This window comes from Acinetobacter lwoffii (genome assembly GCF_024129435.1).
Classification (GTDB): domain Bacteria; phylum Pseudomonadota; class Gammaproteobacteria; order Pseudomonadales; family Moraxellaceae; genus Acinetobacter; species Acinetobacter lwoffii_F.
Window position 1 is genome coordinate 1 of record NZ_JAMXXN010000004.1, and the last position, 57,671, is coordinate 57,671.

58 protein-coding genes, 8 tRNA genes and 1 pseudogene (1 of these 67 running past the window's edge) are annotated in these 57,671 nt (G+C 44.6%); 23 read left to right on the plus strand and 44 right to left on the minus strand.

The genetic code is table 11. The features are described from left to right. The 19 genes from NI455_RS03560 to NI455_RS03650 all read right to left on the minus strand — a co-directional run. On the minus strand, positions 1–90 hold a 90-nt coding region (locus NI455_RS03560; RefSeq protein WP_072292276.1), incomplete at its 3' end, for a GTP-binding protein. Positions 91–240: 150 nt separating this feature from the next. After that, positions 241–315, minus strand: a tRNA-Thr gene (locus NI455_RS03565). Between the two features lie 17 nt (positions 316–332). Further along, positions 333–408: transfer RNA gene (locus NI455_RS03570), tRNA-Gly, on the minus strand. 38 nt (positions 409–446) lie between these two features. Then, positions 447–530: transfer RNA gene (locus NI455_RS03575), tRNA-Tyr, on the minus strand. Positions 531–586: 56 nt separating this feature from the next. After that, a tRNA-Thr gene (locus NI455_RS03580) sits at positions 587–662 on the minus strand. A gap of 98 nt (positions 663–760) precedes the next feature. Continuing rightward, positions 761–2,254, minus strand: a complete 1,494-nt coding sequence (trpE, locus tag NI455_RS03585) for an anthranilate synthase component I (protein WP_253112454.1) — start codon at positions 2,252–2,254, stop codon at positions 761–763. 108 nt (positions 2,255–2,362) lie between these two features. Beyond that, a complete protein-coding gene (locus NI455_RS03590; RefSeq protein ID WP_086044201.1) occupies positions 2,363–3,031 on the minus strand; it encodes a phosphoglycolate phosphatase in 669 nt (222 codons plus the stop codon). A 78-nt stretch (positions 3,032–3,109) separates the two neighbouring features. Continuing rightward, entirely contained in the window at positions 3,110–3,769 is a 660-nt protein-coding gene (locus NI455_RS03595; protein ID WP_219308165.1) for an FHA domain-containing protein, read from the minus strand. A 62-nt stretch (positions 3,770–3,831) separates the two neighbouring features. Next, positions 3,832–6,093, minus strand: coding sequence for a type II secretion system secretin GspD (gene gspD / locus NI455_RS03600; RefSeq protein WP_253112455.1), 2,262 nt, complete (start codon positions 6,091–6,093; stop codon positions 3,832–3,834). 38 nt (positions 6,094–6,131) lie between these two features. Next, positions 6,132–6,986, minus strand: coding sequence for a type II secretion system protein N (locus NI455_RS03605; RefSeq protein ID WP_253112456.1), 855 nt, complete (start codon positions 6,984–6,986; stop codon positions 6,132–6,134). Continuing rightward, positions 6,986–7,729, minus strand: coding sequence for a type II secretion system protein N (gspN, locus tag NI455_RS03610; RefSeq protein WP_253112457.1), 744 nt, complete (start codon positions 7,727–7,729; stop codon positions 6,986–6,988). The genes NI455_RS03605 and gspN overlap by 1 nt, the downstream gene beginning before the upstream one ends. A 182-nt stretch (positions 7,730–7,911) precedes the next feature. Then, positions 7,912–8,238 (minus strand): H-NS histone family protein, encoded by a 327-nt coding sequence (locus NI455_RS03615; RefSeq protein ID WP_026055760.1) that lies wholly within the window; start codon positions 8,236–8,238, stop codon positions 7,912–7,914. A 141-nt stretch (positions 8,239–8,379) separates the two neighbouring features. Then, complete coding sequence (locus NI455_RS03620; protein ID WP_253100001.1) at positions 8,380–8,808, minus strand: acyl-CoA thioesterase; 429 nt, start codon at positions 8,806–8,808, stop codon at positions 8,380–8,382. 8 nt (positions 8,809–8,816) lie between these two features. Next, positions 8,817–10,010 carry a membrane protein gene (locus NI455_RS03625; protein WP_044113062.1) on the minus strand — a complete coding sequence of 398 codons (1,194 nt, stop codon included), beginning with the start codon at positions 10,008–10,010 and terminating at the stop codon, positions 8,817–8,819. Between the two features lie 6 nt (positions 10,011–10,016). Then, positions 10,017–10,856 carry a hypothetical protein gene (locus NI455_RS03630; protein ID WP_044113063.1) on the minus strand — a complete coding sequence of 280 codons (840 nt, stop codon included), beginning with the start codon at positions 10,854–10,856 and terminating at the stop codon, positions 10,017–10,019. Further along, complete coding sequence (locus tag NI455_RS03635) at positions 10,853–11,632, minus strand: uroporphyrinogen-III synthase (RefSeq protein ID WP_044113064.1); 780 nt, start codon at positions 11,630–11,632, stop codon at positions 10,853–10,855. Before NI455_RS03635 ends, NI455_RS03630 begins: the two co-directional genes overlap by 4 nt. Then, positions 11,632–12,555: a hydroxymethylbilane synthase gene (hemC, locus tag NI455_RS03640; RefSeq protein ID WP_044113065.1), complete on the minus strand. Its 924-nt coding sequence runs from the start codon at positions 12,553–12,555 to the stop codon at positions 11,632–11,634. Before hemC ends, NI455_RS03635 begins: the two co-directional genes overlap by 1 nt. A gap of 108 nt (positions 12,556–12,663) precedes the next feature. Continuing rightward, entirely contained in the window at positions 12,664–13,404 is a 741-nt protein-coding gene (locus NI455_RS03645) for a LytR/AlgR family response regulator transcription factor (RefSeq protein WP_004278633.1), read from the minus strand. 69 nt (positions 13,405–13,473) lie between these two features. Then, positions 13,474–14,628 (minus strand): sensor histidine kinase, encoded by a 1,155-nt coding sequence (locus NI455_RS03650; protein ID WP_253112460.1) that lies wholly within the window; start codon positions 14,626–14,628, stop codon positions 13,474–13,476. On the opposite strand from NI455_RS03650, the gene argH reads away from it, so the two are divergent. Further along, entirely contained in the window at positions 14,619–16,049 is a 1,431-nt protein-coding gene (argH, locus tag NI455_RS03655; RefSeq protein ID WP_171501402.1) for an argininosuccinate lyase, read from the plus strand. The genes NI455_RS03650 and argH overlap by 10 nt on opposite strands. A 15-nt stretch (positions 16,050–16,064) precedes the next feature. Beyond that, the gene (locus tag NI455_RS03660; RefSeq protein WP_004278636.1) at positions 16,065–16,334 is read left to right on the plus strand and encodes an oxidative damage protection protein; all 270 of its coding nucleotides are present in this window, start codon (positions 16,065–16,067) and stop codon (positions 16,332–16,334) included. Between the two features lie 344 nt (positions 16,335–16,678). On the opposite strand, the gene NI455_RS03665 is transcribed toward NI455_RS03660, so the two are convergent. The 4 genes from NI455_RS03665 to uvrC form a co-directional block, all read right to left on the minus strand. Continuing rightward, on the minus strand, positions 16,679–16,954 hold the full coding sequence (locus NI455_RS03665) for a hypothetical protein (RefSeq protein ID WP_180076505.1): 276 nt from the start codon (positions 16,952–16,954) through the stop codon (positions 16,679–16,681). Between the two features lie 41 nt (positions 16,955–16,995). Next, positions 16,996–17,583, minus strand: a complete 588-nt coding sequence (gene pgsA, locus NI455_RS03670) for a CDP-diacylglycerol--glycerol-3-phosphate 3-phosphatidyltransferase (protein ID WP_016806864.1) — start codon at positions 17,581–17,583, stop codon at positions 16,996–16,998. 107 nt (positions 17,584–17,690) lie between these two features. Next, complete coding sequence (locus NI455_RS03675) at positions 17,691–18,485, minus strand: thioesterase family protein (RefSeq protein ID WP_253112463.1); 795 nt, start codon at positions 18,483–18,485, stop codon at positions 17,691–17,693. Between the two features lie 115 nt (positions 18,486–18,600). Further along, positions 18,601–20,400 (minus strand): excinuclease ABC subunit UvrC, encoded by a 1,800-nt coding sequence (gene uvrC, locus NI455_RS03680; protein ID WP_253112466.1) that lies wholly within the window; start codon positions 20,398–20,400, stop codon positions 18,601–18,603. 224 nt (positions 20,401–20,624) lie between these two features. Here uvrC and NI455_RS03685 point away from each other — a divergent pair. Beyond that, a pseudogene (locus NI455_RS03685) lies at positions 20,625–21,685 on the plus strand (AAA family ATPase). 17 nt (positions 21,686–21,702) lie between these two features. Here NI455_RS03685 and NI455_RS03690 read toward each other — a convergent pair. Continuing rightward, positions 21,703–22,116 (minus strand): PH domain-containing protein, encoded by a 414-nt coding sequence (locus NI455_RS03690; RefSeq protein WP_253112469.1) that lies wholly within the window; start codon positions 22,114–22,116, stop codon positions 21,703–21,705. A 586-nt stretch (positions 22,117–22,702) separates the two neighbouring features. On the opposite strand from NI455_RS03690, the gene fadB reads away from it, so the two are divergent. The 5 genes from fadB to NI455_RS03715 all read left to right on the plus strand — a co-directional run bounded on the left by fadB (position 22,703) and on the right by NI455_RS03715 (position 28,276). Continuing rightward, positions 22,703–24,853: a fatty acid oxidation complex subunit alpha FadB gene (gene fadB, locus NI455_RS03695; RefSeq protein ID WP_004729267.1), complete on the plus strand. Its 2,151-nt coding sequence runs from the start codon at positions 22,703–22,705 to the stop codon at positions 24,851–24,853. A gap of 12 nt (positions 24,854–24,865) precedes the next feature. Further along, the gene (gene fadA / locus NI455_RS03700; RefSeq protein ID WP_004729264.1) at positions 24,866–26,038 is read left to right on the plus strand and encodes an acetyl-CoA C-acyltransferase FadA; all 1,173 of its coding nucleotides are present in this window, start codon (positions 24,866–24,868) and stop codon (positions 26,036–26,038) included. 257 nt (positions 26,039–26,295) lie between these two features. After that, positions 26,296–26,661, plus strand: coding sequence for a hypothetical protein (locus NI455_RS03705; RefSeq protein WP_213686514.1), 366 nt, complete (start codon positions 26,296–26,298; stop codon positions 26,659–26,661). Positions 26,662–26,855: 194 nt separating this feature from the next. Further along, a complete protein-coding gene (locus tag NI455_RS03710) occupies positions 26,856–27,743 on the plus strand; it encodes a DUF8370 family protein (protein WP_213686515.1) in 888 nt (295 codons plus the stop codon). A 152-nt stretch (positions 27,744–27,895) separates the two neighbouring features. Continuing rightward, on the plus strand, positions 27,896–28,276 hold the full coding sequence (locus tag NI455_RS03715; protein WP_253112472.1) for a hypothetical protein: 381 nt from the start codon (positions 27,896–27,898) through the stop codon (positions 28,274–28,276). 94 nt (positions 28,277–28,370) lie between these two features. On the opposite strand, the gene tehB is transcribed toward NI455_RS03715, so the two are convergent. The 7 genes from tehB to NI455_RS03750 form a co-directional block, all read right to left on the minus strand. After that, positions 28,371–29,234: an SAM-dependent methyltransferase TehB gene (gene tehB, locus NI455_RS03720; protein WP_253112475.1), complete on the minus strand. Its 864-nt coding sequence runs from the start codon at positions 29,232–29,234 to the stop codon at positions 28,371–28,373. A 216-nt stretch (positions 29,235–29,450) separates the two neighbouring features. Further along, a complete protein-coding gene (locus NI455_RS03725) occupies positions 29,451–29,723 on the minus strand; it encodes a hypothetical protein (protein WP_253112478.1) in 273 nt (90 codons plus the stop codon). Between the two features lie 109 nt (positions 29,724–29,832). After that, positions 29,833–30,582, minus strand: coding sequence for a hypothetical protein (locus NI455_RS03730; RefSeq protein WP_004278650.1), 750 nt, complete (start codon positions 30,580–30,582; stop codon positions 29,833–29,835). Between the two features lie 226 nt (positions 30,583–30,808). Next, positions 30,809–31,306, minus strand: coding sequence for a hypothetical protein (locus NI455_RS03735; RefSeq protein ID WP_180181451.1), 498 nt, complete (start codon positions 31,304–31,306; stop codon positions 30,809–30,811). A gap of 221 nt (positions 31,307–31,527) precedes the next feature. Next, positions 31,528–31,603 (minus strand) — tRNA-Phe (locus NI455_RS03740). Positions 31,604–31,740: 137 nt separating this feature from the next. After that, positions 31,741–31,816, minus strand: a tRNA-Phe gene (locus NI455_RS03745). A 203-nt stretch (positions 31,817–32,019) separates the two neighbouring features. Continuing rightward, positions 32,020–32,397: a GNAT family N-acetyltransferase gene (locus NI455_RS03750; protein ID WP_004278652.1), complete on the minus strand. Its 378-nt coding sequence runs from the start codon at positions 32,395–32,397 to the stop codon at positions 32,020–32,022. A gap of 96 nt (positions 32,398–32,493) precedes the next feature. Here NI455_RS03750 and hisB point away from each other — a divergent pair, with 96 nt between their 5' ends. The 6 genes from hisB to NI455_RS03780 all read left to right on the plus strand — a co-directional run bounded on the left by hisB (position 32,494) and on the right by NI455_RS03780 (position 37,173). Next, positions 32,494–33,087: an imidazoleglycerol-phosphate dehydratase HisB gene (hisB, locus tag NI455_RS03755; RefSeq protein WP_004729244.1), complete on the plus strand. Its 594-nt coding sequence runs from the start codon at positions 32,494–32,496 to the stop codon at positions 33,085–33,087. Then, the gene (gene hisH, locus NI455_RS03760; RefSeq protein WP_253112481.1) at positions 33,087–33,704 is read left to right on the plus strand and encodes an imidazole glycerol phosphate synthase subunit HisH; all 618 of its coding nucleotides are present in this window, start codon (positions 33,087–33,089) and stop codon (positions 33,702–33,704) included. Before hisB ends, hisH begins: the two co-directional genes overlap by 1 nt. Positions 33,705–33,834: 130 nt before the next feature. Then, complete coding sequence (locus NI455_RS03765; RefSeq protein ID WP_253112484.1) at positions 33,835–34,353, plus strand: DUF805 domain-containing protein; 519 nt, start codon at positions 33,835–33,837, stop codon at positions 34,351–34,353. A gap of 103 nt (positions 34,354–34,456) precedes the next feature. After that, entirely contained in the window at positions 34,457–35,116 is a 660-nt protein-coding gene (locus NI455_RS03770; protein WP_253112488.1) for a 3'-5' exonuclease, read from the plus strand. 327 nt (positions 35,117–35,443) lie between these two features. Then, positions 35,444–36,178 (plus strand): 1-(5-phosphoribosyl)-5-[(5-phosphoribosylamino)methylideneamino]imidazole-4-carboxamide isomerase, encoded by a 735-nt coding sequence (gene hisA / locus NI455_RS03775; RefSeq protein ID WP_253112490.1) that lies wholly within the window; start codon positions 35,444–35,446, stop codon positions 36,176–36,178. A gap of 65 nt (positions 36,179–36,243) precedes the next feature. Further along, complete coding sequence (locus NI455_RS03780; protein ID WP_148334667.1) at positions 36,244–37,173, plus strand: DMT family transporter; 930 nt, start codon at positions 36,244–36,246, stop codon at positions 37,171–37,173. Between the two features lie 59 nt (positions 37,174–37,232). On the opposite strand, the gene NI455_RS03785 is transcribed toward NI455_RS03780, so the two are convergent. The 3 genes from NI455_RS03785 to NI455_RS03795 are packed head-to-tail and all read right to left on the minus strand — an operon-like array spanning position 37,233 to position 39,251. Beyond that, a complete protein-coding gene (locus tag NI455_RS03785; RefSeq protein WP_005105397.1) occupies positions 37,233–37,628 on the minus strand; it encodes a DUF4870 family protein in 396 nt (131 codons plus the stop codon). A 21-nt stretch (positions 37,629–37,649) separates the two neighbouring features. Next, positions 37,650–38,276, minus strand: coding sequence for a DUF1294 domain-containing protein (locus tag NI455_RS03790; RefSeq protein WP_005250407.1), 627 nt, complete (start codon positions 38,274–38,276; stop codon positions 37,650–37,652). Positions 38,277–38,303: 27 nt separating this feature from the next. Then, positions 38,304–39,251 (minus strand): homoserine kinase, encoded by a 948-nt coding sequence (locus tag NI455_RS03795; RefSeq protein ID WP_253112493.1) that lies wholly within the window; start codon positions 39,249–39,251, stop codon positions 38,304–38,306. 113 nt (positions 39,252–39,364) lie between these two features. Between NI455_RS03795 and hisF the strand changes: the two genes are divergently transcribed. Then, entirely contained in the window at positions 39,365–40,123 is a 759-nt protein-coding gene (hisF, locus tag NI455_RS03800) for an imidazole glycerol phosphate synthase subunit HisF (protein ID WP_004647284.1), read from the plus strand. Between the two features lie 298 nt (positions 40,124–40,421). On the opposite strand, the gene NI455_RS03805 is transcribed toward hisF, so the two are convergent. Beyond that, complete coding sequence (locus tag NI455_RS03805) at positions 40,422–41,066, minus strand: hypothetical protein (RefSeq protein ID WP_253112496.1); 645 nt, start codon at positions 41,064–41,066, stop codon at positions 40,422–40,424. A gap of 108 nt (positions 41,067–41,174) precedes the next feature. Here NI455_RS03805 and NI455_RS03810 point away from each other — a divergent pair, with 108 nt between their 5' ends. After that, positions 41,175–42,185 (plus strand): AraC family transcriptional regulator, encoded by a 1,011-nt coding sequence (locus NI455_RS03810; protein ID WP_253112499.1) that lies wholly within the window; start codon positions 41,175–41,177, stop codon positions 42,183–42,185. Positions 42,186–42,461: 276 nt separating this feature from the next. Here NI455_RS03810 and NI455_RS03815 read toward each other — a convergent pair whose 3' ends face one another. Further along, the gene (locus NI455_RS03815) at positions 42,462–42,707 is read right to left on the minus strand and encodes a hypothetical protein (RefSeq protein ID WP_005105385.1); all 246 of its coding nucleotides are present in this window, start codon (positions 42,705–42,707) and stop codon (positions 42,462–42,464) included. A 78-nt stretch (positions 42,708–42,785) separates the two neighbouring features. Beyond that, positions 42,786–43,868 (minus strand): DNA/RNA non-specific endonuclease, encoded by a 1,083-nt coding sequence (locus tag NI455_RS03820; protein ID WP_253112503.1) that lies wholly within the window; start codon positions 43,866–43,868, stop codon positions 42,786–42,788. A gap of 264 nt (positions 43,869–44,132) precedes the next feature. Between NI455_RS03820 and NI455_RS03825 the strand changes: the two genes are divergently transcribed. Continuing rightward, complete coding sequence (locus tag NI455_RS03825; protein ID WP_253112506.1) at positions 44,133–44,786, plus strand: hypothetical protein; 654 nt, start codon at positions 44,133–44,135, stop codon at positions 44,784–44,786. Between the two features lie 79 nt (positions 44,787–44,865). Here NI455_RS03825 and NI455_RS03830 read toward each other — a convergent pair whose 3' ends face one another. Beyond that, positions 44,866–46,746 carry a potassium transporter Kup gene (locus NI455_RS03830; protein ID WP_005250390.1) on the minus strand — a complete coding sequence of 627 codons (1,881 nt, stop codon included), beginning with the start codon at positions 46,744–46,746 and terminating at the stop codon, positions 44,866–44,868. Between the two features lie 122 nt (positions 46,747–46,868). Here NI455_RS03830 and NI455_RS03835 point away from each other — a divergent pair. From NI455_RS03835 to NI455_RS03845, 3 genes are all read left to right on the plus strand, one after another. Beyond that, a tRNA-Ser gene (locus tag NI455_RS03835) sits at positions 46,869–46,959 on the plus strand. Positions 46,960–47,415: 456 nt separating this feature from the next. After that, positions 47,416–47,643: a hypothetical protein gene (locus NI455_RS03840; protein ID WP_004647282.1), complete on the plus strand. Its 228-nt coding sequence runs from the start codon at positions 47,416–47,418 to the stop codon at positions 47,641–47,643. 204 nt (positions 47,644–47,847) lie between these two features. Beyond that, positions 47,848–47,923 (plus strand) — tRNA-Thr (locus tag NI455_RS03845). Positions 47,924–47,999: 76 nt separating this feature from the next. Here NI455_RS03845 and NI455_RS03850 read toward each other — a convergent pair. The 6 genes from NI455_RS03850 to NI455_RS03875 all read right to left on the minus strand — a co-directional run bounded on the left by NI455_RS03850 (position 48,000) and on the right by NI455_RS03875 (position 54,905). Then, positions 48,000–48,848 carry an SAM-dependent methyltransferase gene (locus NI455_RS03850; RefSeq protein WP_253112508.1) on the minus strand — a complete coding sequence of 283 codons (849 nt, stop codon included), beginning with the start codon at positions 48,846–48,848 and terminating at the stop codon, positions 48,000–48,002. Between the two features lie 3 nt (positions 48,849–48,851). After that, complete coding sequence (locus tag NI455_RS03855) at positions 48,852–50,159, minus strand: FAD-dependent oxidoreductase (RefSeq protein ID WP_253112511.1); 1,308 nt, start codon at positions 50,157–50,159, stop codon at positions 48,852–48,854. Positions 50,160–50,780: 621 nt separating this feature from the next. Further along, positions 50,781–51,344 carry an alkyl hydroperoxide reductase subunit C gene (ahpC, locus tag NI455_RS03860; RefSeq protein ID WP_004278673.1) on the minus strand — a complete coding sequence of 188 codons (564 nt, stop codon included), beginning with the start codon at positions 51,342–51,344 and terminating at the stop codon, positions 50,781–50,783. Positions 51,345–51,659: 315 nt separating this feature from the next. After that, positions 51,660–52,247, minus strand: coding sequence for a single-stranded DNA-binding protein (gene ssb, locus NI455_RS03865; protein ID WP_004281391.1), 588 nt, complete (start codon positions 52,245–52,247; stop codon positions 51,660–51,662). Positions 52,248–52,298: 51 nt separating this feature from the next. Next, positions 52,299–53,663: an MFS transporter gene (locus NI455_RS03870; RefSeq protein WP_035340698.1), complete on the minus strand. Its 1,365-nt coding sequence runs from the start codon at positions 53,661–53,663 to the stop codon at positions 52,299–52,301. Positions 53,664–53,816: 153 nt separating this feature from the next. Further along, positions 53,817–54,905 (minus strand): DUF475 domain-containing protein, encoded by a 1,089-nt coding sequence (locus NI455_RS03875; protein ID WP_004647275.1) that lies wholly within the window; start codon positions 54,903–54,905, stop codon positions 53,817–53,819. A gap of 222 nt (positions 54,906–55,127) precedes the next feature. Here NI455_RS03875 and tenA point away from each other — a divergent pair, with 222 nt between their 5' ends. The 3 genes from tenA to uvrA all read left to right on the plus strand — a co-directional run. Beyond that, positions 55,128–55,799, plus strand: coding sequence for a thiaminase II (gene tenA, locus NI455_RS03880; protein ID WP_044111376.1), 672 nt, complete (start codon positions 55,128–55,130; stop codon positions 55,797–55,799). 222 nt (positions 55,800–56,021) lie between these two features. Further along, positions 56,022–56,390, plus strand: a complete 369-nt coding sequence (locus NI455_RS03885; protein WP_004729209.1) for a hypothetical protein — start codon at positions 56,022–56,024, stop codon at positions 56,388–56,390. A gap of 181 nt (positions 56,391–56,571) precedes the next feature. Continuing rightward, on the plus strand, positions 56,572–57,671 hold the beginning of the coding sequence (gene uvrA / locus NI455_RS03890) for an excinuclease ABC subunit UvrA (protein ID WP_253112514.1). Its footprint extends 1,732 nt past the window's final position; 1,100 of the gene's 2,832 nt are visible here — the first part of the coding sequence; its start codon is at positions 56,572–56,574; its stop codon lies off the right edge, out of view.

Below are 57,671 nucleotides of genomic sequence, written 5' to 3' on the forward strand. Positions count from 1 at the left end.
AGCTGTTAAAGTTGTTTTACCATGGTCAACGTGACCAATTGTGCCCACGTTAACGTGTGGCTTATTACGTTCAAACTTAGCCTTAGCCATGTTAATCTTCCTCGTTTACGTCGAACACAATTCTGAGTAAAACCCAGCTCCGACATATCGTTTAAAAAAACCGAACACCAAATACTTGAAAAGCAGACTAAATAGCCTGCTTTTGGAATTTCTTTGCAACAAAGTTGCTAAACTGTAATCTGGAGCTCTTATCGAGATTTGAACTCGAGACCTCTCCCTTACCAAGGGAGTGCTCTACCACTGAGCTATAAGAGCAAATATTAGTACTTCAATGGAGCGGGAGACGAGGGTCGAACTCGCGACATGTAGCTTGGAAGGCTACCGCTCTACCAACTGAGCTACTCCCGCACGATGTTGGTACAAACCACTTATTGAAGTCTTAAAATTGGTGGTGAGGGAAGGATTCGAACCTTCGAAACTTTCGTAGCGGAGTTACAGTCCGCCCCCTTTGACCGCTCGGGAACCTCACCATTTTTTACACTTACATCAGTGCTGTTCTTTACTTCACACTACCAAACTTCTAAGATGGTGCCGGCACACGGATTCGAACTGTGGACCTACTGATTACAAGTCAGTTGCTCTACCAACTGAGCTATGCCGGCGTTTCTTAGTGTTTCGTACGTTTCGTATCGGAACGGTGTGCAGTTTAGCAAAACTCAGAATCCTTGCAAGTGTTTTTTTCAAAAAAAACGTCAAAAACTCATAAAATCAAACCATTTGATGATAATTCAACCGCTTTGATCACTGCGCGAGCTTTTATTTGGGTTTCATTCCACTCAGATTCAGGATTTGAGTCGGCAACTAGCCCTGCTCCGGCCTGCACATAGACCTTATTTTCGCGAATGACACAGGTACGAATCGCAATCGACATGTCCATTTCGCCATGCCAGCCTAAATAACCAACAGCACCACCAAAAATTCCACGTTTTACCGGCTCAACTTCGTCAATAATTTCCATGGCACGGATTTTTGGCGCACCTGAAAGTGTACCAGCAGGGAAAGTTGCTTTAAAAACATCCAGAGCATCGACATCATCACGCACTTCACCCTGCACATTGGAGACAATATGCATCACATGCGAATAACGTTCGATCACCATTTGATCAGTCACCTGCACTTTGCCAATTTTTGCGATACGCCCTACATCATTACGTCCCAAGTCAATCAGCATGACATGTTCAGCAATTTCTTTTTCATCAGACAATAAGTCTTGCTCAAGCGCCAGATCTTCTTCTTTGGTTTTGCCGCGTGGACGGGTCCCCGCTAATGGACGAACTGTGGCAATTCCATTTTCCAGACGGGACAGAATTTCCGGTGAAGAACCGACAATATGGAATGGCGTGTTGTTTTCCAAGGTCTGCCCTTGCACCAGGAACAAATACGGTGATGGATTGAGATGACGCAGCGCACGATACACTTGTAGCGGATCACCATCGAAATCAGAGACCATCCGGTGCCCCGGCACCACCTGCATTACATCACCGGCACGAATATACTCTTTGACCTTTTCGACCGAAGCAATGAAGTTGTCATATCCGGTGAGGGACTCAAAATGTGGCGGCGTATGTTTTTCAGCTTTAAGGCTGATGGGCGTGGCCAGAATATTTTCCAATTCATTTAATTGTTCATGTGCTTTTTCATAAGAACCGGGGGCAGTGGCATCCGCATGTACAATTAAGAACAAGGTATCTTTCAGGTTATCAAAGACAATCACTGTTTTAGAGAGCATCATCCAGATATCTGGCAAGCCGACCGGATCCGCTTCCGGCACATTTTTTAATTTCGGTTCGATATAACGCACCGCGTCATAACCAAAGTAACCGACTAATCCACCAGTAAAACTCGGTAGGTCCGGTAATTCTGCCTGGGTTGGCACCTTAAATTGCGCCTGAAAGTCGCGAATATATTGAAATGGGTCCGCACAGTGCTGCTTTTCAATCGAATCATCTGCGTGCTGTACCGTCAACTCGCCTGCATTGCAAGAAAATACCGTGGATTCACCTAGTCCAATAATCGAATAGCGTGCCCAGTTCTCACCACCTTCTACAGACTCGAATAAATAAGCCTGCTGATGCTGTTTAAGCCGAGCAAAAATAGAAAGTGGTGTATCGGTATCCGCCAGGCGCTGACGATAAACAGGAATGAGGTTATAGCCTTGCGCGGCAAGTTCTTGGAATTGTGCTTGAGTGGTCATGCGGTTTTTCTCTTTAAATTAGGGTTACTCAGTATGTAAATAGAATTGAACTAAGCGACGCCATCGAAAAACCTTACAACTATTCATTTTCTTTCCTTAGTACGCGTATTAGGCAAGTAATTCTCTAAGATCATCCACAATCTGCTGCGGCTGACAATCTGCAATATTTTCACCATGATTATAGCCATAGCTGACCACAACACAATCAATCCCGGCGCGGCGTGCGGCTTCAACATCATTGGAAGAATCGCCAATGAGCAAGACCTGTTCTTTGCTCACCTTATAATGTTCGACACAGTGCAACAACTGGCGTGGGTGCGGCTTACGTTCAGTAAAACGGTCGCCACCAATGGTATCGGCAAAATAATGAGCCATATCCAAGGTATCTAAAATGCTGCGGGCAGGAAGTTCAGGCTTATTGGTCACACAAATCAGGGTTTTACCTTGGGCTTTAGCCCAGTCCAGAAATTTCAGGATTCCCGGAAAAGGAACGGTATCGACGCAGGGATCGACATTATAGATATCCAGAAAAGTCGTTAAGAGTTCCTGATGCTGTGCCGGTGTGACCTCACCCACCAGATGCTGGAGTACACTTTCACAGAATATCGACGTGCCCTTACCTACCCAGGTCCGTACCTGCTCTTCAGTCACCAGAGGCAATTGCAGCACATTCAAGCTCATATTCATGGCGCGATACAGATCATGTGCTGAATCCACCAAGGTACCATCCAGATCAAACAAGATCAGTTCACGCTTTTCTAATTGTGCAATAGACATCCCGACCCTCTTTTATAATGTGCGCAGCCACAAAAAAGGCATGCGCTATGCATGCCTTGATTGTAACCAATCATCAGCTTATTTGAACAACAACCAAGCCATAATTGCCAAAATAATCAGCACAATCACTGAAATCAAACCTACAGATACATTTTTCTGGGTTTCTTTTTCCTGTTCTACACGTGATACAGGCTGCTCAACCGGAATTGGGGTAGGCTCTGGTTTTACCGCATTAATGTCCACGCCTTCCGGAATAGGCGCCGGTTTTGGAATACCGATATTGGTTGGCATGCCATCACGGGTTAATTGTACCGTAGCATCACGATGTTTCAGTTCCGGCATTCCCTGATCATTCATTTGCTGTGCAGGTGTAGGCTCAGCGACTTCGACCTGTTCCACAACTTTTTCTGCCGTTGCTTCAATTTCTGCTGGAACCTCGACTGCAGCCACAGGCGCCAGTACTGAAAATTTCAAGCTGGCAAACTGAACAATGTCATCCTGCTTTAATAAGGTTTCCTGCGCAATTTGCACATCATTGACGAAAGTACCGTTTGATGAACCCAAATCCTGCACCCAGAGCGCATCATCCTTCAGTAAAAATGCTGCATGTTTACGGGAGATTTCCGCAGCCTGCAATACAATATCCGCAGCCTGATGACGCCCCACCAGCATGTCACGGTCAATGCTAATTTCCTGTCCTGTTAAGTCGCCTGTAATCGCGTGTATTTTCCAAGTCATGAAAGTTACTTCTCTGTTCTCTTTGACATTATCATAACATGCTGTCTGCAAATGCGAATGGCTTAGCTTTTGGGTCTAAGTGTGGTTGTTGTAACGGTATTTTTACTTTTTTCTACCTGTTGTACGGGTTGTGCCACTTGTCGCTGAATCACTGGCTCTATCGCTACCGGCGTAACGACTACATTGGCTGGTTGCGCCCGAACCGGTGCGGTCGGCACAGTTTGATAAGTCGAGTTTTGCAATGGCGTTCTGGATATCGGAATGCGCTGCTGATATACATCTTCAACACTTTCTGGCAGCTTGGCAAAGTTCCCATCTGAATCGAGTGCGAGTTGCAGACTATATAACTGACTATAACGTTGCTGGGTCAGTTTACGCACTGCATTTTTATCCCCCACAATGGTTGGATGGATAAAGATCAATAAGTTACGTTTTTGATTGGACTTACCTTCTGAACGGAATAAACGTCCCAAGCCTGGAATCGCACCCAAACCTGGCACCGCTTGGCGTCCATAACTGGTGTTATCCGAAATCAGACCGCCAAGCACAATAGTTTGTCCATGTTCGGCCAGAATTGAGGTTTTGATCGCTCGCTTGCTGGTAACCAGATCCTGCGCCTGCCCTTTACTGGCTTTGACATCAGAAACTTCCTGTTCCACTTCCAGGCGTACCGTACCATCTTCGCCAATATGTGGAACCACCTTTAAAGTGACCCCGACATCCTTACGTTCAATGGTGGTATAGGGATTAGCAACTCCAGCAGCGCCTGTAGATACTGAGCCTGTCACAAAGGGTACGTTTTCACCCACTACAATATAGGCTTCTTCGTTATCCATGGTCACGATCGACGGCGTAGACAACAGGTTGGATTTAGTGGTTTCTTTAAGTGCCTGAATCATCGCGCCATACAGACGTCGGGAACCATCACTGCCTTCACGATAATCACCGAGTACCAGTGAACTGCCCGCGCCCACGGCACTTGCAGCACCTGCACCACCACCCGTCAGATAACCGGCCGCAATATTTTTCAGGCTAGTCCCAAAATTATCGAAGTTCACCAGTCCAATACCACTACTGATATCACCCAAGGCCCATTGCACACCGAGTTGATCCGCATCGGTTCCTTCCACTTCAATAATCGCGGCTTCGATAAGCACCTGTTGACGACGGATATCCAGCTGGTCAATTGCTGATTCAATTTCCCGCATCAGTTGCGGATCAGCTTTCACCACCAGAGAATTTTGTGTGGTATCGGCAATAATACTGACGCCATTGCCATTAAAACTGGTAATTCCGCCCTGCTCGTTATTCATGCCTGTATTCAGCTGAATGCCTGAAGAAGTGTTGCTACTCGAACCGGTAGTCGTATTGTTGTTATTTAAATTATTGCCAGAACTGAGTGAAGACGAGTTCGAGGATGTACTACTCGAATTTGAATTACTGTTCACCGCCTGCCCGCTTACCAAACCCTGCAAGATTTCCGCAAGATTTTTAGCGCTGGCATATTTCAGACGAAAAACTTTTAATCCACCCAAACGATCCGCAGCCGGTACATCCAGAGTTTCGATTACTTGACGCACCCGTTTGCGCGTCGTGGGATCACCTTTAATGATGATCCGGTTAGTACGAGTATCTGCAATCACCCGCACTCGCGAACCGCGGACATCTTTAGCTCCACCGGTGGCAGTCATGGACTCGATCAGTCCAATCATTTCCTCAGCCTGACTGGATTGCAAGCTGACCGCTTCAATGTCATTCTGACCGGTGCCATCCAGATTGCGAATGATGGTTTCCAGCTGGTAAATATTGCTAGCGCGATCCGATACAATTAAGGCATTCGTCCCGGGCACCGCCGCCAGATGGGCAAACTGCGGCATCAAAGGACGCAATGCAGGAATCAGGTCATTCGGATTGGTATTTTCCAGCCACAACACCCGGGTCACAATCTGGTCACCACTGGCACGGCTTCTGGCATCATAGGGAATGCCCGAGCTTTTGACATTGCTGTCCGGAACCAGCTTGATGGTATTCCCCGAAGGAATTGCCACCACACCGTTGACATTCAACACGCCTAAAAACAGGTCATAGACTTCATTTTTATTCAGGGCTTTATTGGAAATGACCGTCACATTGCCACGTACCCGCGGATCGACTGCAAAGTTTTTGCCAGTAATGTCGGCCACTTCATTAATGAATGCAGTTAAGTCAGCATCTCGAAGGTTGATTTTCCAGGTTTGTGCATAACTCGCCGTACTGACCATAGCCATTAACGGTGCGGCCACACAGAATGCCCATGCTGATCGATTATTATTAAATAAAGCCATAAACTTTCGTGTTTCCTAACCCTATATGTGATGACACATCACTTCAAATCTTGTTGTATGGTCATCACCTGATCACCACGTTTTATTTCGAGTTTGACCTGACCTTCACGTCGGGCCTGTTCCAGTAATTGTGCTTCGGTCTGTCCTTGGCTCAGCGTCTGACCATTTAAAGACAAGATCCGGTCGCCTGGTCTTAAACCCAGGCGATTACGCAATGCAGCCGGTGTGCGTGAAGTCACTTCATAACTACCATCTGCTGCACTCACCCCCATATTCTGTAAATACTGATCCTTGTTTTCCTGCATCTGCTGGATGGCTCGACCAATTTCATTCTGTGGCGAAGGCTGCTCAGGCATACCATTGTTAGAAGGCATAGCAGGTATTGAGCTTGAAGATGCTGATATTTCCGGCACAATCGGCTGATTCAAGCCATTTTCCAGACCTTTGAATAAAACTTCCTGAGTAGCACCTGTGGATCGACGCAAAATAACCCGATCCCAATGCACTTCAGCCAACTCAAAACCGCTATTGGTCAGCATTTCCCCGATACGGTAACGATCGACCTGATCATTAATTTTCAGTACCGCAGAAGAGTTATAACTTGGACTGGCAACCACCACCCCTTGTAAAATGATATTGGTAGTTTCAACAGCACCCGCAGACTGCCCAACTTCCTGAAACAGTGAAAATGCACCGATATTCGGAATTTGTGCCTGCTGTGAACCCAGTTCTACCCGATCCAGCTGCATGGCTTGGGGTGGAGCTATTAGCAACCAGAACAAAGCCGCCAGCTTCCAGCATAAGTACAGAATGAGCAGCAACAAAATCACAGGTGCAGCACGATTGATCTGCTTCACGTCAATATTTTTTAAATCATTCAGAGAAACTGCCATCAGTCCAAGCCTCCCATTAAGGGTTGGCGGGTACTAATCACATAGGTATCTAATCCGGCTTTACCTTCATAAGAAGGCGCATTCATTAAAAAGCGCTGGGTGAGCTGAATATCCAGCATCAGACTCGGATCAAGCTTGATATTCAGCATGCGTTGATCGCGACTATCCCGAACATCAACTAACAGCTGTCCGCTTTCATCTGCGAGTTTTCCAGTCATTGCGGGTACATTCATGCGTTCCTGACGCTGAGCAAAGGTATAAATCAGCTCACCACCCGCCCATTGCATTTGCCCATCCACCTGACTGAAACCCTGTTCTTTTTTATATTTAAAATCCAGATCTTTAAACTGAATCGCAGTACTCGGCCATTGCCAGTCTGCAAGTTTTTTTAGAGTTTCAGGCGCGATCTGCCCTTCAAGATTTTTGACAATCAAAGACTTATTCAGACCATAAGCCATGATCCCGGAAAGCTGGGTATTGCCGCTATGCAAATCCACATGTGCCCCAACCCGCAGCAACAGCAAATCCAGAGGCCGTACTTTCCAGTTCAGACTGCCCCGAAGATTGCCTTTTTTCCAGTCCGCACTTCCCTGCCAGATATTTCCGTTTACATTATGCAAAGTCTGGTTATTTTTATAAAATTTCGAAATTAACCAGGCTGCTGGCACTTGTAATACGACAAAAATAAAAAATGCAACAAGAGCAAGGATCAACCATCTTAAAGTTTTCGGTTTACTGCTCATCCCCACCACGACCAATCGCTCAAGTCCAAATCCCCATTTATAATTTTTCCCTTATACCCACACATTATGCACACTTTTCTGTCAACGCCAATTCATAGATATAAAAAAACCAAGCAGGTATGCTTGGTTTAATGATCATAGACTGTCTGTATGACAGCCTAATGACCAGATCAAATGAAGGCTTAGATCAGGAAATCGTCCAGCTTTGCGCCTTTTTCCAATTCAGCCACCAACCAGCGCGGCTGTTTACCACGGCCAGTCCAGGTATCGTCCGGATTGCTTTTGCTACGGTAACGCGGCTCAACCGACTTACGTGATGATTTCTTACGCTTAGACGCACCAAATTCAAGTAACTGTTCAACCGTCATACCAACTTTCTCGGCAACTGCCAAGATTTGCTGATAAGCATCTTCAATCTCTTGATCTTTTTTTGAAGCAATCAGTGATTCTGCTTCTGCTTGTAAACGTTTTAACTCTTCTACTGATAAATGCGTAATATCTGGCATAATGCTCTCCGAAAAATAATATTATTCATTTTGTTAAATAATAGCCCCATCATATTTATATTAAATAAAACATTCAATATAAAACCTTAAAGCAATAACAATAAAGTTTAAAAAAAATTACAAAATAAAATGCTTCATTCATTTTTAAATTTCATGTTGAACGCTTAATTCAAGTGCTTTGATTTTTTCGCGAATATGTTCCGGAATTTCTGTTTTCTGCATGGTCTTTTTATCGACACAGACAATAACTGCTTCTGAAGTGGCGACAATACTTTGCTGTTTTTCACTCCATAATAGATATTGCATTCTGAATGCAATATTACGGATTTCTTCAATACGTGCTGCCACTTTTAAATGATCAGGAAAAACCACGGGTTTTAAATAACGGCACTGATTGGATGCCACTACGGTAGATACCGATTCAGAGAGAATTTCTAATTGGGTTAAATAAGCTAGACGTGCACTTTCGACATAACGGTAATACATGGCATTATTGACATGTCCAAAGGCATCCATATCGCCCCATGCAACTGTTTGTTCATAAATAACTGGATATTGTTTTAATTCTGACATCATTATGCTCAAGTCTTAATTTCTATAAAGTTTACATTCGATTCAAATACTGCATTTAACTGCTGTAGCAAGTCCTCCCGATCTTGTAAGGCAGCTTTAATTCTTAAATAACTCATACGAATATCATCCGGATACAAGTCAAGTAGTTGCTGGGCTTGATCTGTATAGCCTGTGGCTTGCAACACATGCCATTTCGCAAAGCTTAAAACCGGTAATGCCGGATACTTGGTTTCCCAGTGCGAAATCTGTTGTGCAATCGCATCATAATCCGGGTTTTGACGCAATAACTGTTGTTGGAACCACAAATAAAATACATCCTGATTAAATTGCTGTTCCATTAAATGAATCGCAAGCACTTCATGCTCGGCACTCATTTCTGGCATTCTAAATAATAATTTCAACCATAATAATTTGACCGAATAGTCACGATCAAATATTTGCGGTTTTAAATCTAAATAACGTTGCTGTAAATAAAATAAATCGTCCTGTGTGGCTTGGTCATAGGCTAATAATAATTGTTCAAGCCATGTTTTTTTTACTTCTTGGTCTAAATGCCCATATTGGGTCGAACGTAAATATAACCAAGGAAACTGCATGGCAAATACCCCCCATAAGGCGACAAGGCGCTGCTCATAGGCTGTTTTAACCTGTATTAACCAAGGTGATAATTCATGCTGATTTAAAAACTCTAAATGGGTAAGTGCTTGTTCACCTTGCTGTTGTGATAAATAAATTTCAATCCGCTGTAATTCTGCCAATTCAAATGCCATGGGATTGGACTGATTTAAAGCAGTTAATGCATGGGTATATTGCTGTTGCCCCCAAGATAAACGTGCATCAATAATATGTTTAAGTAAACCCGACTTAGTAAAAGACTGCTGAATAAAATCCCGCTGATCCTGCGCAGCGTTTAATAACCAGATCACGGCCAATTGTTCATAAGGGTGCAAGCGGGAAAAACTAAAGACTGTTTCAGTTTTACGCTTTTCACGACTGCGATACTGCTTGATAGCATACCAGATGCAATGCATCAGAAAACTTACACTGACCAAGGATGCGGCCAAAAACCAGAGGGTGGTTTGTAACTGCCACTCGCGCCAATACAGATAGACATAGCCAGCCCCATGTCCATAACTCAAGATACTCAGCCCCGCAATGCCAAGTAAGCAGACAAATAAATAGGCCAGCAGAATCTGTTTCATAAGCAATTAGCCCACTAGGGTGCGTGTGTTTAATAATGGAATCGGAGTAATCGGGGTAGCCTTGATTTGATTCAATTGCTGAATCCATTTTTGGCTCTGCGCATCCGGCAATTGTCCCAAAACTTCAATCACGGCATTCAGTGCTTGCTGAAAAGCGACAGATTGGTCTTTTTGCAAGGTATTTTGTGCGATGAGCAAGCGCAACTGGGCCTCTTTCAGTACCAGATGCCGTTGCATCAAGACTGTGCTTGGCTGATCTGCGGATTCAACCTGAATCCAGCGCTGCCAGAAAGAGCGTTGAGTTTCTGGACGCTGACGATGTGGTGTCTGAATTTCTTTTTCAATTTCAGCATCCATCTGCACCAAGAGTTCTTTTACTTTATTTTGCTGCACTAATCGGCTGTTCACGAATTTTTTCAGCATGTCCTGATCTTTTGCAATCACTTGCTGCAAACTGCTGACCAAGGCAGGCGCTAAAATATAATCATCCAGCTCATTAGATAACTGATTTAATTTCTCAATCGCAGTGGCGTATTGTTGCTGTTGTAGTGCAAATTCGATCAGATCCAGATGTTGCTGCACCAAGACAATATCATTTTGCGTTGCATCAGTTGCCGCTTCATTTACTGACGCTTTCGCTGAAGTAGCTCCAGCACTTTCCTGCTGAGCAGAAATCTGGCGTTTTAAAGCCACAAACTGATCATTGAGATTGGCATTTTGCTGCTGTAACTGATTAATGCTTTGATTAAATTCAGTCTGTGCTGTATTCAGAACATGAAGGTCGTAGCTGAGCTTGACCAGCCATGACAAACTTAAGATGAACAATACAATGAATAGTTTCTTCATGCGTTCCCTAATATCAGCCCCATTTTCTGCAAGATCGTATTTGCGTCTAAATCATCGATTTTTACGAATTGAAAACTTGCCTGATGCTGCTGTTGATATTCCCCAAGAATATTGGCCAAACGTGGCCCCAAAACCAAATAACAGGCTTGCTGTATAAACTCCGCATTCCTCTGCAAGAGTATCAGCCAGTTTAACCAACTTGCCTCACTGGTGATTAGCACTGCAAAACGCTGCTGTGTCTTAAGCAGCGCCAAATTCTCTGCCAAAATCGTTGCCGTCGTTTTAGGACATTGCCGCCGGTACAAAATAAAGTTTAAAACTTTAATATTGCTGGCACGTAAATGATCCATCATAAATTGACGACCACCTTCTCCGCGCCAGAAAGCCACACCTGAACCAGAAGCCAGTTGCTTCAACACAGGCAATTGCAGCATGCCTTCCGAAGTTTCGACCTCAGGCACATGACTATGAATGCCATAGCTCGCCAGTGCCTGTTCAGTGGCTTTTCCCACTGACACCCAATGCACCTGCGCCAAGGCCGAGAGCTTAATACCCGCCTGTTGTAAATATTGCATGCCAATCTGAGCGGCCGTCGGACTGACCACCACAATAATCTGTGCCTGCTCCAGCTGCTGATACAAAATCGACAGCTCATCGGAATAAGGCATGGCATGCAGTTCGAGCAAGGGCAATTCCAGAACAGACACCTGTGCTGCCTGTAACTGTTGAGTCAAGCCTGCAGCACGATCACTGGGGCGAGTATTAATCAATAACATCAGTGTGAATAGAGTGCTTTCAGCAACTCGCCAGCACCTTGATCAAGCAGGTCTTTTGCCAGCTCTACACCCAATTGCTCCGCAGCTGCCATTTTGCCAGTATGCTGTGCCCGGAGCAAAACTGTTCCATCGACACTGCCCACACGACCTTCGATTGAAATCACACCCTCTTTGAGCGTGGCATAACCAGCAATCGGCACCTGACATCCGCCTTCTAGATAGGCATTAAAGGCACGTTCGGCACGTACACACGCATCTGTATCCGCATGCAGGAGTGGCTGAATCAAGTCCAGCACCGTCTGATCATGAGTACGGCATTCCAGTCCCAATGCCCCTTGACCCACGGCCGGCAGACTGACTTCAGGCGTCAGAGTATGACGAATACGTTCTGCCAGACCCAAGCGTTTTAAACCGGCACTGGCCAGAATAATCGCATCATACTGGCCTGCATCCAGTTTAGATAAACGTGTGCCGACATTACCGCGTAAATCGATAATGTCCAGATCTGGACGCTGTTTTAAAATCTGGGTTTTACGGCGCAAGCTTGAGGTTCCGACTTTGGCGCCTTGTGGCAATTCTTCAAAACTAGTGTAGGTATTCGACACAAAGGCATCTAAGGGATCTTCACGTTCACAGATCACTGCCAGACTCAGACCTTCGGGCAAGGCCATCGGGACATCTTTCATGGAATGCACAGCCAGATCTGCACGACCATCCAGTAAAGCGGCTTCTAATTCTTTTACAAACAGTCCTTTTCCACCAATTTTAGCCAGTGGTGTATCTAGAATTTTATCGCCCTGTGTAACAAAAGTGACTAACTCGACCTGCAAACCAGCGTGCAAATCTTGTAGGCGCGCACGGATGTGTTCCGCTTGCCAAAGCGCAAGTGGACTTTGTCGAGTTGCAATTTTTAGGGTCTTCATAAATTTCAATAACAGTAAATGAGAACAATAGTCTAAACTTAACCTGCTCACTTGAAAATGCAAGTGAATTTATACAAGTTTCAACTGAATGCTCTCATTCATCCCCCGCTAAAGCTTTTGAATCCGATCTCGTAAAAACGGTAAATGTCGCCGACTAACCGCCAAACGATCGTCCAGCTCACGACAACGTACCTGATACTGACCTGAACTTACCACTTCCAGACCATCCAGATAATGCACCGAGATCAAGGCATTACGATGAATCCGGATAAACTGGTTCCCAAACTCCTGCTCTAACTCCTTTAAGGTTTCATCAATCAATACACTGCCGTTTTTATGACGCACAGTGACATATTTCTGATCCGCCAGAAAATAATAGATATTTTCAACTGGCACCAATTCGACACCACGATAGGTCTTTGCCGCAATCTGCTGGCGGCTGATATTGATTTCGTCCATATTTTCTTTTTGTTTTAGTTGGCTCATTTGAGCTTGGGTAAGTTTAGTTAAGTGCTCTAAAACCTGTGCCAATTCCTGTTGCATCACCGGTTTAAGCAAGTAGCCTTCGGCATTTGATTTAAATGCATCCAGCGCATGTTGGTCATAGGCCGTACAAAAGACAATGGCCGGCATTGGATCCAGTTGACGCAAATGTTGCGCACAAGCCAGTCCGTTCATTTCAGGCATTTGAATATCTAATAGGATGACATCGGGTTCGTATTGGTGAGCCAGATCAATCGCTTGACGGCCATGGCTTGCTGTCGCCACCACATCATGCCCCAGTTGAGAGACCAAACGTGATAAACGCTCGACGGCCAAAGGCTCATCATCACAAATCAGGATGTCCATTTCTCCTCCTTACCCAGTTAACATCATCAGATGAATGATAAAGCTAACTGCGATTTCTTTGATTTATTTTTATTTATATTGATATCGCACTACCGTCGTAAACATCCCTTCGCCGGCAAAGGTTTGAAAAGTCACACTGGGTCCATAATAAGCTTGCAGACGCTGTCTGACATTTTCTATTGCAATACCATGTCCCTTTTTTAAAGTTTTATTATCCTGTGCATAAGGGTTGGTTATGATGATATTAATTTGATTTTGCAATATTTCAACCAATATGCTTATGGTACTCTTTGTAAGAATTTTTTCAACTCCATGGAAAATACTATTTTCTAGCAAGGGTTGTAAAGTTAATAATGGAATTTGAACTTGTGAGTATAAGTCTTTGTTTTCTAACTTCCATTCGACCTGCAAACGCTCACCTAGACGGATCTGCTCAATCTCCAGATAGCGCTGGCACAGATCAATTTCCTCCTGCAGGCTGACCAGTTTTAATTCCTGAAAACTGGCACGAAATAACCGTGACAAATTCAGCAGCATGTGCTCGGCTTTATCCGGATTGATACTGATCAGGCTGATCACACTGTTCATGCTGTTAAACAAAAAATGCGGCTGAATCCGTGCCTGCATGGCCTGAATCCTAGCATTCAACTCACTATGCTGCTGCTGCTCCCATTGCTCACGCAAATAAAGATAGCGAAAACAGAAAGTTCCCAGCAAAATTCCCAGACTTAAATGGAGTCCGACCCGATCCAGCGCAATCGCCAGGTTTAAATCCTGAAAATTAAAATTCTGTCCAAAATATATCAAGATATTCAGGTTCACCGTAGTGAGCAGTACAATTGCCTGTAACAGCAGAAATCCAGAAATCAAAGCCAGTTTGATTCCCATACGTTGAAAGGCTTGATGGAACAGCTCGACCAGTGCTGCAAAACATAACAGTACCCAGTTGATATACAGGATATATTGCAGCAGGTGCATTCCATTCAAAGCCTGCCAGGATTGCGCTTCTGCAAGCGCCAGAATCATGGCCAGAATATTGCCGCCAGCAAACAGTTCCAGCAAATAGCGTAGATTGCCGATCTGGCTAAAAAAATAGGAATTTTGCGTCTGTTCGTTTATCAATGTAAAAGATTGAGCAGATGTGACTTCGGCAATGGGCTTTGAATTTGTTATACTCTTTTTCGTTCTACTGCTTTTAATCTGATTGAGCCGACATGACCACATCTTCTAATTCCTCTAATCCATCACACGCCCAGACTTCGGGTATGTGGGGCGGTCGTTTCTCTGAAGCGACTGATGCTTTTGTTGCTGAATTTACAGCATCTGTTCAATTTGACCAACGTTTTTATAAACAAGATATTGCAGGCTCGATTGCCCATGCAACCATGCTGGCAAAAGTGGGCGTACTGACCACGCAAGAACGCGATGACATTATTGAAGGTCTGACAGCGATTCAAGCCGATATTGAAGCAGGCAACTTTGAATGGCGCATTGATTTAGAAGATGTCCACATGAACATTGAGTCACGCCTGACTCAACGTATCGGCATTACTGGCAAGAAACTGCATACCGGTCGTAGCCGTAATGACCAGGTGGCTACAGATATCCGTCTTTATGTACGCGATGAAATCGATAGCATCCTGGAATTACTGAAAAAATTACAAAAAGGTATTTTAAGCTTAGCGGCTAAAAACACCGACACCATCATGCCAGGCTTCACCCACTTGCAAACCGCTCAGCCAGTGACTTTTGGTCATCATCTAATGGCTTGGTTTGAAATGCTGGTACGCGATTCAGAACGTCTGATTGATTGCCGTAAGCGTGTTAACCGTATGCCGCTTGGTTCTGCTGCACTTGCAGGTACTACTTATCCAATCGACCGTGCTTATACTGCTGAACTGCTAGGTTTTGAAGCTGTTGCTGAAAACTCGCTGGATGCAGTATCGGATCGTGACTTTGCGATTGAATTTAATGCCGCTGCATCTTTAATTATGATGCATTTATCACGTATGTCTGAAGAACTGATTCTATGGACATCTGCACAGTTCAAATTCGTGAATATTCCAGATCGCTTCTGTACTGGCTCTTCAATCATGCCGCAGAAGAAAAATCCGGATGTGCCTGAACTGGTACGTGGTAAAACCGGCCGTGTCTATGGCGATTTGATGAGCCTGCTGACTTTAATGAAAGGCCAGCCTCTAGCCTATAACAAAGACAATCAGGAAGATAAAGAGCCATTGTTCGATGCGATCGATACAGTTCGTGGTTCACTCATGGCATTTGCTGACATGATTCCTGCACTGGTTCCAAACATTGCTGAAATGCGCGAAGCAGCGCTGCGTGGTTTCTCAACTGCGACTGACCTAGCTGATTACCTGGTGAAAAACGGCGTTGCATTCCGTGATGCGCACGAGATTGTAGGTAAAGCGGTTGCACTCGGTGTACAAGAATCTAAAGACCTGTCTGAATTGACACTCGAACAACTGCAACAGTTCTCTGACCTGATTCAAGCAGACGTATTTGAAAAAGCCCTAACTCTTGAAGCTTCGGTGAATGCCCGTAATCACATTGGTGGCACCGCGCCTGCTCAAGTGAAAGCAGCCATTGAGCGTGCACATGCGCGTTTGGAACAACTTTACGCATAATTTTGGAGTATGGATATGTCTCGACAAGTTTTTTGCCGTAAGTATCAGGCGGACATGGAAGGTTTAGACTTTGCTCCATTCCCGGGGCCAAAGGGTCAGGAATTGTTTGATACCGTGTCTAAACAGGCTTGGCAAGAATGGCTAAAACACCAAACCACGCTAATTAATGAAAAGCGTTTGAACGTGTTTGAAGCTGATGCGAAAAAGTTTCTAGAAGAACAGCGTGAAAAGTTCTTTAACAATGATGCATCCCTAGAAAAAGCCGAAGGGCTAAAGCCTGAGTAAAAAAGAAAGCACTGCTTTTCTTTTTTATGTAAGACAAGGACGAAGTCCGCGTAGGCTTTAATCTAAAAGAATCTCCATTATTGGGGATTCTTTTTTTATGTATTGCTCTAAACATTACTCAAGACCAGCGAAGCGGGTAGTTTTGAATGTGAAGAGCTCCCAATGCAGGAACTTTTCACATTAAAGCCCTGCCTTTCTTTTTTACACAAAAGAAGAATGAAGTCCGCGTAGGCATAAATCTATCCCCTATCTCAGGGGATTTTTTGACTAATTCTAGCAAATCTTACTAACTCACACTTAGAGCACAAAAACAGATTTTTACTTATTCTATTTCGTTTATCTAGTCAGCCACTATCCTGCTGAAAAACATTCAGATTTGTATCAAAATAATAGATTGTAAAAGCAATATACAGAGTAATCACAAAACACAACATTCTGCTACAAGAAGCCACATGATTAAAAAAAACTGTCTCTCTATAATGATCCCTAAGAAGATGAGATATCTTTGAATAACTATAATAATAAGCAACAAATACCCCGATTTCATCCCAGTTCTTCCCCCAAAGGCTGGGTATTTTTTTGCCTGCAATTTGCCGATTGGCTTGATAATTTAAGCGCATAAAAAAAGCCCCCTTTCAAGGAGCTTCTCTTTTCATTTCGATTAAGGCTGTTTCAGATATGGCCAAGCCGCTTTCAGATAAATGAACATCGACCATAAGGTGAGTACCACTGCGGTGTATAGCAAGGCATACGCCAGCATTTCCAGCGGTGGCCAATTTAACAGAAATACGGTGATGGCGATCATCTGGAAAGCAGTTTTGTATTTCCCCACCGTTGAAACCGCAACATTGGTCCGTGCACCCAACTCTGCCATCCACTCACGTAAGGCTGACACAGTAATTTCACGCGAAATAATCACAATCGCAGCAAAAGCCATCGACATGGAAGGCTGCCATTGCACCAGCACAATCAGTGCAGCTGCGACCATCAATTTATCTGCAACTGGGTCGAGAAAACGTCCAAAAGCAGAAGTCTGGTTTAATGTACGTGCCAGATAGCCATCAAACCAGTCCGTTACTGCAGCCACCACAAAAATCGTGGTCAAAATAATATGCCGCGTCATGTCGGGGTTATGGGCATCAAAGCCCATTGCAGGTGGCCAGTAAGCCACCAATAAAAATACCGGAATAAGAGCGATACGCGCCAAGGTCAAGATATTTGGAATATTCAGGATACGACCTGTAGTCATAGACACCGCCAATTGTTCCCCTCATGTACGATGAAAATGCACACTTTTTTAGAGGTTTGATCCATCATTAATAGGCTTCACTTTATACGAATTGACTTGCAGTGTCACTAGGCAAACACCGTCACTGTTTGTCTTGCCATCGCAATCAGGCGATTTTCGGCATCCCAGAGATAGGCATGCTCCGTCGCATAACCATCCGCAGCATAGTCGGTAAATACTTTATATTTAAACCAATCATGCAATTGATGTTGAACCGGATGCACATAGGTCACTGTCCAGGTCAGACTACTCGCAGGCGCCATGTTTTTAAACATCGGCAACACCCCAGGTGGCCAGATATCAAAAATAGCCATCAGGTCTGCGACCAGAAATTCACGGTTGTGATGCTTTTCAGGATGAAACCGGCACCAGCCACCAAAGTCCGGACGAGGACTGGCACTACAAGGTAGATTGACATCCGCCCAGGCTACTTCGAAATGGTCATAACAGTCTGGCATACCATAGCCAACAGGAATCTGAAACAGCTGCTCTGGCGCAGCATAGTCGGGTGCCTGAACTTGTTGCTGTACCTGAATCTCTGAATCACGGGAAATACCAAAACTGGCAATCAGAATACTTTGCACCGCGTCGTCCTGCCATAAGCGCACTTCAATCGTGGTCACTGACTTGCCTTGCCGCAGGATTTCAGCCGTCAACCGTACTTTGGCTTGCTGAATCGGGCCGACAAAGGTCACACTGCAACTGAGTAAATGCTTGGCCGGATCATTGATGTGAGTGACGGCTTTCTGCATCATCATCGCGGCAGCCAGACCGCCATACAGGGTACGCCCCTGTAGCCATCCCTGTGGAAACTCTACCCATTCCTGTTCGGCAATTTGTGCATAAAGTGCATGCAAAGACATGTTGATCCCTCAGTAAGTCTTGATGCTCAGTATATTCGGCAAAATTCATCAGGTTGTGAATGTCACGTGACCCATGCGTCAATGCGCATTTTTGCCCTTGCATTCGAACCCCAAGTTATTCATGCAGCACTTTATAAATCATCCGCGCCATGACTGAACCCAGTCCCGGCACCAGTTGCAGATCTCTTTCTGAGGCTTTCAGTACGCCCTGAATCCCGCCAAAATGGGTCAGCAAATCCCGACGGCGTTTTGGTCCGAGCCCCGGAATAACTTCCAGCACTGATGAACCTCGTTTCTTGTCACGTTTAGCACGATGCTTGGTAATCGCAAAGCGGTGTGCTTCATCACGTACCTGCTGAATCAGATGCAGCGCCTTATGATCCTCCGGTAATTGAATTTTACTGCCATCGGTAAAGTGCAGGGTTTCCAGACCGGGCTTACGTCCCTCACCTTTGGACACACCGACCATAAAGGCCTCTAAGCCTAGTTCCTGCATGACTTCCATTGCCATGTGCAATTGCCCCTTGCCACCATCAATCAGCAGCAAGTCTGGCAACAGGGCTTTTTTATAACGACGGGTCAGCGCCTGACGCATGGCGGCATAGTCATCACCCGCCTGAATATCGTGAATGGAAAACTGGCGATAATCGCGCTTGCGCGCACCACCACTATCAAAGACTACACAGGATGCCACGGTATCTTCGCCCATGGTATGTGAAATATCGAAGCACTCGATCCGGTCTACAGGATGGCCGACCACCTGCTCCAGCTGATGAAAACGCTCATTTAATTCTATATGATTGGCCAGCTTGCCCTGAATCGCGTGCTGTACATTCATCTGCGCCAGTTCCAGCCATTCGGCCCGGGTTTCGCGGACTTTGGACTTGATCTGGATTTTCTTGCCAAAATGCTGCGACAGTGCTGCTTCCAGTTCCTTACGATCAGCCACTTCCAGATTGACAATCAGTTCAGCCGGGATTTCATCTGCTACCTGAAAATAAAAATTGGCAATAAAATCGGCCAGCATTTGCCCCAGGTCATCACTAAGCATATCCGGGAAATAACTTTTTCCACCCAGCATTTTACCGTTGCGCACATGCATGATCTGCACACAGGTCACACCGGCCTGATAGGCAATCGACAGGATATCCGCTTCGCCTTTGAGCTTATAGATCGCCTGCTGCGACTGCACATCCCTTAACAGCGCCATCCGGTCCCGATAGAACACCGCTTTTTCAAATTCCAGCGCTTCAGCGGCCGCTTCCATTTTTGCGATCAGTTCCTGATTCAGCTCCTTGGTATCGCCCTGCAAAAAGCGGATCGAGTTATCGACATCTGCCTTATAGTCTTCCGGAGAAATAAATCCGACACAGGGCGCAGAGCAGCGTTTGATCTGGTATTGCAGACATGGCCGGGTCCGGTTGGCAAAAAAACTGTTTTCACAGGAACGCACATTGAACAGTTTTTGTAGCACCACCAGAGTATCCCGGGCGGTATACGCACTCGGATAAGGTCCAAAAAACTTGCCCACCTGGTGCTTGCCCTTGCCGCGCCCACTGGCTAAACGCGGATAGGGTTTATCTGCCGAAACAAAAATATAGACATAAGATTTGTCATCACGCAGCATGATGTTATAGGGCGGATGATGCAGCTTGATCAGGTTCTGTTCCAGCAACAAGGCTTCAGTTTCAGAACGTACCACCAGGGTCTGGATATCATAAATCCGTGCCACCAAGGCCTGGGTTTTGGGATGATCCAGCGTTTTGACAAAATAGCTGGAGACCCGGTTTTTCAGGTTTTTGGCTTTACCCACATACAATAATTCACCGTCTTTGCCATACATCCGGTAGACCCCGGGCAGGCTGGTCATATTCGCCAGGATTTTTTCAATATGGGGGCGTGCGTTTTCGTTCACCTAAAGCCTATTTTCACCTACAATCTGCAGATATATGTGATGATTGTTGCGTCATTTTCAAGCAAAAACACAAAATTCCCCTGAAGCTGCCACTTAATCTTAAAGTTCCTGTCGGGTTATCCCCCCAATCTATAATCCTCACGACATAAACTGATTGTTAAAAGCTATAAGTTTCAACCTTTAACTTTGTTATGCTCAAAAAGTCTAGTTTTGAGATGATTCGCATGACCCTGCAGCAATCGGGCATTCATATTGTTCAACCCTCCACCTCCACCCATCACCCGTCTGAACGTGCTCGCCTGATTGGTAAACCGCGTTTTCATTTCGAGCCGAGTAAGGTAATGCAACTGCTACGTGAACGGATTATTGGGCAGGATGCAGCCCTGAATGAAATTGAAAAAATGTTGCATGTGGTCAAGGCAGATTTTTCCAGTCCGGATCGCCCTTTGTCGGTTACCTTGATGCTGGGCCTACTGGCGTCGGTAAAACAGAAACCGTGCGTCTGATTGCCGATGCGATCTATGGCCGCCCGGATGCCTTTTGCCGGATTGATATGAATACTCTGGCACAGGAACATTATGCGGCGGCTTTGACCGGCGCACCGCCCGGTTATGTGGGATCAAAGGAAGGTCACAGCCTGTTTGATGAAACTGCGATTGCCGGCAGTCATACCCGTCCCGGCATCATGCTGTTTGATGAGCTGGAAAAAGCCAGTAACGAAGTGATTCGCGGCTTGATGAACGTGCTGGATACTGGCCGGCTGACCTTGAAAGCGGGCACTAAAACTATCGATTTTCGCAACTGCATGATCTTTATGACCAGCAATGTCGGGGCACAGGCGGCGCAGCAATATCTGGACAAACTCAGCTATCTGCCTGAGAAAATGCAGGCACTGTGTCTGAAGCGCGTTCCCACCCAGCGCATCATTGAAAAAGTCATGCAGCGTAAATTCGACCCTGAATTTCTGAACCGGATTGACCGCAGCCTGCATTATCAGGCGGTACAGCATGATGCCCTGCCACGTCTGGTCGAAATTGAACTGGATAAACTGAACAAGCGCTTGCAGCATCAGCAACGCAGCGTGCATTTAAGCGCTGCAGCCAAAGCCTATTTCTATCAGGGCCATGATATTCGTTACGGCGCCCGGCATTTGGGCCGTAAGATGCGTACCGAACTGGAGCCGATTCTGGCACTGTATTTTTTAAACCAGCCTGAGCAATTCAGTCTGCATCTGGACTGTGTCGATGGACAACTTATGGTTCTGCCTGAGCAAGCAAAAGCTTAACTAAGGCAGACTCGCTATCAGTTTTTATTCGGCTGAAGCACCTGTATAAAAGCAGTCTGATCTTTGGGTGAAACCAATACAAATTTCTGCACGCCCGCATCTGTATAGTCAATCCGCAGACGCTTTAAGGACAAGGCTGGTGCAATAATAGAGTGCTCTGTGGGCTGAATGGATTGGATTTCACTTAACGGAATCTTCCAGCTTAACCACAGGCTTTTAATGATCAACACCCCATTGTCCATCACATAGCGCGTACTCCACAGCGGCCACCATAAAATGATAATAGTCAGGACATAAACCGCAGTGTGCAGCGGATATTGCTGCATAGTGCCTTTGGCCTGCATGGTCAGCAGTAGTTGCAGCAACAGGCCACTCATACAAATCACAAAAGCCAGCAGCCACCAGTCTTTTTTAGAACGAAATACGTGCATCGATATCCCCCATATCTAAGTGCAAGATCATCATAAACAATTCCATAGCAGATGACAGGGATTCAACCCGGCAGGATGGAAATTATTTTAAATCACACATCGACAGGATCGTTCCCATTTTCGATCTCATCAGAAAAGTTCAGTAACTCAAATGATCTAATACACTGTTATTTGTGCTGATTAAATACTATCAGCAAAGACCTGAAAGCCCTGCACTCAGCATACTTCGAGGCTAAAAATGGCAAGTTCAAGGATAGAAATTGACTGAATTGACAAAATTCCGCTAGAAATGCACCTTGAAAATCAGTCACCCTGCTCCATATCTATCAGGCTGATTGATAAAAAATAATGAATTGAAACAAAATCTTTGGTTCATCTTCTTTTAGAAAACTGAAAGGAAAAGTTATAGCGGGGCGGATCAGTCTGGCAGAAATTGATGACCATTGCGTCACGGCTTGATACAACTTGTTATGTTCTTTTTGGATATAGTTATCGTAAGATTAGCGAAGTCAAAAAGTGCGCGGGACATGCGCACTTGCTTCACAACATCAACTTAGAAGTCCTCCAAAATAAAGGAGATCAGGGCATGATCCACGCTGGCAATGCCATTACCGTCCAAATGCTTGAGGACGGGATTGCAGAATTCCGCTTTGACTTACAAGGTGAGTCCGTTAACAAATTCAACCGTGCAACGATTGAAGATTTCAAGGCTGCTATCGAAGCCGTCTCCCATGCCGATATTCAAGGTCTGATTGTGACTTCAGGCAAATCTACATTTATTGTAGGTGCTGATATCACTGAATTCGGCGACAACTTTGCTCAGGGTGAACAAGCGATTGTTGACTGGGCAATGCCAGTACATGAAATTTTTAACAGCTTCGAAGACCTCGACATTCCTAAAGTGGCTGCCATTAATGGCATGGCACTGGGTGGCGGTTTCGAAATGTGCCTGGTGTGTGACTACCGTGTCATGTCAGAACAGGCACAAGTGGGCCTACCTGAAATCAAGCTGGGGATCTTCCCGGGCTTCGGTGGTACAGTACGTTTAAGCCGTCTGATCGGTATCGACAACGCGGTAGAATGGATGGCAATGGCCAATCCTAAAAAGCCTGCTGCCGCACTGAAAGACGGCGCAGTCGATGCTGTCGTTCCTGCTGACAAGCTACAAGATGCTGCACTTGATCTGGTAAAACAGGCGATTCATGGCCGTTTAGACTGGAAAACCAAACGTCAGGAAAAACTCGATCCAGTTAAACTCAGCCCGATCGAACAGATGATGGCGTTTAACTCATCGAAAGGCATGGTTCTGGCAAAAGCGAATCCAGCTCAATACCCTGCGCCAAAATTATTGCTTGATTCATTACAAGCCGGTGCGAGCCTGCATCGTGATGACGCGCTGAAAGCGGAAGCTGAAGGCTTTGCTAAAGCAGCAGTCACACCACAAGCAGGTGCCTTGATCGGTTTGTTCCTGAACGACCAGATCGTGAAAAAAACCTCGAAGCGCTATGAAAAAGGTGCGCATCCAGTGAACCAAGCGGCTGTTCTAGGCGCGGGTATCATGGGTGGTGGTATTGCTTACCAGGCGGCAAGCAAAGGCACACCGATCATCATGAAAGACATCGGTAACCAGCAGCTTGCTTTGGGTATGAAAGAAGCCAATGGTTTACTGACCAAACAAGTTGAACGTAAGAAGATGAAGCCTGCTCAAATGGGTGAAACTCTTGCGCGCATCCGTCCAACTTTAAGCTATGACGAGTTTAAAGAAGTGGACATCGTGATCGAAGCCGTGACTGAAAATCCAAAAGTCAAAGGCATCGTACTGAAAGAAACTGAAGCGAAAGTTCGTGAAAACACGATCATTGCATCTAATACTTCTACGATTTCAATCACGCGTCTGGCTGAAAACCTGGAACGTCCTGAAAACTTCGTCGGTATGCACTTCTTTAACCCGGTACACATGATGCCACTGGTTGAAGTGATTCGCGGTGCGAAGACTTCTGACGAAGCGATTGCAACGACTGTGGTGCTTGCTCAGAAAATGGGTAAAACACCAATCGTGGTCAATGACTGCCCGGGCTTCCTGGTGAACCGCGTATTGTTCCCTTACTTCGGTGCATTTGACCTGTTGCTTAAAGATGGCGCTGACTTCCAGCAAATCGATAAAGTCATGGAAAAATTCGGCTGGCCAATGGGCCCTGCTTACCTGATGGACGTTGTCGGTATCGACACTGGCGTACACGGTGCAGAAGTGATGGCTGAAGGCTTCCCGGATCGTATGAAACCTGATTTCAAAGGTTCGATTCAGGTGATGTACGAAAACAAACGTCTGGGTCAAAAGAACGACGTTGGTTTCTACAAGTATGAACTTGACCGTAAAGGTAAAAAAGCCAAAGTGGTTGATCCAACTGCGTATGAGCTTGTGGCCTCTGTTGCAACTGCGGAAAAACGTGAATTTGACGCTCAGGAAATCATTGATCGCATGATGCTGGCTTTCTGTAACGAAACAGTTCGTTGCCTGGAAGACAACATTGTAGCCACTGCTGCTGAAGCAGATATGGCCATGATTATGGGTGTTGGTTTCCCTCCATTCCGTGGTGGTCCATGCCGTTACATCGATCAAACCGGTGTAGCTGAGTATGTTGCGCTTTGCAATAAGTATGCGCACCTTGGTAAAGCTTATGAAGCGCCAGAAATGTTGCGCGAAATGGCTGCTAACAACAAAAAATTCTACGGTTAAGGAGCAACGTGAATGGCTACTTTAAATCCACGTGACGTTGTCATCGTTGATGGCGTACGTTCAGCAATGGGTAAAACCAAAAACGGTATGTTCCGCAATGTACGTGCCGACTCGATGTCTGCTGAGCTTGTCCGTGCCCTATTGGTACGTAACGAATTCGACCCGCATGAAGTTGAAGACGTAATCTGGGGCTGTGTGAACCAAACCCTAGAACAAGGTATGAACATTGCCCGTAATATCGCATTACTGGCAGACCTACCGAAGACCGTTGCAGGTCAAACGGTGAACCGTCTTTGTGGTTCGTCTATGCAGGCGATTCACACTGCGGCTGCGCAAATTGCAACGAACCAGGGTGATATCTTCATCATCGGTGGTGTTGAGCACATGGGCCATGTCGGCATGATGCACGGCATCGACCTGAATCCTGAAGCATCTAAGCATTATGCCAAAGCGTCGAACATGATGGGCTTAACCGCTGAAATGCTGGGTCGTATGAACGGCATTAGCCGTGAAGAACAGGATGCGTTTGGTGTGGAATCACATCGCCGTGCCTGGGCTGCGACTGAAAACGGTCTGTTCCAGAACGAGATCGTTGGCATTGAAGGTCATAATGCAGATGGCTACAAAATCCTGTGTGATATCGATGAAGTGATCCGTCCAGATGCGAACCTTGAATCGTTCAAATCTTTGCGTCCAGTCTTCGATCCGAAAGGCGGTACAGTGACTGCAGCAACATCTTCAGCATTGTCTGATGGTGCATCTGCAATGTTGTTAATGTCTGCTGAACGTGCTCAAGCTTTAGGTCTTAAGCCACGTGCTGTGATTCGCTCTATGGCGGTTGCGGGCTGTGATGCTGCGATCATGGGATATGGTCCGGTTCCGGCAACGCAAAAAGCGTTGAAACGCGCTGGCTTGTCAATTGCTGATATCCAGACTTTTGAATTGAACGAAGCTTTTGCTGCACAAGGTCTGTCTGTTCTTAAAGGCTTAGGCATTTATGACAAGCAAGACATCGTGAACCATAACGGTGGCGCGATTGCATTGGGTCACCCATTGGGTTGTTCTGGTGCGCGTATCACAACAACATTGTTGAACGTGATGGAACAGCAAGATACACAAATCGGTCTTGCGACGATGTGTATCGGTCTTGGTCAAGGTATTGCAACAGTGATCGAACGTGTTTAATTCTTAAATACGTAGATAAAGAAAACCCCGCTTAGTGCGGGGTTTTTTTATATATTCTTAAATTTTCTCTTTTTCATTTGCGTTCATTTGCGTTCATTTGCGTTCATTTGCGTTCATTTGCGTTCATTTGCGTTCATTATCTCAATCTAATAATTTTATTTTTCTCATCTTTTATTCATTATTTTTTCATGCACATATTGCGTGTATGATTATTTTGTGTACAATATTTTTAGAGTAAAAAATCTAAAAGGTGTATCGTGAATAAGTATATTGAAGAAATAAAAAGCTCTCCTTTGTATCTTACAACTGAAGATCTCGAAGACTTACCACCGGAATTAATTGATCAGCTCAACATTACTGAATCCGATAAAAAAGATATGTATTTGGCAAAATTGATTGATAAATGCGGCGGAATCATCAGTTTAGATAAGTTACTTATTGCAATATATAAAGATTCTAGTGAGATTTACGAAAGAAATAAGTTGATGGCACGACTATATCGAATGTCACAGAAAGGGTTGATTTATACACACCCTTCTAAAAAAGGACAATATTCTACAAGCAAGTGGAATATTGAAAATGAAGAAGCAACTGATGAGGAGGGAAAAGATGAAAATCTTTAATGAAAAGTAAAAACGGCTTAAGTACTGGAATACTTAAGCCGTTAGATGATTTTTTATAAAATCTTTAAATTTCAAAGCCTAAACTGGAATTTAAGACTGATTGAAATTATTCTCTATGGAACGAGAAGTTTAATATTAGTCCAAGTTCTGGTTTTAGGCAATACATTCGCGCCTAATTCATAAGGACTAATCCTATGCGCTTTTCAAAAAAATTTAGTATTACCGACCCTACCCCTGAGTTTTTTGATATCGATATTTATGCAGACACCAAGAGATTCGTAGATCCATACTGCATTAGTCAGACGCCAACACCAACAGGTGTAGCATCTCAACGATGTATTAATTTCTTTATGAAGGAACTTCTCACATCAATTCAGAATCAAAGTCACACTCGATCAACCTATTTATGTTCCAAGTTTAATGAACCAAATGGCACAAGACTAGGTTATTCAAAAATTAAGAGAGATGGGAGTGGTGCTGGTGAACATCTAGCAGCTCTTTTTCTTGAAGAGTTAAAAAGAATTCGCCATTTGATACAAAGTGGTATTTTTAATTATCTGGAAGAATGCTCGCTTCTATGTAATGAATTAAAATTTGATCGAATCTCCGATATCACTATAGATATTATTAAACTTCCTTTGATTGATTTCACTCAAGACCAATGCCGTAAATATGGTATTTCTATGAGAAAAACTAAATCAAAGTTAAGTTATTTTTGTATAACTAGTGGTCTATGGAAGGAAGATTACTTTGAATTACCACATATTGATGATACTGATGAGTTTTTAATTCTTATTCCAAGAACATTCATTCCTAGTGTTCCCACCTACAACCCACTGTATTTTTATACAAATACAGCTCAGGAACATTTCAAAAAACAGGCTATCTTTAATAATGATTCCTGTTTAAGTAGAGATCGTAAAGGAAATATTCAGGTACTTAGTAAAGACTTAAGAAGCTCTGAGAAATATAAACCCAATAAAGGAAATATCATAAGAGGTATCATTGAAAATCCTCAACTCCTGATTAAATTTAGGAATGAAATAGCAATGGATATCTATCGAAGAAACTTTAGAAAATAGAAAAGGGAGCCTTGGCTCCCTTTTCTTTATAAATGTTATCCCTTTGTAAGATTGGTTTATTTTTCAACCAATAAAACCATATTTATGAAGCACTTAAATTTTATAAATGTATGATCAAGCCTCTTTTTTCCTATTTCCTTAAAAGGGTTTATATGAACATGCTTAAAACAATGATCGCGACTGCAATCGTAGCGACTTCTGCATCTGCAATGGCAACTGAAGCTCAAGTTGCGCCAGCAACTGTTGTAACTAAAACAACCCAAACTATTGCCAAAGAAGCTGCTGCACCTGTACAAGCGAAAGTTGAAGCGACTCAAGCGACTGTTGCTGCAACTCAACAAGCGGCTGAAACTAAAGCTGAAGCAGTAAAAATAGAAGCGACGACTCAAGTAGAAACGGCTCAAGCTACAGCAGAACAACACGTCGAAGCTGCAAAAACTGAAGCAGTAGAAACCAAAGACGCTGCTGCTGAAAAAGCAGAAGTAAAAGCCGAGAAAAAAGGCTGGTTCTCTTGGTTTAAAAAAGCAGCTTAAAATTTTTTAAACATAAAAAAAGATGTCAGCCTGACATCTTTTTTTATTTTGGATGATTTAATTTATTTTCAGGAATTAAAAGACTTAATCTTATTTAAACCTTCTGCGCCAGCATGGTAGCAAAATGCTGTTTAATCCGCTGGCCCTGTGCATCGACACGATACAGCTCACCGATATCTTCATTGTATTTCACAATATTCCAGCCCTCATAATACCCTCGCAACTCCCCCGGCTGAAAAGCAAATGGAAAATCGGCTTGTGCCGGAATATCTGGCGTATCCATGGCACAGACAATCAGGTTATAGCCACCCGGCACGGTCGCCTGCTGCATCTGTGCAATGAGCGGTGGAATGGTTTTCGCCTCAAGAAACATCATTACTACAGTACAGTAGATAAAGTCATATTGGCCTGCAATACTGGTATCCGTGTTAAGGTCGCGGCGCTGCACCTGCATATGATCAATCTGTTCCGTCTGTACAATCTGTCTTAAAGTCTGCAAACTGTTTTCGTTGACATCCCAAGCATCGACATTAAAGCCGTTCTGACTCAAATAAAGCGCATTACGCCCTGTACCGCAGCCGACGTCCAGCGCACGACCACCTTTTAAATAGGGCATGGCGGCCAGCACTTCAGAATGGGTAGGATTCAACTGATATTTCTTGATGAAGTAATCCTCAGGCCGGCAGTAAAAACGCAGCTGACATTCAACATCCTCACTGGCAGAAACAATTTTGTGCCAGGCCTCAGGCTCAATAAATGGCGGTTGCTGCTCTGGTGTAAACACATGCTCGGATTGCACTGCACCAGATTCTTCCAGCATGGCAAAATGCAGCTCACCTTTTAATACTGTCAATTTCGCCCAGGTACCCGCTTTGGTATTGTGCTGATTCTTGAAGCCCTGAGGAATACTCTGCTGGGTCCAGACTGGAAGTTCCTTATAACATCTCAACTGTTGCATAATTTTTTGCCCTCCATATCATCCATGCTCCGCCTGTCATTCTTTTGGCAGCGGTAATTAATTCAGCATAGCCTGTTCAAATCGGAATTGGAATCAGCGCCTGTTCGCGCTGTGCCGATGCAACAGCAAGATCAATACCAGTTTTTTATCAAAATAAAAAAGCTGCCTCTCTTGAGACAGCTCGGTTGTATATCAATGAGGAATATGGCGACTTGATTAATGCAGCAGTTCCGACTTTAGCCAGTTGATGTATTTGTCCTGATCCATAAAATCCGGTGCGCTCCCCAGATCCAGACTGAAATACTGCTGATTGAACTGAATCACAATCTGTTCGGTATAGTGCCAGTCCTCGATCAGCGTGAAATATTGATTCAAGAACAACCGGTTCTTGTCCCCGTTATTCATCCTTTGTAATTTTGGACATTTTTTATTTGCGACAAACTCACCGTACACCTGCTGAATATCAGCAAAAACCTGAATTGTTTGCATGACTCACCTGCTTAAATGTTATGTCGTGATCTGTGCGACCCCTTCAATTTAGCAAGAGAGTTTGAACAGCAGATGACAGTCCTATGGCAGCCCTGTCATCTAAGTCAGGCTACAACTTGTTTTCAACTGCTTTCTGGTTGGCAGTCGCCACTCGTTCCGTCTGCTTATTCAGATGCAGCATTTCTTTATACAGCGCATTAAACTCTTGCACGGCTTTATCATCATAGAACATAAAGGTATTATTTTTCTTTTGCCATTTATGCTTTTTCAGTACTGCAAATAAGGCATCGGCCTTGGCCAGAGTCTGTTTTTCAATTTCAAAAATGACATGTGCATTACTATTTTGCTGACTGTCTTTCAGGGTCAGGCTCAGTTGCTGCCGATAACGGTTTTTAATATCCAGTTGCTGGGCCTTGTCGATCAGCTCGGCATCGCGCTGCTGGATTTTCTGCTGATAGCTGTTCACAATTTGATGGACTTGCTTGAGCATGGCTTCAGTTTCTTTATAGCCTTGTGCCTGATCCTTGGCCAAGCGGTCGATATTCAGAAAATTCTGCCAGTTGGCGGCTTTTAAGTCGCGTAGATACTGATTGCGTTCCTCGGCACTATCGCGCAATTGCCCCAGCATAAACTCAGCCATGATGGCATAGTCACCATCCAGACGGTCATCTTCAAGTTCAATCTGAATCGGTTTAGACCAGTCCTGTGCCTGCTGCGCAATGCTCTCGGTTTTTTCTTCGAGCACGGTTTCATATTCGAGCAGCTCGGCCTGATGTTTTTGCTGAACCGAATTCTGATAAAACAGCCCAATAAAAATTGCCAGTGTCACAGCGGCTACAATCATAAAAACACGCGGCATGTATACGCTCCAGCTCTGTCAGTCAGATCTTGTTGATTTACATCCACTATGCTTATTTTTTAAACACAATTCAAGGCATTTGATTTTTCCAATAATATGTCTAGCTTAGACAGAAATTGCTCCTCTCACAAAGCCACCCTTTCCCAGAACACTATTTTGTCGATCTCGTTGCATGACAGCTTGAATAAGCTTGTTAAACAAAATTATCTAGACCGACAGGCGCACATTATGGGGAATTAAATGGCAGGCTCAGATTCAGCCGGTTCGGATCGAATTGTTCCCGAACAATATTCACATTGGTGGCATCGCGGTTAATTCCAAAAGGTTGCAGCAGTACATATACCCCATTTCTTGGGTCTGAAGACTGCAAGCCCTGTGCGATGGCCAATACATATTCGCGAAACACCACAGGCAAGCTATCCAGATCAGGATCGGCAGGTGCACGCATCACATCTATATTCGCCACTACGTCGCCGTCCACGCTATAGGCTTGAATTTCACGTTCAATTTTCATCAGGCGCATTTGCAGGGCCTTACGCTGGCTGTTCTGCTCCTGATAAGGCAACATTTTTTCAGTCACGGCGCGCAGTTCCGGTTCCGCCATGACGGTCAGAGTCGGCAAGACGACAGAATCAGCAGCAGGCGCAGCATGGCTTAATATCGGCAGGCTAAAAGCAGTACAGGCCGTAAGAAAGCCGAGTTTAATTGGTGTTAGGAGATTCATCATTTTCACCCTCGTTTGGAAAAGGGAAAGCGTCAAAGCTAAATCTTACAAATAATGCCAGTGCCTATTGTTAAGTTTGATAAACGGTCAATGATGCATAAAAAGGCAGGAAACTGGGAAAAGAAGGAATTAAAAAGACTGAAAAATAAAAGAGAATGCTGATCTGGCTTTGGTGCAGGCAAAAAAAAATCCCCAAACCAAGTTTGAGGATTTTTTGAATATGGTGGCGAGACCCAGGATCGAACTGGGGACACACGGATTTTCAATCCGTTGCTCTACCTACTGAGCTATCACGCCGATGCGGTGTATTAAGCCGTATCTGGCCTCATTAGTCAATCAAAATTATGAAAAAAATATTTGAGTGGCTGATTTTTGGCCTAAAAAAAATCCCTGATGGGATCAGGGATTGAAAACTTTGAAATCGTTTTAAAATATGGTGGCGAGACCCAGGATCGAACTGGGGACACACGGATTTTCAATCCGTTGCTCTACCTACTGAGCTATCACGCCGATGTCGCGTATTAAACAGTTTCAGCTGTAAATCGTCAAGAGCAGAGAGAATAATTTTCGTTAAATGTTTACTTTTCCATCAACTCGCGTGAATTTGAGTCATAAATCGAACAGTTTTTACCAAAGACCTCAGTAATAAAACAGATTTAAGCGTTTATTTACATAAAAAAGCAGCCTAACGGCTGCTTGATATTGCTCTATCTTCAGATTTTTTCCAGATTGGCGAGACAACGATGAATGGCCCCACAGCCTGGCACGAAGTTTTTCACGCCTTTTTCTTCTTCCATGCGGCAGACCTCACTCACCAGCCTTTCTGCAACGCCACGACCGCGATTGGCCGGATGTACGACGATATTTTCCAGAATCCGGCTTTCACCCTGTCCGGTGCACCAGATTGCCCCAATAATTTTGCTATTAAATTCTGCGCTATAAACTGAGGTATACTGTGCAAGGTTTTGCTCTAGTTGTTCCATGGCATCTGCCCCGTCACTAAATTCAGGGCTCGTGTCATACAGTCGCTCAAGCTGGCTGCGCACTTCGTCATTTTCTAAAGAAGTATAAGCATGTACGGTGATAGGCATTGATAAACCCTCCTGAGCAATCTAATATGCGGTGACTTCGTCACGGCGAAAATATTTTCTACATCAATCATTTTGACGTATTTGAGGAACGTGTCTATGACAGATCGTATCAGTGAAGTGGTAAGAAATACCAACGAAACCAAAATTCGAGTTCGTTTGAATCTCGACGGTACTGGTCAAGGCACCTTAAACACGGGTATTCCCTTTTTAGATCATATGATTGATCAAATCAAGCGTCATGGCCTGTTTGATATTGATATTCATTGTGATGGCGATCTGGAAATCGATGACCATCATACTGTGGAAGACTGCGGTATTACGCTGGGTCAGGCATTTGCACAGGCATTGGGCGATAAAAAAGGCCTGAAACGCTATGGTCATTTCTATGCGCCACTCGATGAGTCTTTAAGCCGTGTCGTGGTAGATCTGTCTGGCCGTCCGGGTCTGTTTATGGATATTCCATTTACCCGTGCCATGATCGGCCGTTTTGATGTGGATTTATTCTCTGAGTTTTTCCAGGGCTTTGTAAACCACTCCTTGATGACGGTACATATCGACAACCTGAAAGGCAAAAACAGCCATCACCAGATCGAAAGCGTATTTAAAGCATTTGCGCGTGCGCTGCGTATGGCCTGTGAAGTCGATCCACGTGCTGCCAATACGGTAGCTTCAACCAAAGGTACACTGTAATGACCCGTATTGCCCTTCTTGATTATGGCATGGGAAATTTGCACTCTGCGGCAAAAGCATTAGAACATGTCGGTGCCACGGTTGATGTGACCAATGATCCAAAACTGATTGCACAAGCAGACAAGATTGTTTTTCCGGGCGTAGGCGCGATGCGTGACTGTATGCAAGGCATGCACGAAGCCGGAATTGATGAAGTGGTACGCAATGCCGTATTTAACAAACCGGTGTTGGCCATTTGTGTGGGTATGCAAGCCTTGATGCAGCATTCTGAAGAAAATGGTGGTACCGATGCACTGGGTATTTTTGAAGGTGCGGTTAAGCATTTTCCGGAAATGGCAGGTTTAAAAGTACCGCATATGGGCTGGAACCAGGTGCATCAGGCTGATCCCGATCATCCGATGTGGAACGATATCGAACAGGATACGCGTTTCTACTTTGTACATAGCTACTATGTAGAACCACAAGATTCAGACTTGGTGGCAGCTACTTGTACCTATGGCATTGAGTTCTGTACTGCAATTCATAAAGAAAACCTGTTCGCGACCCAGTTCCATCCGGAAAAAAGTCATACTGCCGGTTTGCAGTTATTGAAAAACTTTGTGGACTGGAAAATCTGATTTTCCTTTCGCCTAAAAGCTCGCAGATTGCGGGCTTTTTTATTGATTATTTTTTACACTTTTCATTTATAAAAAATCCCTTTATCATAGACTTACTTATAAAAAATCTAATGAAAACAAAGGAAAAATAATGAGTAATACAATTCAGGATTCGGGGTGGAATGCATCAGGACGTTTTGGGCGACGTTCTTATATCGCATGGAATATGCTGCTGGGTTTTTGCTTTATGATCATCGGAATCATTGCTGCTTTCATTTTGCCTGGAATGAGTCCCGAGACTTTAGATGATAAAATGTCCATGCCTTTAATGGTGATGTTGGTTTTGATCTACGGCGTTGCGATTTATTTTAGCGTGATTTTTTTAATTCGTCGTTTACATGACCGTAATCATAATGGCTGGCTTTCTTTATTGATTTTTGTGCCGGTCGTAAACCTTGTCTTTACACTTTACCTGTTATTGGCACCAGGTCACAACGAAAGTAATGACTATGGTTCTCCACGCACCACACGTGGCTGGGAAACTCTTTTGGTGGTGCTGTATCTGGTACTCGCAGTTATTTTGGCAGCCTTTGCTGTCCCTGCTTATCAGAATTATGTTGAGCGTGCTCAACAGGCGCAGATAGAACAGAGTAGCTATCATACTGATTAATCCTTGTTAAATTTTGCATAAAGCCCATTCTTCATGGGCTTTATTTTTGCCTAGAACAGGAAAAGTGATTAAGCTGAACGCATTCATTTCATGATTGAAGCTTATGCAACAGCTGCTGGATACTTTACCAAGCAAGGAACAAATTCAGACCTTTCCTGTATTTAAAAATCTTCCGATGCAACAGATTCAGGTGATTAATCGTCTGGAACAGTGTCATGCCCTTGCACAGGAGCTAAAAAGCCATGCAGTCCTGGGTTTCGATTCTGAATCCAAACCGACCTTTAAAGTTGGTGAGGTTTCTACCGGGCCACATCTGATTCAGCTGGCCACTTTAGATAAAGCCTATTTATTTCAAATGAATGATTCGATCTGGGATTTTCTTAAACCGATCTTTGCCAGTCGCGAGCAGATCAAGGTCGGTTTTGGCCTGAAAAATGATGCGCACCTGTTCCGTAAAAAAGGCATTGAACTGAATAGTGTGATTGAACTGTCCAAATGTTTTAAAGCTTTTGGTTTAAACAATCCGGTCGGATTAAAAAATGCCATGGCTTTGCTATTTCAAGTAAATTTTCCTAAATCCAAACGGATTAGTACCTCGAACTGGGCCAGCAAGAAGCTAAGCCCGGCACAAATTGATTATGCAGCCGCAGATGCCTACGCGTCCGTGCTGGTATTTGAAGAATTACTACGTCGGGATTTATTACCCAGAGAGATTCCCAATACTTCATTAAAATTAAGAATCCGTCCTTCATCGACGGCTTAAGCGCTTAAGTGGCGTGTTGGTTCTGGTAACTTGATGTACGCATAAAAGCTGTGATGAGCGCGTTCGATGAGAGAGCTGTGACTTTAACAGGTCTTACAGCTTCGGTTATCGACCAGCTCAGTACACGATCCGTTATGGAAAATCTGATCTCCATTCAAGAGACGGATCATTAAAATCATTAAAACGAGCAAAATAAATTACCTCACTGCTACCTATCTATGGACAGGTTTTCTTTATTCATACCGTTTAAGAGTTAGAAATTTCGACTTTATTTGCTAAGATGAATACACTCAAATTCATTCTAAAGATTAAGCAAGGAGCGAAAGCATGCTGATCATCCCTGCAATTGACCTGAAAGATGGCAAATGTGTCCGTTTAAAGCAAGGTCGTATGGAAGACGATACCGTATTTTCAGAGGATCCGGTCGCAACAGCACAGCATTGGGTAAATGAAGGCGCTCGCCGCTTACATTTAGTAGATTTAAACGGTGCTTTCGCAGGTACACCAATCCATAAGCCAGTGGTTGAAGCCATTGTCCGATCTCAACCTGATTTGCCGATCCAGATTGGTGGTGGTATCCGTTCTCTGGAAACCATTGAGCATTATCTGCAAGCCGGTGTTTCTTTTGTGATCATTGGCACCAAAGCAGTTCAGGATCCTGAATTTGTTGAAGAAGCATGTCGAAAATTTGCTGGTCATATTATTGTTGGGATTGATGCCATGAATGGCATGGTAGCAACAGATGGCTGGGCCAATGTGACTGATGTCAAGGCTACTGACCTGGCGAAACGTTTTGCCGATGCTGGCGTGTCAAGCATTGTCTATACGGACATCGCACGTGATGGCATGATGCAGGGTGTGAATATTGAGCAAACCGTGAATCTGGCGCAATACTCAGGTTTGCCTGTGATTGCATCTGGTGGTGTAACCAACCTGGATGACGTACGTAACCTGAAAGACCAACCAGGTATTTTAGGCGCAATTACCGGTCGTGCGATTTACGAAGGTACATTAAGCTTGCGTGAAGCACAGTTGTTGCTAGATGAGCAACAGGCGCTATAATTAAGCTTGCTGTAAAAGAGGTCTTCGGACCTCTTTTTTATTTTTTAATTTTCTGATCTCCTGGCATGTCTACACTTATTTCCAAAAATCACTCCGGCTGGATGGTAAAAGCACCGCAACTCGCCCTGATCCTGATCACCATTATCTGGGGCGGCAGTTTTATTACTGTGCAATACGGGCTAAATTTTAGTAGTCCGATTATGTTTGTCGGCCTGCGTTTTGCTGCGGCAGCGCTTGCCGTCACCCTGATTTCACTGAAGTCGCTAAAAGGCATGAACCTGAAAGAGGTGTTCGCTGGCGCAGTGATTGGGATCATGATCGCCATCGGTTACGGCACCCAAACTGTGGGCTTGCAGACCATTAGCAGCAGTGAGTCGGCTTTTTTAACCGCCTTATATGTTCCACTGGTTCCGATCCTGCTCTGGCTCATGTTCCGTAAAAAACCGCATGTCATGACCTGGATCGGAGCGCTGTTTGCCTTTATCGGTCTGGTGTTTTTGACAGGCAATGGCTTTGCTGCAATTCAGCTCAGTTTCGGGCAAACCCTGACGTTGCTCGGTTCCATCGCGATTGCACTGGAGATTATTTTTATCAGCCATTTCGCCGAGCAGGTGAATGTACGCCGGGTCACGGTGCTGCAACTGATTTTTGCATCCTTATTCTGCTTTATAATTGCACCCGTGTTAGGTGAATCTCAGTTACCTGAATTTCACTGGCATCTGGCAGGGATTTTAGTCGGTTTGGGCATTGCCAGTGCCTTGATTCAACTGGTGATGAACTGGGCGCAGCGCATGGTCGATCCATCACAGGCAGCAATTATCTATGCCGGCGAACCGGTATGGGCAGCCCTGTTTGGCCGTCTGGCCGGAGAACGCTTACCATCACTGACATTATTAGGTGGATTGATGGTGGTGCTTGGCGTGATTGCCAGTGAATGGAAACCAAAGTTTTTAAGAAAAGAACCCACAGAAGAATTAAAGCAAGATCTTTCTTAATTCCGCTAAATCCCCCTTAAAAAAGGGGGATTTTTTTCTCTAAGGAAATACGGCTAAAATTATTTGCTATACATCGGTCTATTGTCATTTAAGCGCATGATGCCGCGAATTGCCCGATACACAATCCAGATCCAGGCCAAAACCACCACCACTAAACAGAAAGCGGATGCACCAAATGCGACCCCTGCAAACAGGTCAGGATCTTCGCCGGTAAAGAACAAAAAGAAAAATGGAATAAAGGCGACGATATTCCAGAACAGATACCACCAGAAACTGCGGATCTGCCAGGTAAAATGGCTTTCAAAGATGGAACCGCGCACATCGCGCCGTTTCACATAGTTAATGATCAACGCCACGACAGCCAGCAGGCCAGCACTAAAAATGGCCACAATATATAAAATGTACAGTGCAAAAGTCAGTGTGCGGTTTGAATCTTTATCAATGGAATAGTTCACGTCCCCTCCTAGTACTTCCCCCTAGATATTTAAACTATTCAATGGGGAAATCAGCCATATAATTAAAATGATGTTAAAGGCTATGGTACAAAAATATATCTGCCGGAAAGGTTGTTTTTGTGTTTTATGCCGTAATTTCTGCTGTGCCAGCCAGGCTGCCGGCCAGCCGCCTAAGAAGGCCACCAGATGCAGGGTATTTTCCGGAATACGGCGATTACCCAACTGTGCTGCTTCCTTGTCTTGCGCATAGAGCCAGTAGCTGAGCGCATTCATCAGACTGACCAGTAACAACACCAATCCACTCAGTAAACCACCCAAGGTCAAAACCACCAGAAAGAGAATATAGAGTACACAGGCAATCTGCATCGGCTGTAATTTCTGTGTCTGCTGTGGCTTGGACGGTTTGAATTTTGCTTGCAGACTTTTGGCTTGAGCTGCTTTCAGGTACATCACATGCTGTGCGCGATAACGACCGCGTTCATCCAGAACGACCAGATAATCCAGCGCACAGCCCACGATTGGCCGTGGGCCAGGCTTGGCAAAATCCTTGATATGCAGAAATACACGATCTTTGGCTGGGTCACTGGGCTGAATGAAACCATAGCCTTGTTCATCAAACCATTCCACCAAACGTCCCTGATCGCGCATATCCCCTATCCCTTTTGATTTGATTGTTTAAGCGGTGACGAATTTTAAGCGTTCAATCAGCATATTACGCATTTCATCCGGATTTTTTTGCAAAATATCTTCGCCCGTCCGGCCTAATGCTGCATTACGCTGAGCCACCTGCAGGCGCATCATCCAGAACCGTCCTGCCGCCATGGCCAGATACAATTCCAGACAGGCGCGTTCATCACTGGTTAAAGAACGAATCGTTTCATAGGCATTTAAAAAGGCAATCGCTTTTTCTTCGTTTAAGATTACGTCAGGATATTCGGTACAGAAGTCATTTAACGTAATGGCGATATCAAACAACCACTCATCTTTATTCAGCTCATAAAAATCCAGAATGCCATTCAGCTGATCGCCATCAAATAAGGTATTATCCCGGAACAGATCCGAATGAATGAAACCACGTGGACGATCCGGATATACCGCCGTCAACGCCTCATATAAACCTAATAATTTACCGAGCAAGACTTTATCTGCCGGACTTAAACTTGGTTTAATCTCTTGAGAAACGGCCAGCCAATAGGCATGATCACGCACAAAATTACGTTCTAATTTAAAGTCTTTGAGTGCCACATGCATTTTCGCCTGAGCCACTGCAATCGCTTCAACCTGCGCGACGGTAGATGGCATCGGATGTTCACCCATCAGGCGTGGTGCAATCTGTGTCGGTTTATCTTTAATACTGTGAATGGCTTTGCCTGAATGGGATAAAGGCACTGGAACGGCCAACCCGGCGTGACCCAGATGTTCCAGCACAGGAACCAGCTCACCTGCTGCCTGTTCATCCATATCTTCAAATACGGTCAGCACATATTGCTGGTCTTCGCAGACTAAAAAGTAGTTGGTATTTTGAATACCGCCTTGAATGGGAATCAGATCAATCGCCTTTAAACCATAAGGCGCTGCAAAATCCTGAACTTCCTTTAAAGTCAAAGTGGTATAAACCGACATAGAAAACCTGCGAAAAAACTTACATAATTTTGCTAGAATACCGTTTCCATCTGCCAAGGTGTAGCGCTTGCGTGGGTGAGTTTCATAATCGGCTGTAATAATTGGAAAAATTTATGCTAGCTAAACGTATTATTCCTTGTCTGGACGTGGATAACGGCCGTGTGGTCAAGGGTGTTCAGTTCCTTGATATTCGTGATGCGGGTGACCCGGTCGAAGTGGCGCGCCGTTATAATGAACAAGGTGCCGATGAAATTACTTTCCTTGATATTACCGCTACACATCATGGACGCGACACGACTTATCGTACCGTAGAGCGCATGGCCGAATCGGTTTTTGTCCCCCTGACTGTCGGTGGCGGTGTCCGTAAAGTCGAAGATATCCGTTTATTGCTAAATGCCGGTGCAGACAAAGTCAGCATCAACTCGGCTGCGATTTATAATCCCGAGTTTGTGCAGGAAGCGTCTCAACGCTTTGGCGCACAGTGTATCGTTGTTGCAATTGATGCCAAAAAAACTGGCGACCACAAATGGGAAATTTTCACCCACGGTGGCCGTAAAGAAACCGGGATTGATGCGATTGAATGGGCTGTGAAAATGGCTGACTTCGGCGCAGGTGAATTACTGATTACTTCGATGGATGCCGATGGCACCAAAGCCGGTTACGACATTGCCCTGATGCGTGCCATCAATGACCGCGTCACGGTACCGACGATTGCTTCTGGTGGTGTGGGTAATTTACAGCATTTGGCGGACGGCATTATCCATGGTGGTGCTGATGCAGTACTGGCAGCTTCAATTTTCCATTTTGGCCAGCACACCATTCCGGAAGCCAAAGCCTATATGGCAGCCCAAGGTATTGAAATGCGCCTTTAAGCCGTTTTAGATGATGATTTAATTAAAGAGTGTTTTTATAAACACTCTTTTTTTATGCCTTAAATAAAACAACACAGCAAATACGGGACAAAAAAAAGGAGTCTTTCGACTCCTTATAAAACCAAGATAAGACTACAGCACTTGGTATTCAAAAGAACTCATCCCCCCCAGAAACATCATCAGTATAAGGCTTTGCTCACCGACGTGAGCAACTATAAGTGAAATCCGCAGGACAATATTGACAATACAATCGTATTTTATTGACAAATCACGACAAAGCCCTGTCTTATTCCACGACCTACGTATTTAACTGCTTCATTGCCATATTTTTTGCAGTATTTTTCGTTATTTTAGTAGAAGCTCCCGCCCATTTAACCGGAAAATATTGTTCTGCCCAGCGGTTCAATTTTTTCGAGATCGGTGCAGGCAAGCTCAAACCTAAAGGATTCTGTTCCTGCAAATCTGCCGAGGAAATCACCCGGGTACCGAGCAGATAGTCAAACCAGGGCTTGGTCACGCACCAATTAGCATCCTGATTGCTATTCATATGGTGATCATAATGCCAAGGCAGTGTCTTTTTAGCCCATTCCGGTTCCAGATGAGCCCGGCGATGTAAATAATAATAGTTGCCTGCACTATACAGGGCGGCCAGTGACATGCCTTTGGAGAAGGGATAAAAACTGAGTCCAAAGACGGTCGCAACGACTGCCAGTGAGGCAATTTCATTGCGGGTACGCCAGTTGTCCAATCCTTCTACATAGCCGAAATCGGAAAATTCCGTTTTTCGCACAATCCGGTGATGCTCCCAATGTGAGCGCATACTCTCGGGTACCGGACTATAACGGCTCTGTCCCGGCTGGTGAACACCATGCAATACATATTTATGTGCAAACCATTCAAATCCATTTGCGACGACAAGTCCTGCCAGAAAACCTTTCCACATAATCTTTTACCTCTTGGTCTATTTTTAATATAGGCTAAATAAAAGACTAGATATTGACCAAAATATTCAATATGATTGACAAAATACGACAAAATAAAAGAATTAAAAATGCTGGTTCTAAAAAACTACGTAGGTTCAGTATACGGTGGTTTAGGACATTTACTTTTGGACTATTATCAGTTGAAACAGCTTGAAGTCCCTGAGAAATTATTGGCCATTCAAAATCTGGAACGCTTTGATTTCGCCTTGTGGCGTGATCTATTAACGACACTTGATCAACAGCTGCAACGACCGGCTTTAGGCTTGGAAATCGCCCAACTGGTTGAAGCTAAACACCTCGGTATTATTGGCTATCTGGCACTCTCAAGTGAGACCTTGGGTGAAGCCTTTATGCGCTATCATGATTATCATCGTCTGATTTATGATGGCGGCCCACTTCAGCTGCAATGGCAAGGCGATTATCTGTCGATTGGCTGGGTTGAAGTTCCCTTTCATCTGAATATCCAACTGACCGATGAAATCGCGATTGCGCTAATGACGGAATTCGTAAAAGCCAATGTTCAGAACCCGCACGGGGTTCAGTTATATGAAGTTCATTTCCAGCATGTAATGCCTAAAAATATTGCACTCTATGAGCAGTATTTCGGCTGTAAAGTCCGCTTTTCTCAAGCCAGAAATCAGGTATTGATGCATGTCAGTGAACTGTCCAGACCGCTAAAACAGGGCGACCAGACCTTGCAGAAACTGCTGATGCAGCAGGCCAAAGCACTCTTAGAAAAATTTCCGCACTCCACTCTGGTAGATCAACAGCTGCAACAGGCGATTCTGATTGGCCTGCAAAAAAACCTGTTCCAAATCGAGCATATTGCCGAGCAGATGAATTTTTCCGTGCGTCAGTTACAACGCCATTTGCAAAAACAGGGCAAAACCTATCAGCAACGTATGCAGGAAATCCGCTGCATGATGGCCATGCAATATCTGAAAGATCCGCACTTGAGCTTGCAGGAAACCGCCATGTTACTCGGTTATTCTGAACAGAGTGCTTTTCAGCGCGCCTTTAAGCAATGGACTCAACTGACGCCGCAGCAGTGGCGCCAACAGAATATGCCAGCCGCTTAAACCACAAGCATGTTGGTTTGATAGATGGGCTTCAAGCAACGTTGATAATTTAAATCCCTTGTCCCTATGACCTAATAATAAATATAAAAATAAGGACTTAGAATATGGATAAATATCTTGCCGAATTGCTCGGCACATTCTGGCTGGTGTTTGGAGATATTGTGGGAGCAGAAAATTAGGCTTTTTAATAAAAACCCTCTAAAAAGCCAGGATTTCCAAATACCATTTTTCTGCATGTTTCACATGGAGCATGCAGATCATCGCGCTTAAAAATGCTTATAAAAATGGATTTTCAATTTCATCCAGATCATCACGCTGAATTTTTTCTGGCAAGTCCTGCGTGTTTTCCAGTTGTTGTACCACATCATTCAGAAAAGCCTGCAAGGCTTTGGCCACTTTCAGTCCCTGCTGATCCTTGGTGATTTGCAAGTTGCCATACAGGCTGACGCAGTCCAGATCATTTTCCAAAGTCAGATCATGAATGGCATGGGATTCGCTGCCATTTTCAAATGCTTTAAACATATCCTCTTCACCTGTCTTTGTTATTTTCAATGAACGTCTGATGTCGATGCTACCCGAATCCCGGTTTTTTCAGCAAGCTTATTTCAACAGCTGCAAAATATATTGCAACAAGGCATCAATCAGCTGTTTCACAATGGCATCTTGCGTTGCATTGTCTATCGCACCGCCAGTCGCAGAGGAGGCCGAACTGCTTGAACCGGAAGACTTAAACTCGCGTTGTAATGCCTGCAGGTTTTCTTCAGAAACATCTTCGGCACACTGGCTTTCTGCATCCCAATTAGAATATTCGATTTTCTGGTTGGCTTTTACTGCATTTCCAGTCAGTGGCAGCTTATAGGTATTGCGTTTCTGTTCTTCGGTGAGCTGCGGGAACAGATTAATTCCAAGCTGTTCTTCCAGATAGCAGACACTAACAATACGCACTTTGAGCGAATTGTCATTCGGTGCATAGTAAGCACCAATGGCACCGGTTTTCGGCATATAAACTGCCTTATAGACCGCAGTTGGCACAATCACGCCATTGCCAATGGTTTTCAGCTTCTTCCCGGCAAAGACCGGCCCGGTTACCACATAAACATCCTGTTTCTGCTTGGTCACAATGGCACGAGTGGCTTCTTCCAGCTCACGCCAGACTTGCTGATTATTCTTGGGCGCTTGCGGCACCATATTGGCCAATGAAAAACTGTCAGACTGCGCAGCCTTGTTAGGCATATCCGCATTCGGCGCCATATGACCGCGGTCATAACCTGAACCACGATAATCCGCCAATGTGGCACGATGCTTCGCACTGACCCGATCTTCTTCATGAAAATTATCTTCACGGGGAATTTTCTGGCTTAAGCGTGCTGGCGTTAAGGCTTCTGCAACCCAAAGTGGCGTTTTAGATACCCCGGAATAACCGACATTAAAGCCATTAAAACACAGCGAATAGCTGTCTTTTTTCAGGCTGTCTTTCATCAAATATGGCGGTACATCACGATAAAACTGGTTCAGACAGGCAGAATCACTGGAAGAGGATAGTGACACCCACTGACTGATTTTTTCCTGGCCAAAAGCGATGGCGAAGCTGCTCGAAGCCACCACGCCCAGAATGACTTTAATACTATTATCATTTAAAAACTGAAAAAAAGAGTTCTTGGGTTTACGCTGCTTCTTGGCCATTCTTACACGTACTTTTTAGATCAATACAGATTTCGACCGAGCTTAACAAGCTGTATAAGTGAAGTATATCTTGGCTCTACCATTCGTTTACTAAATAAACAATAAGTATCCAAAATCCCGGGCAGTTGTAACAAACTGTCTAATTTTATTTCTTTTTAAATGAGGTTTCTCGGTGTTTGCGTAGCTTTGTTTGGACCAGTAGATTGAGTGTGTAAAGCTAACGGCCTATCTCAATTCGTACAATTATTAGTAATGGTGTCAATCATGAATTCCAAACTCTCTAAAGCATTAGGTTTAGGATTATTCACAAGTGTGATCAGCGTAGCTGCATTTGCCGAGCCACCAGTTCAACCAGGTGAAACACTTGAAAGCTTGTCTAAAGCTAAAATTAGTACCAAGGTGAATGGTCAGGAAGCCTCTTTAGAAAGCTTGGTGAACTCTGGTCAGATCCGTCTGGTCGATCCGCGTGCAGCAGCTCCACAGCCAGCCATGCCAAATACACAGGCGCCGATGCCCAACGATCCAGCGATGACTCAGACACCAAATTCAGGCACAGTTTCTCCTCAACCGCCTGTCACAGAACCAGGCATGAATGAATCAGAGGTGCCGGCCAATCTGGTTGAACCAGCCACTGAATCAGAGGTAGAAGCCAGCACATCTATGACGACGCCTCAACCACAACCAGCACTGGAAGAACAACAAGCAGCTGTACCAGCAATGCCTGAAGAGCAGCAACAAGCAGCTATTGCCTCAGAACAACCGATGCCTGAAGGACAACAACAAGCGGCTGTGACTGAAGCAGACGTCAGCAATGAGCAAACTGAAATTGCGGCTCAATCTGATGCAGAGCCAGTGCTAATGGAAGAACCTTTGAATGCTGCACCTGAAGTGCCAGCTGCGGTAGAACTTGAGCAATAATCTGAAGCTCATTTATTTATTGTTTCTCCCATAAAAAAACCAGAGTGTCCCTCTGGTTTTTTTATGCTTTTTATTTTATTTACATCTGAATCTGGGTGCCCAGTTCGACCACACGGTTGGGTGGAATCTGATAGAAATCACTGACCGGACTGGTATTGCGCTGCATGGAAATAAACAGCTTTTCCCGCCACGGTGCCATGCCCTCACCCACAGTATGCATGATCCGTTCACGTGAAATAAAGAAACTGATCTGCATCAGGTCATATTCAAAATCCCATTGCTCATAGGCCTGTTGTAAAGCTTCCGGAATATTCGGCTGATCCTTAAAACCATAATAGATAAACACCCGGTAAAAATGCTCACTCAGTTTTTCCAGTTCAATCCGTTCCTTTCTGTCGACAAAAGGAATATCTCGGGTAATCACCGTGAGCATGATATTGCGTTCATGCAAGACCTTATTGTGCTTAATATTATGCAACATGGCATGCGGGACAATATTTGGTGTACCGGTCAGGAAAATGGCATCACCTGGCACAAACTTGGTGCCTTCCCCCATCGAAATACTTTTAATAAACAGATCAATCGGCAAGGCATCCTGTTCCAGACGATTCAGCACCAAAGCCCGCCCATCTTTCCAGGTCATGAGAATCGTAAACAGTACCGCACCAATTAGAATTGGCACCCAGCCACCCGAAGCAATTTTCAAGGAGGTTGAGGCCACAAAGACTAAATCCAGTGCCAGGAATGGCACAGCAAATAAAGCTACTTTCCAGACCGGCCAACGCCAGAAGCCATAGGCCAGAATCGAGATCAAAATGGTGCCGCAGAGCATGGTCATGGTCACTGCAACGCCATAAGCACTGGCCAGATTGGCACTATTTTCAAACAGTAAAATCAGGATCAGCACTGAGATAAACAACATCCAGTTAATGAAAGGCAGATAAATCTGGCCGCGCTCCAATGCAGAGGTATGCTTGACTGACAGGCGCGGCAAATAACGCAGTTGAATGGCCTGATTGACCATAGAAAATACGCCAGTAATGACCGCCTGTGAGGCAATCACCGCCGCCGCAGTCGCCAGTCCAATCATCGGGAACAAGGCCCAGTCGGGCAGTAGCATATAGAAAGGATTTGCCAGTGCTTCAGGACTACGCAGTAACAAGGCGCCTTGCCCGGCATAATTCAGTAATAAACATGGCAAGACGATAATGAACCAGGCTAGACGAATCGGCAGACGGCCAAAATGCCCCATATCGGCATAAATCGCTTCACCACCGGTCATGGTCAGAATTACCGCCCCCATGGTCAGAAAAGCCACATAGGGCTGATCGACCACAAAATGATAGGCCCAGTAGGGATTCACCATCCAGAGTACAAACGGGGTTTGGATAATGCTCCATAAACCAAAACCGCCAATGGACAAAAACCAGAGCATGGTTAAAGGCCCAAAAAACTTGCCCATGGTGGCTGTGCCGTGTCGCTGAACCATAAACAGTCCGGCCAGAATCCCGATGGATAACGGCACCAGCCATTGATTGAAAATGGGTGTGGCAATACTCAGGCCTTCAATGGCTGAGAGCACGGAGATTGCCGGAGTAATAATCCCGTCACCAAAAAATAGTGATGCACCGACAAAGCCCAAAGCAATCAGGAATATTTTCTTTTGATCAGAAATTCGTGTGGTACGCAGGTTTAATGCCAGCAATGACATGATCCCGCCTTCGCCGTTGTTATCGGCACGCATGATCACCATGACGTATTTAAAGCTGATGGTAAGCATCATGCACCAGAAAATCAAGGACAGGATGCCGAGTACAGAAGCTTCGCTAATGGCGAGGTGTGCGGTGAGGAAGCATTGGCGCAGTGCATACAGCGGGCTGGTACCAATATCTCCGAAAACGACCCCAAGCGCAGCCAGTGTAATCACCGGGAGAGCTGCCTTTTGTGCAGTGCTTTGCATATATTGTCTTCGTTTTTTAACAAGCATTTTTGCGAATCATAGCACCACATTAAAAGTTTTTCTGCAAATCAATTGTTTCAGCTTGGCACAGCTGGTTTTTTTCGCTATTATCCTCGGCCTATGGTGAGGTGTCCGAGTGGCTGAAGGAGCACGCCTGGAAAGTGTGTAAACGTTTATAGCGTTTCGAGGGTTCGAATCCCTCTCTCACCGCCAGAATTTAAAAACCCGAATCACATGATTCGGGTTTTTTATATTTAATCTTATCCATATCTAGCCGGAAAAAAAATCAACTGCCTATTTTATAAAATATTGTTATACATTACTTTAATCAGAGCATTGAATTGATATACATCATCGCATATAAAAATCTTTTTCAATTCAACGCTCGAACTTAATCTTATTTTTAAAATCTCCATTTTTCCTCAGCCAGAAAAACCAATGAATTGTGCAGTTCTTGTACACCATTCATTTCAGGTTTTTATTTATGTGTTCAAACAAAAAACTGGCACAGAAATAGCTTAATTTTATTGTCATCAAAGCTATGTTATGTTGCTTATAAATCAACTAAAAGGAGAATAAAAACCACAGGATAGAAAGAAATAACCAAGTGAACCGGGCCATTCAAATTTGAAGTTAAAAAATAGATACACTGCTATTCGGAGAGCGAACATGAATAACAGCGCAAACTATGCCAAACAGATTAAAAATGCAAAACGTGGCGGTTATACCCCAACCATTGCCAAGGACATCAATAAACATAAAATTCAAAAAGCCTTGAGACTCATCGAACAGTGGAGAAGCCTCGCTCAAGAACTCAAACCTCAAATGCAGTTTGATATGGCCTTTACTTTAGAGGAATGTGCACAAGAATTAGATCGCATCCTGAAAAACAGATAAACCTTATAAACGACTCATATCCATAGCAAATCCTATGCTTTCACCCTCGCCCATATCTGCACATATGGGCCATTTCTTTGCACATAGTCAAAAACAGAACTTTTCATCCATCTGGTCAAAATAAACAAATCCTGCAGAAACTGATTGAACGGTTATTTTTTGGCTTGCGTGGCCAAAAAAAATCTGTAAAATGCACTCCACCATGCCGGCATAGCTCAGTTGGTAGAGCAACTGACTTGTAATCAGTAGGTCCACAGTTCGAATCCGTGTGCCGGCACCATATCTTAGCCTCGCTTTTTAGTGAGGCTTTGATGTTTCTGGGTTTTGGTATTTTCAGCTGAGTCTTCTTGCACTTTCTAGTGCTTCGATTGTGCCGTCACTTGCACATATCTCACAATCCCTTCCTGATATAATTTTCGGCATAGTTTCGCTGTCATCTGAATTTTAAAATGATCCAGTTTTGAACCTTGAGCCTGATCATCTGATGCTTTTGAATTCAAAGTCTTTTGCACATAATCAGCAAAGCCGGAAAATACCGGCTCGGACAGATCCTGAATCTGGATATTTTTAAATTCAAAACGATCCAGACAAGCGTACAGCGCCCCAACAGACATGAGATCTTTTAAATTCACATCAGCAGATTTCAATAAAAACTGATATTTACGCCGTTGTAAGGCATTTAAATTTTCCCAGCGCTCGGACAAAACCAGATGATGAAAACCAATCCGCGCATTTGAATTTAAAACACTGCGGACCTGCTCCAAGAATACAGGCACAGGGCTGTGATAAGCCGCATCTAGGCATAGCACCACATCAAAACGCTGGGAAAACAGCAATTCTTTTAAACGCAAAAATGACGCCTGATAAATGGCATTCAGTTCTGGCAAATGTTGCTGAATATTAGCCACACAGGCAGCCTGCAGCTCAACCCCGGCCAGATATTGCACCTGATAATGTTGCTGCCAGTGCAGCAAGCTGGCGCCCTGACCGCAGCCCAAATCCAGCAGTTTATCTTTTGAATTTAAATTTACAGTTTGCGCAAGGTGATCGGCCAGCATACGACAGGCAGCCGCATAATCCTGCTGACCGGCTTGCCAATACCCTAAATTGCTCCAGGGCAATTGCGCGTGATCGCCCAACACAGCGGCATCAATCGCATACTTGTGCTGGGGAAGACGCTGACGAATTGCCTGAAGCCATTGCATGGATTAATAACCCAGTTGCGGAGCCACCTCGACCACAGGTTTTAAACCTTGGAATGGTAAAGGTGCACCAAAAATTTCCGCAATTTTCATCGCTGAGGTCACTGCTGATTCCAGAATTGGCAAACCATCACATGACCATGAACCGCAGAAGAAGACTTTACGATTGGCATCCAGATGACGTTGCTGCAATTCCTTATTCAGTGCCACGGTATTGGCATCGACCACTGCACGCGTTAGCATCACCGATTTGATCACTTTTTTCGGATCAATCTCGGTTACCGGACGCCAGGTCTGAAATACGGCCGACTTGCCGACCAGAGAAGGTTCAATCGAGTTAAGCCACACGGTAAATTGCTGACGGGTAAATTTACGATCCATCATATAGCTGAGTACGGCCCAGTCTTTACGCTTTGGCGGCATCACGCTGGCATCGGTATGGATGACCAGTTCACCCTGTTCGAATTTGAATTTCTTCAATAATTCAATTTCACTGGCAAACTGTTCTGGATCCAGGAACTCCTCAATTTTGGTGGTCGGTGTCGCGACAATCACCCGGTCAAACAGTTTTGAATAACCGGCCGCATTTTCAACTTTGACCTGATCGCCCTGCTCTTGTACCAGTGTAATTGCTGAACCGTCTTCAATATGAATGCCTTCAATCAGCTTGTCGACCAGTGCCGGTGTACCGCCTTGCAGACGCAGTAAAGCATCACCATCGGTCAGTTGGCGCAGGAAAATCAACAACGGTTTAGCTGGCCATTCACCAATAGTTTTCGGATTACAGGTACAAATGGTATATAACACCGGCATCACCGCACCATGCCAGAATACTTCTTCAATCTCGTTGCGGTTGATAAATTCTGCCAGGCTGATGTCCTGATTTTTCGATTTAAAGAATTTGGTCAATGCAACTTTTAACTGCAACAGGCCTTTGACCAGACGCCAGCCATATTGTTGCAGGCCTTTCCGGTTATTGATGATCGGGATATTGCCAATTCGGCTACGCGATGTGGTCAGCCAGGTTTCAGTTTTATCTTCAAATAACCAGCTGCAGGCCATATAGGTCCGCACCGGATAAGTTTTAATGCCCAGATGTGTGGCTAGACTCAGGGTGTTTTTCCACAGATAGGGGTTCATCACACGTAAAGGTGCGTCAATCAGGCCCCCTTCAAATTCAAGGCTATGACTGTCCATGCCGCGACCTGGAAGTGCTTCAAAAATCGTGATGTGATGCCCTGCGTCCTGGAGAATTCTGGCTGTAGCCAGTCCGGCCATGCCACTACCAATTACTGCGATATCCAAACTGATCATCCGTCATTGAAAAACTACAGAAATTATGTACCATGCGCCAATCAAACAGGTTATTAAAATCTTCCAGAATATATGTTTTTCGTAAAGGCCTTTTTGTTCAATTTCACCTGCTTTTTATTCATTTTTCTGCCTTAGTTAAAATTCCATCAAATCTAAGATTTTATTCATATTTTTATCTAAAAACTTGAAAATTCGCTTTAAAAACAAATAATTTAATTAACCATTTTTATAATCCTTGGTTGACAAATACTTTTTAAATACCTATGATTCGCAGCATAAGAAAACCATAAATTCATCCGGTTCCATTCAGATGCGTTTATGCGAAAATTGTTTAAAACGACAAGAAACTACAGCGCCTTATAAAATAAAAGCCTCTGCGAAAGCAGAGGCTTCTTTGTTTTCAGGCCTAGTCAATCATGCAGCAGGGTATTGCGCTTACTTGATTGCCTCGCATAAGCCGCTTAAAAAGCATAGAGTGCAATTCCTCAATTCTCATTTTGTTCTCAAATAGAAATCAAATGGCATGATGTTTTTGTCTAGAATTCATAAATCTCTAAACTAAAAAAATAAAAAATCCAGCAACTTGTGCTGGATTTTTTGCTTCAAAGAACTAGGTTTGAATTAGATTTTACCCACCAGGTCGATTGATGGAGCAAGTGTTGCTTCACCTTCTTTCCATTTTGCCGGACAAACTTCACCTGGGTGCGCATGTACATATTGTGCAGCTTTCACTTTACGCAGAAGCTCTTGTGCATCACGGCCGATACCACCCGCGTTGATTTCAATGATCTGGATTTTACCTTCTGGATCAATCACGAAAGTACCACGATCTGCCAAACCCTCAGCTTCAATCAGTACTTCGAAGTTTTTAGACAAAGTCCAGGTTGGATCACCAATCAATGGATACTGGATTTTACCAATCACGTCAGAGGTATCATGCCAAGCTTTATGAGTGAAATGAGTATCGGTAGACACGCCATAGATTTCTACACCCATTTTCTGGAATTCAGCATACTGATCAGCAAGATCGCCTAATTCAGTTGGACAAACAAAGGTAAAATCTGCAGGATAGAAAAACACCACTGACCATTTACCTTTCAGGTCTTGCTCAGAAACTTCGATGAACTGACCATTGTGGTAAGCAGTTGCATTGAATGGTTTGATTTCAGTATTGATTAAACTCATGAGATATTTCCTCTAGCTTATTTCTGGGATTGCTTATCTTGTGAAGCTAGAATACGAAAAATTTCAAAATAGGTAAAACCGCAAGTTTTTATAAAAATGATCGCTTTTTTAGATCATCAGTTTCTATCAGTATTGTTCATCTTATTTGTTTTCTCGATGTAGAGCTGTTCTGATCAAAATAACGCCATGCTTTAACACTTCTTAATATTTTAATAAATCATGGGCTTATACAAACTTAATACCAATCTTCAAGACATAAAAAACCCACCGTATTCAGGTGGGTTTTAATGATGATTTACCTTTTTGACCTACATCTCAAAATGGTAAGTCATCATCTAGATCTGCTGCAGGTGCTGCTGTTGGAGCAGGTGCAGATTTTGGCGCAAAACCACTCGGGTTATTGTTGCCATAACCGCCGCCCTGGTTGTTGTTAAAACCGCCTTGCTGTGGTGCTGAACCATAACCTGATTGCGGGTTATTGCCATAACCGCCCTGGTTGTTGTTCGCCTGATTATTGTTATTAAAGCGTGGCTGGTTAAAGCTGCTCTCGCCCTGATCATTTTGAGGACGGCTAGAGTCTAGCATCTGCATTTGCTCACCACGGATTTCTGTCGTATAGCGTTCCTGACCATTCTGGTCAGTCCACTGACGGGTACGTAATGAACCTTCAATATATACTTTAGAACCTTTACGCAGATATTGCTGCGCAATTTCGCCTAAACGGTTATGCAACACGATACGGTGCCATTCCGTTTGTTCTTTACGTTCACCGGTACTTTTATCTGTCCACGAATCGCTGGTTGCGATCGAGAATTGAGTGAGAGAGCCACCATTTGCAAAAGTTTTGGTTTCCGGATCTTTACCCAAAGTACCCACTAAAATAACTTTATTTACACCACGCATTTGCCGTTTACTTCCTATATATTTCTGTATTTTACTTTATAAGAGTTATGCTTAAATGGCTACCTCTTTACCCAACAAGTGCGTTAATTGTTGTCGCGAAGCATCATCAATCTGCTGTTTATCGACTTTTACATATGCAACTTGCTGTTCAGACATCACCACGACCTCTTCAATACCACGAATCGCCAAAAGCTGAGAAGTCCATTCGTCAGTTTGTCTGCTTTCCGGCAAACGCAACACCAGCGATGACAGATAACGTGGCTGTGCCAGGCCAAAACTCATCAGCAGCCAGATGATCGCGATCCCTGTCAGAATACTCCAGCCCATCGAGGTATTGTTCAGCAGTAACAATTGTCCGCCAATCATACCGCCAAAGAAAGCTCCTAAAAACTGGCTACTGGCATTCACGCCCATAGCGGTGGCTTTGGACTGAATCGGTGCCGCTTTCGACAACCAAGACGGCAACAGGGCTTCCATCACATTAAAGGCAATGAAGAACAACCCTAAACCAATCAGCAAGACATATTTGGATTCAAAACCAAATGCCATCACCATTAGACCCAGAATAATGCCAGTAATGGCCACCAGAAAAATCGCGCGCATTTTGTGATATTTTTCTGCCAGGATAATACTTGGAAAAGCAAAAAACAGGCTCAGTACCAACAGCGGCAAATATACCCAGCCATGGCTAGAAAGTGGCAGATCAGCAAATTCGATCAGCTGCGAAGGTACATAGATAAACATCGCAGTGAGCAATAAATGCAGGGTAAAGACCGACACATGCAGACGATTCAGATCCCCGATTTTGATCACCTGTTTCAGCTGAGCCAGATAACCTTGCTGAAAGTTTTTATGATGCCGCGTGACTTTCGGCACCATCAGCAGCATGGCAATCGCCGCCAGGCCCATCACCGTAGTCACCCAGAATAATCCCGAGATGCCCACCAGACCCGTTAGCCAAGGCCCCAAACTAAAAGCCACCACAAAAGACAGGCCGATACTCATGCCCATCATTGCCATGGCTTTCATGCGGTTTTCTTCACGGGTGACATCTGCCAGCAGTGCCATCACCACAGCAGATACCGCACCACCACCAGCAATCGCACGGCCGATAATGACACCATAAATGGTGTCCGACATGGCCGCAATTGCACCACCCAGCGCAAATAAGAGCAGCCCTAAAACCACCAGCGGCTTACGGCTATAACGGTCCGCAATCAGGCTGAATGGAATCTGTAACAGTGCCTGGGTCAGACCATAGACCCCGACCGCCAAACCGATCAGTGCAGGTGTCGCATATTGATATGCCTGCCCTGCCACCGAAAACACCGGGATAATCATAAACAACCCCAGCATGCGCAGTGCAAAAATACTGCTCAGGGCAAAGGTTGAACGACGTTCTAAAGCATTCATCATAAATTATGGCGATTGGGTTAATTAATCTGGAGCCCAGATTATAGGACATTCAGCTCATTAATAAGACATGAATTTTATTTGAAATAAAGATGATGCCGATCTAAAAACAAAAAAGCGCAGCCGGAGCTACGCTTTTCATTCAGGGACAGTGCTTTATTTGTCTAAAGCCGCCTGACGCTTTTTGTATTGAATCGAGGCAAATACTGCCCAGACAATAAAGGCTACACCGATCAGACCGGTTACCACTTCTGGCACATGCAGACCGGTTCCGCTGGCAATCATAATGAAAGCCAGTGCACCGATGGCATAATGCGCACCATGTTCCAGATAGATATAGGCATCCAATGTGCCCTGCTCAACCAGATAAATCGTCATTGAACGGACAAAGATCGCACCAATTGCCAGACCCAGCATGATGATGACCACGTCTGAGGTAATCGCAAAGGCACCGATCACGCCATCAAAACTGAAGGAAGCATCCAGGACTTCTAAATAGAGGAAACCACCAATACCGGCTTTCACTACACCGGTCGGTACGCCATTTTCATCATGACGAATCGCATTACCTTCTTCATCGACTTCCGGTTCACCACCGAGCATATGACTCAGAACCTGTACACCGATATAAATTACGATGCCCCAGATCCCGGCCATAGTCACTGCCAGACGCTTGGCTTCATCGACATTGGCTGCCATAATTAACAAGGCTACCAGTGCGATAAACACCGACATCGCCGGTACATTGGCCAGATTGGACAGACGGCGTTCCACCCGTCTGAACCAATGCGTGTCTTTTTCTTCATCCAGGAAGAAGTTCAGGAATACCATCAACAGGAAAGCACCACCAAAAGCAGCAATTTCAGGATGATGTGCCATTAAACGTGCTGAATATTCTTTCGGATCATTCAGGGCCAGACGTACTACTTCCATAAAGCCCAGGTCTGCAGTCACTGCAACAATGACCACCGGGAAGATCAAACGCATCCCGAAGACTGCAATCAGAATACCGACTGTCAGAAACAGCATTTTCCAGAAATGATCCCAACCCCGTAGGACTGAGGCATTGACAACCGCGTTATCAAAAGACAACGACACTTCCATAATCGCCAGAATAGCGGTGATGGTTAGCGCTGTGAGCATGGTTTGCAGGCCTGCGTCAGGACCATGGGTATAACCCCAATACGCAGACAAACCAAGACACACGATCGAAAATGCAATCGAGAAACCAAAATGTTTCAACATACACAACGACCTTGGATAAATTAAATAAATGTATGGCTGCGAGAGAGCAGCTATACGAATAGGAAAAGTTAAGCTAATTATGAAACTTTTAGCGCATAAACCAAAGCACTTCCTGAGCTGTTTTATCTTATTTTCTGTTTTTAAAATTTGCCGATCTTTTAAACAGCCCGATCTTTGCTATAGTGCCGCATGGTTTAACTTGAACTGCGAAGGATTTTCAGCATGAGTTTTTCACAAGAGGTATGGCAACGTAATCTCGGACTTTATCAGAAGACCCTGGCCCTGCCCTTTAATCAGCAACTGGCGCAAGGTACTTTAAGCCGTGAAGCCTTTAGTCATTATGTGATTCAGGATGCCCATTATTTACTGGCCTATGGCCGTGCACTGGCCGTGTGTGCCGCCAAAGCTTTTGAAGCGGACGATGTAATCCAGTTTGCCGAGGCAGCCAAAATAGCGATTGTGGTGGAACGTAGCCTGCATGATGGCTTTATGCAAGATTTTGGCATTAGCAAAGAGCAGTTTGAAAATACCCCGCTGACTTTGGCGTGTCATCACTATACCTCTTATCTGACTTCGACCGCCTGGTCGGAAAGCTACCCGGTGGTGCTGGCCTCGTTGCTGCCTTGTTTCTGGATTTATGCCGAAGTTGGCAAAGATATTGTCGACAACTCTGCGCCGAATAATCCGTATCAGGCTTGGGTGGATACCTATTCAGGAGAAGAATTCCACACTGCGGTGCGGAATGTGATTGCGACCGTTGACCGTGTTGCGGCGCGTGTTGATGCCGATACACTAGAAAAAATGCATGCAGCTTATACGCATGCGGCCCGTCTGGAATGGTTGTTCTGGGACAGTGCCTTTGAGCAACGCCAGTGGCCTGGTCTGGATGAATAAGACGGACGAATAAAAAAAGCCCTGTTTAAGACAGGGCTTTTTGGTTATAGCTGATCAAAAAATTTCTACTGTCATAAACCGATCATAAAAACGGCTTAGTCTGAAAAAAACAAGGATAGAACTGGCCGGTACGCTAGACCTAGCTATAAGCCCCAAATTGCCGAACAATAATTGAGAATAATTATCAATTAATAAAATCAATCCCGGAAAGAGGCAGATGATATGCACACTTTAGGCACCGAAGCGATTCGGGCATTTTTTACCCTGCAATGTTGCTGGCTCAATAATGAAGAAATCTATTTGGAACAAGGCTGTCCAGATTGTAGCTCGGCAGCGACTTATCTGATTTACCATACCAACACGCATATCCAGAAACATCTGCTGAAATTTATTGAAAAGTATCGCTGTCATCAGGCGCGACGTAACGATTTGCTCGACCTGGATTTTTTCCAAAAAGACTATGAGGACTTTCTGCACATTCTGGAAAATGAAGTCAATTTTTATGCACGTCTGCATCATGATGTGTCACGTGAACGCTGCTTTGAAGAGATCGAGTCTATCTTTGAACGCCATTATGCAATGGCTTATTAGGTATTGGCCTTGTACATGATCATTGTGAATATTTAGGCAATCGACTACTGCGTTTGTTAATGTTGTGATGAATTGACCAATCACCGACATAACTTGACGTTTAAAATACTTTTATTTGCACTTGAACATTTTTCATCCGGTATCATATAAGGGTTTTTGATGAATATTCTAGGATCCTTGCATGAGCCAAAGCCACATCCGTATTCGAGGCGCACGTACCCATAACCTGAAAAATGTGAACCTTGAGATACCACGCGACAAGTTTGTGGTGATTACGGGACTGTCTGGTTCAGGTAAGTCCTCGCTTGCCTTTGACACCTTATATGCCGAAGGTCAGCGCCGTTATGTGGAATCGCTGTCTGCCTATGCTCGTCAGTTCCTCTCCCAGATGGAAAAACCGGAAGTCGATTCGATTGAGGGCCTGAGTCCAGCGATTGCGATCGAGCAGAAATCGACCAGCCATAACCCGCGTTCGACTGTAGGTACTATTACCGAAATTTATGACTATTTACGTCTACTCTATGCACGGGTCGGAACGCCTTATTGTCCAGAACATGACCTGCCGATGGTGGCACAGACAGTCACTGAAATGGTCGATGCAGTCAAAGCACTGGAAGAAGGCACTGCACTATTATTGTTAGCACCGGTCGTGCGCGAACGTAAGGGCGAATATACAGCGCTGTTTGAACAGCTGCAGAGTCAGGGTTTTGTCCGTGCCCGTGTGGATGGCGAGATCATGGAAATTGATCCGCCACCTGAGCTGGATAAAAAGAAAAAACATACCATTGAAGTCGTGGTGGACCGTTTTAAAGTCCGTGATGACTTAGGTAACCGCATTGCAGAAAGTTTTGAAACCGCGCTACGTTTAGGTGGTGATATCGCGATTTTATCCTGGATGAAAGATGAACATGAGGATCGGGTCTTTTCCGCCAAACACTCCTGCCCGGAATGTGACCGTGCTGTGGCTGAGCTGGAACCGCGTCTATTCTCGTTCAATAACCCCTTTGGTGCCTGTCCGGTCTGTGATGGCTTGGGAACACGCAGTCATTTTAGTGCCGACAAACTGATTCCCAACCCTGAAGTCAGTGTCAGTCAGGGGGCCATTCGTGGCTGGGACCGTCAGCGTCCATATTATTACAGCATGATCCAGAAAGTGGCCGAGCATTTTGGCTTTTCTCTAGAGACCCCGTGGAATGAACTGGATGCCGATACCAAGAAGAAATTCCTGTATGGCACTGGCAAAGAAAAAATTGATCTGAGCTATATCGATGAACGTGGCCG

Coding starts and splice junctions, on each gene's coding strand:
- trpE (WP_253112454.1), bottom strand. CDS start 2,254: ATGACCACTCAAGCACAATTCCAAGAACTTGCCGCGCAAGGCTATAAC.
- NI455_RS03590 (WP_086044201.1), bottom strand. CDS start 3,031: ATGTCTATTGCACAATTAGAAAAGCGTGAACTGATCTTGTTTGATCTG.
- NI455_RS03595 (WP_219308165.1), bottom strand. CDS start 3,769: ATGACTTGGAAAATACACGCGATTACAGGCGACTTAACAGGACAGGAA.
- gspD (WP_253112455.1), bottom strand. CDS start 6,093: ATGGCTTTATTTAATAATAATCGATCAGCATGGGCATTCTGTGTGGCC.
- NI455_RS03605 (WP_253112456.1), bottom strand. CDS start 6,986: ATGGCAGTTTCTCTGAATGATTTAAAAAATATTGACGTGAAGCAGATC.
- gspN (WP_253112457.1), bottom strand. CDS start 7,729: ATGAGCAGTAAACCGAAAACTTTAAGATGGTTGATCCTTGCTCTTGTT.
- NI455_RS03620 (WP_253100001.1), bottom strand. CDS start 8,808: ATGTCAGAATTAAAACAATATCCAGTTATTTATGAACAAACAGTTGCA.
- NI455_RS03625 (WP_044113062.1), bottom strand. CDS start 10,010: ATGAAACAGATTCTGCTGGCCTATTTATTTGTCTGCTTACTTGGCATT.
- NI455_RS03630 (WP_044113063.1), bottom strand. CDS start 10,856: ATGAAGAAACTATTCATTGTATTGTTCATCTTAAGTTTGTCATGGCTG.
- NI455_RS03635 (WP_044113064.1), bottom strand. CDS start 11,632: ATGTTATTGATTAATACTCGCCCCAGTGATCGTGCTGCAGGCTTGACT.
- hemC (WP_044113065.1), bottom strand. CDS start 12,555: ATGAAGACCCTAAAAATTGCAACTCGACAAAGTCCACTTGCGCTTTGG.
- NI455_RS03645 (WP_004278633.1), bottom strand. CDS start 13,404: ATGGACATCCTGATTTGTGATGATGAGCCTTTGGCCGTCGAGCGTTTA.
- argH (WP_171501402.1), top strand. CDS start 14,619: ATGACCACATCTTCTAATTCCTCTAATCCATCACACGCCCAGACTTCG.
- NI455_RS03650 (WP_253112460.1), bottom strand. CDS start 14,628: ATGTGGTCATGTCGGCTCAATCAGATTAAAAGCAGTAGAACGAAAAAG.
- NI455_RS03660 (WP_004278636.1), top strand. CDS start 16,065: ATGTCTCGACAAGTTTTTTGCCGTAAGTATCAGGCGGACATGGAAGGT.
- NI455_RS03665 (WP_180076505.1), bottom strand. CDS start 16,954: ATGCGCTTAAATTATCAAGCCAATCGGCAAATTGCAGGCAAAAAAATA.
- pgsA (WP_016806864.1), bottom strand. CDS start 17,583: ATGACTACAGGTCGTATCCTGAATATTCCAAATATCTTGACCTTGGCG.
- NI455_RS03675 (WP_253112463.1), bottom strand. CDS start 18,485: ATGTCTTTGCATGCACTTTATGCACAAATTGCCGAACAGGAATGGGTA.
- NI455_RS03690 (WP_253112469.1), bottom strand. CDS start 22,116: ATGCACGTATTTCGTTCTAAAAAAGACTGGTGGCTGCTGGCTTTTGTG.
- fadB (WP_004729267.1), top strand. CDS start 22,703: ATGATCCACGCTGGCAATGCCATTACCGTCCAAATGCTTGAGGACGGG.
- fadA (WP_004729264.1), top strand. CDS start 24,866: ATGGCTACTTTAAATCCACGTGACGTTGTCATCGTTGATGGCGTACGT.
- NI455_RS03710 (WP_213686515.1), top strand. CDS start 26,856: ATGCGCTTTTCAAAAAAATTTAGTATTACCGACCCTACCCCTGAGTTT.
- NI455_RS03715 (WP_253112472.1), top strand. CDS start 27,896: ATGAACATGCTTAAAACAATGATCGCGACTGCAATCGTAGCGACTTCT.
- tehB (WP_253112475.1), bottom strand. CDS start 29,234: ATGCAACAGTTGAGATGTTATAAGGAACTTCCAGTCTGGACCCAGCAG.
- NI455_RS03725 (WP_253112478.1), bottom strand. CDS start 29,723: ATGCAAACAATTCAGGTTTTTGCTGATATTCAGCAGGTGTACGGTGAG.
- NI455_RS03730 (WP_004278650.1), bottom strand. CDS start 30,582: ATGCCGCGTGTTTTTATGATTGTAGCCGCTGTGACACTGGCAATTTTT.
- NI455_RS03735 (WP_180181451.1), bottom strand. CDS start 31,306: ATGAATCTCCTAACACCAATTAAACTCGGCTTTCTTACGGCCTGTACT.
- NI455_RS03750 (WP_004278652.1), bottom strand. CDS start 32,397: ATGCCTATCACCGTACATGCTTATACTTCTTTAGAAAATGACGAAGTG.
- hisB (WP_004729244.1), top strand. CDS start 32,494: ATGACAGATCGTATCAGTGAAGTGGTAAGAAATACCAACGAAACCAAA.
- hisH (WP_253112481.1), top strand. CDS start 33,087: ATGACCCGTATTGCCCTTCTTGATTATGGCATGGGAAATTTGCACTCT.
- NI455_RS03765 (WP_253112484.1), top strand. CDS start 33,835: ATGAGTAATACAATTCAGGATTCGGGGTGGAATGCATCAGGACGTTTT.
- NI455_RS03770 (WP_253112488.1), top strand. CDS start 34,457: ATGCAACAGCTGCTGGATACTTTACCAAGCAAGGAACAAATTCAGACC.
- hisA (WP_253112490.1), top strand. CDS start 35,444: ATGCTGATCATCCCTGCAATTGACCTGAAAGATGGCAAATGTGTCCGT.
- NI455_RS03780 (WP_148334667.1), top strand. CDS start 36,244: ATGTCTACACTTATTTCCAAAAATCACTCCGGCTGGATGGTAAAAGCA.
- NI455_RS03790 (WP_005250407.1), bottom strand. CDS start 38,276: ATGCGCGATCAGGGACGTTTGGTGGAATGGTTTGATGAACAAGGCTAT.
- NI455_RS03795 (WP_253112493.1), bottom strand. CDS start 39,251: ATGTCGGTTTATACCACTTTGACTTTAAAGGAAGTTCAGGATTTTGCA.
- hisF (WP_004647284.1), top strand. CDS start 39,365: ATGCTAGCTAAACGTATTATTCCTTGTCTGGACGTGGATAACGGCCGT.
- NI455_RS03805 (WP_253112496.1), bottom strand. CDS start 41,066: ATGTGGAAAGGTTTTCTGGCAGGACTTGTCGTCGCAAATGGATTTGAA.
- NI455_RS03810 (WP_253112499.1), top strand. CDS start 41,175: ATGCTGGTTCTAAAAAACTACGTAGGTTCAGTATACGGTGGTTTAGGA.
- NI455_RS03815 (WP_005105385.1), bottom strand. CDS start 42,707: ATGTTTAAAGCATTTGAAAATGGCAGCGAATCCCATGCCATTCATGAT.
- NI455_RS03820 (WP_253112503.1), bottom strand. CDS start 43,868: ATGGCCAAGAAGCAGCGTAAACCCAAGAACTCTTTTTTTCAGTTTTTA.
- NI455_RS03825 (WP_253112506.1), top strand. CDS start 44,133: ATGAATTCCAAACTCTCTAAAGCATTAGGTTTAGGATTATTCACAAGT.
- NI455_RS03830 (WP_005250390.1), bottom strand. CDS start 46,746: ATGCAAAGCACTGCACAAAAGGCAGCTCTCCCGGTGATTACACTGGCT.
- NI455_RS03840 (WP_004647282.1), top strand. CDS start 47,416: ATGAATAACAGCGCAAACTATGCCAAACAGATTAAAAATGCAAAACGT.
- NI455_RS03850 (WP_253112508.1), bottom strand. CDS start 48,848: ATGCAATGGCTTCAGGCAATTCGTCAGCGTCTTCCCCAGCACAAGTAT.
- NI455_RS03855 (WP_253112511.1), bottom strand. CDS start 50,159: ATGATCAGTTTGGATATCGCAGTAATTGGTAGTGGCATGGCCGGACTG.
- ahpC (WP_004278673.1), bottom strand. CDS start 51,344: ATGAGTTTAATCAATACTGAAATCAAACCATTCAATGCAACTGCTTAC.
- ssb (WP_004281391.1), bottom strand. CDS start 52,247: ATGCGTGGTGTAAATAAAGTTATTTTAGTGGGTACTTTGGGTAAAGAT.
- NI455_RS03870 (WP_035340698.1), bottom strand. CDS start 53,663: ATGATGAATGCTTTAGAACGTCGTTCAACCTTTGCCCTGAGCAGTATT.
- NI455_RS03875 (WP_004647275.1), bottom strand. CDS start 54,905: ATGTTGAAACATTTTGGTTTCTCGATTGCATTTTCGATCGTGTGTCTT.
- tenA (WP_044111376.1), top strand. CDS start 55,128: ATGAGTTTTTCACAAGAGGTATGGCAACGTAATCTCGGACTTTATCAG.
- NI455_RS03885 (WP_004729209.1), top strand. CDS start 56,022: ATGCACACTTTAGGCACCGAAGCGATTCGGGCATTTTTTACCCTGCAA.